We start from the raw sequence: 57671 nt of genomic DNA on the forward strand, positions 1-57671 counted from the left end.
GTACCTGACCGCCGCGCTGGTGTTGGGCGGCGTGTTCGTTTACAAAGCCTGGAAACTCTTGAAGGGCCACGAGCAAAATTACGCGTGGGGACTCTTCAAATACTCGATTCTCTATCTGACCGCGCTGTTCGTCGTCATCATGGCCGACGCAGCTATCAGCAAGTAACCAGCGCGGTTGCTGGGACCTTGCCGTCGGCGCGCGGGTGATGATGCGCGACGATCGCCGAGCGGGGATTTAGCGCAGCGGTAGCCCGCGGCAATCAGAGAATCATCCGTACTATTCAGCCCCCAATATCCGCTCACAGGACCGGGGGAAAGTGACCGCAATGGAAACGCAAGACGAGCTCAAAACGCCGGATCAGAAGCGCAAGAACAAGCGCATGGCGCTGCTGCTCCTGATTCCCGTCGTGATCTTCATGTTCGGGTTCACGTACGTGCAGGTGCCGCTGTTCAAGATGTTCTGTCAGAAAATCGGCATCTCGCTGTCACCGCTCAATGACGTCGAGTACGCCAGCACGGGCCGCATGTGCAAAGTGCTCTATACGGGCGTCACGGCGGGCACGCTGCCGGTATACTTCAAGCCGAAGGAATCGGTACAGACCGTCGAGGTCGGCCAGCCGTTCAAGAACAGCTACCGCTTCGTGAATATGTCCAAAGACACCGTGCACTTCCGTCCCGTGCACTCGATTCTGCCGGAAGGCGCCTCGACCAAATTCACGATGACCAAGTGCTTCTGCTTCGACGATCAGACGATGGCGCCGGGAGCGGAGAAGACGTTTGAGGTTGTGTCCGTGCTGAGCGCCGACATGGACCCGAGTATCGAGCAGGTTACGCTGCACTATACGCTCTTCGAGAAGAATCCCGAAGAGATGGAGAAAAACCGCGAGGTGCCCAACGTCGCGCTGGGAACCGGAGGAAAGTAAGTCATGCACTCCGCACCACTCACGCCCGAAGTCCGGGCTCGCAACAAGAAAGTCGTCGTCTGGCTCGTCGCCACGATCATCGTGTTCACTGCGGGCAGTTTGATCTATCTCGCGTACTTCGGCGCGAATTTCCAGCGCCACGGTTTCCACTGACGAGCGCGGGTATCCGCAGATTCAATATTCGCACGCAGGCTCACGCTGGGATCACCGCCGCGCATTTTGGCGGCCAGCAGTCGTCCGTTTTGTCGTCCGCAACTCATGACTGGAACTTGTAAAGAGGATTTTTTCCTAAGCATGTCCCACACCGCCGCACACGACGGGCACACCGCCCATCACGACCACATTCATATTCCGCCGCCGAGCTACTGGCCGATCTTTCTGGCCATGGCCACCGGTCTCTTGCTGACTGGCGTCCTGCTCTGGTTATGGGATGCATCGGCCGCTACGGTGATCATGGGCCTGGGCGCCGTCACTGCGATTGTCGGCATGATGGGTTGGGCGCAGTCGCTGATCCGTGAGAATGCCGAACTGCCGGACGTGCTCGAGGACGACCGTTGGATGAAGCATGGTCTGAAGCTGTTCCTCGTGTCGGAAGCCGCCATCTTCGGCGCCTTCTTCGCGCACCACTACTACACGCGCTTCGATTTCCCGCACTGGCCGCCGGTCGGCGCTCCGCATCTCGATACCACGCTGCCGGCCATCGCGACCCTGATACTGATGACGTCCTCCTTCACCATGGAGCTGGCGCATCACAAGCTGAAGCACGACGACCGCGCCGGTTCACGCCTGTGGCTGGGCATCACAATTCTGCTGGGGCTCATCTTCTTGGGCTTTCAGGGACACGAATACGGCTTCCTCAAGGCCTATGACCAGTTCACGCTGTCGAGCGGCATGTTTGGTTCGCATTTCTTTGCCATGACGGGTTTCCATGGCGCGCATGTGGCCACCGGCTTGGTGATGATGTTCATTGTCGGCCTGCGCCTGCGGCTGGGCCACTACACCCCGGAACGCCACTTCAGCTTCGCGGCGGCTTCCTGGTATTGGCACTTTGTGGACGTAATCTGGGTATTCCTGTTCTTTACGATCTACCTGTTCTAAGCCAACAGTCTGACAACATTGAGGCGGCGGCCCAGGTCTTGGGCCGCCGCTTTTTATTGTGTGCGAACGCACCGATGGTGCCTATTTACTGTGTGAAATTCTGCGCACCGGCTGGGGACGGACTGGAGGGCCTCTCAAGGAATGCTCACAACGTAAGAAACCCGCAACATCCGGCGGTTAAGGGTTTAGTTTCATTTGCTATAGCGACCGAGACCGGGATGCTGGAAATTTGCGTCGAGATCATGCGCGGTCTTGCAATCTGAACAGTCGGGCACTATCTTACGCATACTTATCCGACCATGACTTCCTCACCCATTCACCGCAACCACCCTATGGGCCGATTGGCACTGATACTGGTCCTGGGACTGACGCTGAGCGCGTCGGCCCAACCGGTCATTGGGTCGGCCGCGCCGAACTTCACGCTCAACTTGGCCGGCGGCGGCGGATCCGTGACCTTGGCGAACTGGATCGGTGACGTGGTCTATATCAACTTCCTTGGCGCGACCTGCCCGGATTGCATTGCCGACGGGTTTCTGTCGGAAGAGGTATATGACATGTTCGCGGCGAACGAGAACCTGCACGTCATCGGCATTGACGTGTGGAACCTGCCCAGCGTGTTTGTCAACACGACGTTCCGGGCCAACTCGGGTATCACCTACCCGCTACTCATTACCGGCCGGGCGACGGGAATCGCCTATAATATGGAAGTTGAGCCCGTGCCTTCCACGCAGGACGTGGAGCATCGCGGTCATGTGATTATTGACCAGCAGGGCGTCATCCGCTACTACGCGCGCTATAATCCGTTTGGCGTCGAGCAGCAGCAGGAGATTATTGCACTGCTCAATACGCTGCTCGATCCGTGTGCGAACCTGCCGCAGCTTGACCCACCGCGAGAGGCAACGCTGCGGATGAACGACGACGGCAGCGATATCAAGCTGAGCTGGCAGCCGGTGCCGTGCGCGACGCACTACCTGGTCTACCGCTCGCTGACCGGTGACTGGGACGATGCCGAAATGCTCGGTGAGACATGTGACTTCGCATTTCCGGTCCACCCGACTGAAAACGAATTGGCTATTTATCGCATTGTCGCCCAGCGGCAGGCGACTCCGTAGACTGCCCCAACAAGAACCGAAAAAGCCCCGCGAAATTGCTTCGCGGGGCTTTTTGCTACAGAGAATTCCGGCGGCGATCAGTTTGCCGGGATGACGGCGTAGGGGAAGCCCCAACCGGTCGCATTGTAGGGCGCCGTGTCGTCGTAAATCGTCTCGTGGTCAATGAAATCCACGCCTACATGGTGCAGACCCAGACGCTGCCCGGCACGGTAGCTGCCCGTGTAGACGCCGTCGCCCGCGATCTCGTCGGGCGCGAGGCCGTCATCGTTGATCGGCAGGCGCGGCATGCGGCCGCGGCCATAAACATGCGGGCGCAGCACGCCAATCGGTCCCGGAATCGCTCCGGCGACTTCCACGAATATCGTAATTTCCTCACCGGCGAAGACCTGCGGCAGGTCGCCGCGCTCAAAGAACGTGTCGAGCGGATCGGTGATGTCGGCCAGCAGTGTGCCATCGGCGCCCACGGCCTGCACGCTCAAGAGTTCGACAGTATTAGGGTTGGGAGCGGCGCTTTGCATGACCTCGGGAGTGACGGCGACGATCCGCCAATTGCGGCGCGGATACGGCGTGTCGGCGATGCGAACCGCGCGCGCCTGACGCTCGAGAATGTTGTACATCGGCTTGTCAATCGTCTCCATCTCGTTTTCCGAGAGTTCGGTCAACAGCCGGAAATCCCCGTTGAAGGAGCGTGTGCGCGTGATTACGGCATGGTCGTCGTCAATGAAGTCCACGACGACGGATGTGCGCTCGCGGTTGCCGACGCGCCACCAGCCGAGCGGCTCGATGGGGTCGTCCAGGGCGCGCAATTCAGCCGCATTAAGGCCGTCCGCGTCGTCGCGCCAAACATCCGGGCCTTCTACGTCCGCATCATCTAGGAACAGCTCTTCCAAGGCTTCGGCGTCGGACAGGCTGCTATAGTCGTCGTCGGTGTAGGTCTCGTCGCAGCCGAACAGCCCGAGGGCTACCAGCGCGGCCAAACCGATTTTAGCCAAAAGGGGTTTCATCGCGGGTCCTTTCCTTTGATTTTCATTGCTTTCCTCAGGCTTTCATCATTTAGACACCCGGAAACGCGCGAGGTTTAACCGGGTTGGCCTCAAAATCCGATGGTCAGGGCCAGGCCCGGATGCTCGAACCAGATATACAGTGCCGAGAGGCCCCAGCCGCGGCCGGAATCATAATTGAGCGCGGCGTGCGGTTTACGACCGTCATTCATCAGGAGCGCCGACAAGCCCCTGCCGAGCATGATGTTCGTGCCGAAAGGAAAGGTCCAGCCGTCTTCCCATTCGCTGTAGTTGATCGAACCATAGGGCGCGATCGGCAATCCGGGAAGGGACTTGGCCACGGTCATATAGTAACACTGCGTGTGCGCGGGTGATCCCAAACGGTCACTCGATGTGCCCAGCGAGACATTCGGCACGACGCGCTTTTCGGCGAGCACGCGAACATTGCCGCGCACCGTGATTTCATCCGCCGCCGGATTAATTTCCACACCCGCATTAACGCGCGGATGAAACAGGTAGTCGGCCGTGAAGCGCCAGCGCGGACGGTCGAGCGCAATGTCCACATATCTGCCGCTGAAAGAGAATCTTCTTAAACTGCTCGAACCGAGCAGTACACCCTCGCCGGGTCAGCCGGTTCAAGACGGCACCAGCGTCGCGTGGCCGTCCGGTTCGGGTTCATTGCTCCAATTCAGCCACACTTCCGGCTCGCGCACAAACGCCTCGCGGTGCGCTTCAGTGTCGAAGGCATACTCGACGCCGTTGTAGTCGGCGAAATAGGCCAGCACCTTTGCGCTCGAATCGTCGTCAAGTATGTCGCACATCATGCAAGGGAGAAACAGCAGCGGCTTTTGTGCGAAGGCCGCTGCTGTTGTTATCAACAGTGCCGTGATGATCTTCAGCACCCGTGCTTACTCCTTCGCCTTGTCGTCAGCGGCCGCTTCCTTCACTTCCGCTGCAGGGTGAATCATTGCGAGGAATTTGCCCGGGTCTTTTTCAAACGTTCCAATGCAATTCGCGCAGCAGAACTTCACGAGCTGATTCTTGTACATATACGTCACCGGTTCGCCCATGCCGCCGAGCTTCTCGCCGCTGACGACGCATGTGGCCAGCGGGTAGCCGTCAGTGGTCGCCGCAACGATCTTCTCGTCGAGAATCTTGAACGAACTCTTCAGGTCCTTCTCAAACGTGCCGACGCAGTTCTTGCAGCAGAACTTCACCTCACGGCCTTCGTATTCTTTCACGACCGGGTCGCCCATCTCGCCCAGCTTCTCGCCGCTGATGGGGCCAGAGTGGTCCAAAGTGAAAAGGGGGGGTTGACGTCGGCCGGGCGGGGTCTAAAGAAGCCAGGGGGGGGTTGAGGCCGCATGCTCTCCGGCAGGTCTTTCCGGCGCGCCGCCAATCGACTACCCCAGCAGGTCTTCCGGCCGAACCGCCGGAGCAGTTTCTTCGCCGAACGCGAATGCTGCGAAAGCGAATAGCGCAGCGGCAATCAGAATGGTGCTCTTCATGGTCTTATTCTCGGTGATTTGTTGGTATGCTACTTCTCATTCCATCGCCAACTCAGACTCAGCGCCGCCGTTCTACCCAACAGCGGGCCGTAGATCAGCGATGAGTCCAGAATAAGATGGTCAGTTTCAGCGTCACGCAGATACGGATCGTCAGGCTGTGTCCAATCAAATAGGTTTTTCACCGACGCGGCGAGCGTCACGGCTTTCCACGACTTTGACAGACCCAAATCCCAGATGACGTAGTCCGGGGATTTCTCGCGGCCACGACCTTCGGGCAGGAATTGCGGGCCGTACACCGCGTTGGAAACTTCCGCAGTGATTCCGCTGCGGGCAAAGTCCTTGCGCAGGCCGAAGTTCAGCGTATACTGATTCTGAAACTCTGCGTTACGCATCTCGGCGTGTTCGTCTTCATATCGCACTTGCGAGAATCTGCCGCCCGCATCAAACGTCCAACCCGACGTGGTCGTAAACGTGCCCTGCAACTCCGTGCCCGCGCTGTAAGCGAAATCGGAGTTGATGTAGATGGTCGAACCGGCCATGTGACCGTTGCGCAGAATCAGCTTGTTCGAAAAGTAGGTGTAGAACGTCGAGACGTCAAGGCTAAGCGCGGTCGTGCTGCCGACCCATTGACGATTCAGCGCAAGGCTTCCCGCGACGCTGCGTTCAGGTTCAAGTTTCGTGGGGACAGTCACATCGGCAAAGCCCGACATCAAGGCCTCTTCTGAACTGAAAATCGAAACGGGTCGGAAACCGGCGCCACCAGAAAGTCGGACTCCCGTCGCGAGATCAGGTCGCCACAGCAGCGTGCCGCGCGGAATAACCTGCGTGCCGTAGTCATTCCAGTATTCGACCTTTGATCCACCCTGCAACGTCAAACGGTTCTCACTGGCAAGCTGCATCGTGTGTTCGAGCGTGAGTCCCGGCGTGTCATACAGGAAGTCCGTCTTCGTGGCCACCGCGAGGTCGTCGTCGTACTCTTCGTGGTTGTAGGCAATCTCGCCCACGGTTGAATGGCGGTCGTTCCAAGTCTTCTGTGACGAGAACTTGCCCAGAATAAGGGTCTGCTCGCCGCTGTAGTGCGCCGTGCCGTACCACGAATCATGATCGTGCATCGCGCTGGCGCCTTCAATGGACCAATGAAAACTGCCCGACGAAGGTGCATCGTAACGCGCCGACAGCTCACTGCGTTTTGTGTAGATCTCGCGGCCGTAAACTTCGGCTGATCCGCGATAGCTCTTGTTCCAATTGGTTTCGCCCGCGAAACGACGCTCGTCGTACAGACGTCCACCGAGTCGCAATTCGCCGCGCGGAAGAATCGGAGATACACCGATCTGGCCGCTGAACCTGCGGTACTTCGGTGTGTCCGTCAAGCCGTTGTTGTCTTCATCCACGATATTCGGCTCGGCCGAATTGAGCAATGAAATGCGCATCGGCAGCTTTCCGGTCAGTCCGGATGCGCTCAGCGACAGCGTGTTCTGCGCGTTGTTATTCGCCGAAATACTGCCCGCGAGTGTTTTTGCCCGCGCGGGTTTCACACTCACGAGATTGATCGCTCCGGCAATCGCGCCGCTGCCGAAGAGATTGGAGCCTGAGCCTTTCGTGACCTGTAGCTCTTTCACATCGGAAACGGAGAGACCGTCCATGCCGTACAGCGTGCCGAGTCCGGACAGAACCGGCATGCCGTCCACATTCACTTCCGTATAGGACGGATCGAGGCCCTGCATGCCCACCCCCATCGAACCGCACAGCGCGCAGGGCTTCGTGCGAATACCCGTCTTACCCGCCAACGCGCTCATCAGTTTGCCATCCGTGCTGCGCTCCCGCAGTTCTTCACCGGGAATCACCTCACGGCGCACGGTGGAGGTATTGTCCAGTCCGGAGCGCTGCCGTTCTGCTTCGATGTTCACTTCGCCCAGCTCCAGCGCACCCGGCGCGAGAGCCATGTGAATCTCAAGCGTGTCACTCTGCGTCAGCGCGACGTCCTGCGTGTAATCCTCGAAGCCAATCATCGAGACGCGCAGCTTGTAGTTGCCCGCCGCGAGATTGTTGATGGTGAACCAACCCTTGGGATTCGTCGCGGCGCCGCGCTGGGTGCCTTCCAGCATCGCCGTCGCGCCAATCAGAATCTCGCCCGTATCTTGATCGTGCACCATGCCGCGCAGTACGCCCGCCCAGAGTTGCAGGGGTAAGAGCGCTGCGAGCACGATGCCGCTAATCGTCTTTCTTGTCATGCTATATTTCCTCAACAAAAAAGGCCGCTGTCGAACAGCGGCCTTAAGTCAATTTGGGTGCCGTTCTCTCCAGTACATCAGCACAGGAGAGCACCGGACGGAGTTCTCCCGCGAAATTATGCGGAGAGGACTCGCGGAGGTTGAGGAATGTAATCGGACAATTCGATGCCCGTATCGGTCACGGTGCCTGTCACGACATCGGATGCAGGCGGTACCACCAACGCCGTCAGCGGTAGGGACAGCACATACGGCATCGCGGCAATCTTGCAGCAGCCCGTGGCGCAGCCCTGGTCACAGGAATCAGATTCGTCGGAAGCTTTCTGCGTCCCGCAACAAGTATCACCCACAGGCTGCTTGACCTCGACTTCGCTTGCACAGCATGACGGCTTCTCGACAACCTGTGCTTGCTGTTCATGTTTCTGGCAGCACCACCCCGTCGCACAGAAAAACGGCACCGTCGCCGTCAACAGGACGGCGAACAGGACGCTCAGGGTGAGGGATGTGTAAAGTGGGCGCGGTGACATGCGTTTAATTTACGTGCTGAAACGTGATTTGTCAAGACTTCACTATTATAACTCATTATTCGGCATTCGGTTTCCGAATCCGAAGTGTTCTTGAACGTATGTATAATAATCACACGATATAAGCAACAGGACTTGACTTTCGCAGAAAATTGTTGTATATTAGATGCCTTCAGCCTCCTGCCTCGATTCCCCCCCTCATCACCCCACCTCGGAGACCCTACCCATGACTCGTGGCTTTATCAAGCTGCCCCGCGCGTTTTTTGTCTGCCCCCTTTGGACCGAACCTACCCGCCGAACGCCCGCCGAGGCCTATTTCGATCTGCTCCAACGGGCTGCTTTTCACACCTGCACGATGCCGCTCGGCACCGGCACCATTCAGCTCTTCCCCGGCCAACTTTTTGTCTCTTGCCGCAAGCTCGCTGAAGAGTGGAAATGGCAGGGCCGGGAAGTGCGGGATTTTCTCCTGCATCTGCGCGAATTGCGCATTGCCGATTTGGAAGATCTCGAATCCGGTTACCGCATCTCACTCCACGATCCCGTTCCCGACCCTTCTAAGAATTCTTTTTCTTTGTCTTCTTTGGACTCTAAGATTCTTGAGACTCCCAAAGAAGAAGAAGAGAAATCTCCGGAGCCTTCTAAGAAGACCGTCATCCCCGACTTTCGTGAACCGGAGTGGATGGCCGAAGTACATCAACTGCATGCCGACTATCCGGGCATACTCGAGAGCGTCGAGTTCATCGAATTCAAGGAGCGTAAACGCCTGCGTGAGCGCCGTCCTCCGTTCAGCCCGGCGCGACTGCGTGAAGCGGTCGAGGAGTTTCTGGCCGAAAAAGCTGACCTGAACAAATGCAAAGTTGCCAAACCGCAACGCCTGAAAATTCGCCGAAGACTGCCGAATGCTTGCAAGAGTCCGTCGAGAAGACGTAATTTGAAGGGAACGTCGAAAATCTATTGCCTAAGGATGTACACCGATGAAACGTATGACCATTCTGCTGTTACTGCTGGCCCTCGCCTCGCCACTCGCTGCGCAAACCACCGTCCGCATTGCCACAGGCCTGGCCCGGCCTCTGTTTGTCACCTATGCCCCCGGGGATTATGAGCGCATTTTCATACTCGAACAGCACGAAGCCCGCGTGCGCGTCCTTAATCTCGTCACGGGCACGCTGCTGACCCAGCCGTTCCTCGATATTGATTCCATCGTCACCAGCACGGGCAACGAACGCGGTCTGCTTGGCTTGGCCTTCCATCCGGACTATCAGAATAACCGCACCTTCTATCTCAGCTACAACGACAACAGCGGCACGAGTATCATCGCGCGCTACACCGCATCGGCCAATCCGGACAGCGCGATTGCCACGTCACGGTTCAATATTCTGACGCAAACACAACCGTTCGAGAATCATAACGGCGGTTGCATTCACTTCGGGCCGGACGGTTATCTTTGGATCGGACTTGGTGACGGCGGCAGCGGCAACGATCCGCAAGGCAACGGCCAAAACACCAACACGCTGCTCGGCAAAATGCTGCGCATTGATGTCAACAACACGGAGCCGCCGCTCAACTACGCGATTCCCGACGACAATCCGTTCGTCGGCGTGGGCGGATATCGAGAGGAAATCTGGTCGCTCGGTTGGCGCAATCCGTGGCGCTGGAGCTTTGACCGTTTGACCGGTGATCTCTACATCGCCGACGTCGGACAAAACGCCTGGGAAGAGGTAGATGTCGAACCCGCCAGCACCAGCGGTCGCAACTACGGCTGGCGTTGCATGGAGGCCTACACCTGCACTGGACTGACAGGTTGTACGTGCAATTCACCGGCGCTGACCTTGCCCGTCACGGCTTATGATCACGGCGACGGCTGCTCGATCACCGGCGGTTACGTCTATCGCGGCTGCGCGATTCCCGAACTCTACGGCACGTATTTTTACGGCGACTACTGCACCGATCAAATCTGGAGCTTTCGTTGGAATGGCGCGAACGGCACGACCGACTCGACCAATTGGACGGACGCTTTTTCTCCGCCCGTGGGAATTGTCGAAAACGTTTCGAGCTTCGGTGAAGACGCGTACGGAGAACTGTACATCTGCGACTTGAATGGTGGCGAAATTTTCAAAGTGGTGCCCACGACACTCGTGGATTGCAACGGGAACAATACCGCGGACGCTTGTGACATTGCACGCGGCACAGCGCTCGACATTGACCTCGACGGCGTGCCGGACGAATGCGACGATTGTTTTCATGTGCCCGCGCAAGACGTGACCATCGCCGTGCTGGATACGACGATTGAAGTGCGCTGGAGTAATATTGGCGGCGCAAATGCAAGTTACGCACTCTACACCTCCGACGATTCGGAAGCGGAATTCCCCGCCGACTGGTTCGTTGTTGCCAGCGGTATTCTGCCGAGCGGCGCGTCCGCTGCCTACAGCATTGACCCGCAAACCCTCGGCGACTACGGCTTCTTCAAGGTGGTGACTGTATGCGAGTAGTTGTCCTGCTTGCGCTCGTGCTGAGCGCCTTCGCTCAGCCCGCCGAGTGGCTGCCGCGCGGTCGCGGCGGCGGCGGCTCACAATTCAATCCGAGCATTTCGCCATTCAACGCAAGCGAGTTTTATGTCGGCTGTGACATGGGCGAGTGGTTTCACACGACCGACAATGGATTGAGCTTCGAAATTGTGGACTTCCGGCAATTGACCAGCAGTCCGACCTGTGTTGTGCGTTTCACGAGCGATGCGCAAGTTCGCTACGCGCTCGACAGTGAGTACGGCGCGCGGCCCGTGAAATCCACCGACGGCGGTGCGACGTGGAACACGATGGATGATCCGACTTCTGAAGATGCATACGCGCTGTTCGCCGACCCCAACCGCACTGATCGAGTGATCGTCGGCGGCTACGACAATCTGTATTTCTCGTCAGACGGCGGCGCGAATTTCAGCGACGAATATTCCGGCGGCGGCAACGGTTTGCATCTGGCCGGAGCCTTCTTTCGCGGCGATACGATCTATGTCGGCACGAATCAAGGACTGTTGCGGTCGACTAATGCGGGTGCATCGTTCAGTCTGGTTTCCACGCCCGGCATTGCGGCTGGTCAGGCGATAATTTCATTCGCGGGCAGCGTCGTCGGCGGCACCGTGCGTTTCCTGTGCACGACCGCGCCGACAGCCGATGTCTATCCCGGCATCGGCGGCGCGGATTTTGAAATCACGCAAGGACTCTATACCTACACGCTCGGCGATGCGAGTTGGGTGAACAGAATAGCGAGCCTGCCCGCCGGTTCGATTCCGTTTTGGGTCGGCATGTCACACAACGAGATTGATACGCTGTGGGCCGCCGGTTCCAATCCGCCGTTCTATCATCCGCACATATTGCGCTCAACGAATGGCGGTGCAAATTGGACGAGTGTGATGAGCACCGTCAACAATGTCAATGTGCAGACCGGTTGGTGCGGACAAAGCGGTGACGAAGGTTGGGGTTGGGCTGGGCAAGCGCTCGGCTTCGCGGTGGCGCCGAACAATCCGTGGCAGGTGATGATTACCGATTACGGTTTCACGCACATCACGACGGACGGCGGCGCAAGTTTTCGCGCACTGTATGTGGATGCGAGTGATCTGAATCCCTCCGGTGCGAGCACACCGCAGCATCTGTTCTACCATTCGAACGGTCTCGAACCGACAAGCGTGTGGCATATTCACTGGTCGAGTCCCACGCGCATGTTCGCCAGTTGGACGGACATCACCGCAGGTTACAGCAATGACGGCGGCGAAACGTGGGCGCGGCCCTCGCTCGACGACAACAATGCGCACTCGGTGAATACGATTTACCACGTCGTGCAGCACGCCAACGGCAAACTCTACGGCGCGGGCAGTTCGATTCACGACCTCTATCAGAGCACCTACCTCACCGACGCGCGCATTGACGGCGGTGACGGACAGATTTGGCTCTCGCTCGACAGTTCGGCGACGTGGACGATGATGCACGATTTCAATCATCCCGTGATCTGGCTCGCGCTCGATCCGACCAACAGCGAACGCATGTACGCAAGCGTGGTGCACTCGACGCAAGGCGGTATTTTCGTTACCAACAATCTCTCGGCGGGAAGCGGCTCAACGTGGACGCGCGTCGGCATTCCGCCGCGCACGCAAGGGCACCCGTATATCGTCGAAGTGCTGAATGACGGCACGGTCGTGTGTACCTACTCTGGCCGCCGCACGACGCAATTCACCTACAGCTCGGGCACGTTTGTTTCCGCTAATCAAGGCGCGACGTGGACCGACCGCAGTGATTCGATGATGGTCTACTGGACGAAGGACATCGTGATTGATCCGCACGATGCCGCGCAGAACACGTGGTACGTCGCTGTGCATCGCGGATGGGGTGGAGCGCCGAATGACCGTGGTGGTGTGTTTCGCTCCACCAATCGCGGGGTCAGCTGGACACGAATTTGTGATGAACTGTACAGCGAGTCCATTGCGATTCATCCGAACAATGCCGATATTGCCTATGTCACGACCGAAACCGCCGGACTGCTGTACACGGAGAATTTGAGCAGCGCAACACCGACGTGGACCGCGTTGCCTGAATATCCCTTCGCGCATCCACAGCGTGTGTTCTTCAATCCGTTCGACCACGACGAGGTGTGGGTCGCGAGCTTCGGCAACGGCATGCGCAAGGGCACGACGGCGGCCATCGCCGCGCCGCTAGCATTGACGGCGATTGCCGTGGGTGATTCGCTGGCGTTTCACTGGCAAGCGGTTTCCGGTGCGGCGCAGTACAAGTTGTGGTCGAGCGCCGATACGCACGCTCCGTTCGAAACCTATACGCTCGAATTGTCTACTGCCAATACCACGGCGATGCTGCCCGTTTCGCCGTCCAACATGCGAATCTATGCGGTCACTGCTGAGTAAATTCTTGTTGTTGTGCTGTCCGCTCGCTGCGGCGGCCTATTCCGTCGTCGGTTACTATCCGTCGTGGGCGATTTATGCGCGCAACTATCTGGTCACCGATATTCCCGCCGATCGCTTGACGCACATCAATTACGCTTTCGCCAATATCGCCAACGGGGAAGTCGTGCTCGGTGACACGTATGCTGACACGGAATTCTCATATCCGGGCGACACATGGAACGAATTCCCGCGCGGCAATTTCAAACAGCTCAATCGTCTGAAGAGCATGTACCCGCAGCTCAAGACGTTGATTTCCGTCGGCGGCTGGACGTGGAGCGCAAACTTCTCCGATGCTGCCGCGACACCGGAGGCGCGTGAGACGTTCGCCAATTCCTGCGCGAGCTTTGTCGCGCTGTGGGGATTTGACGGCGTGGACCTCGATTGGGAGTATCCGGTTTTCGGCGGTAACTGGGATGTCGAGCACAGACCCGAGGACGGAGCGAACTTCACACTGTTGTGCAACCGCATTCGCGTGAAACTCGATTCGCTTGCGCTAATCAACGGCCGCCCGTATCTCTTGACTTTGGCCGTCTCGGCCAGTGGTGCACATATTGACGACCTCGAACTGCCGCAGCTCGCGGAAGTCGTGGATTTCTTCAATGTGATGACGTACGATTTTCAGGGCGCGTGGAGCGCGTATACGGGATTCAACGCGCCGCTCCACGCCGATCCCGCTGATCCGTTTTCCGAACCGGAGCATACGACGTTCAATCTGCACGCCGCGATGCAAAACTATGTCACCGACGGCGTGCCGCGCGAGAAACTGCACGCAGGCTTGGCGTTTTACGGCAAGGGTTTCGGCAACGTGGCCGATGCGAACAACGGCTTGTATCAGACCTTCAGCGGACCGTCGCCCAACGGAACGTGGGAGCCGGGCGTGTTCGATTATTCGCACCTCGCGGAGAGTTTTGTGAATCAGAATGGTTACACACGCTACTTCCATCCGCTTACGCGCGTGCCTTACCTGCACAATCCCACGGCGAATATCTTCATCAGCTACGACGACACGGTGTCCATCGCCGAGAAATGTGACTACATCATCGCGGAGGAATTCGGCGGCGCGATGTTCTGGGAATTGTCCGGTGACCGGAATGGCGAGTTGCTCAATACGGTGTACCAGACCTTCGCCAACGCGCCGGATATCGCCGCGCCGCAAGCGCTGACCGCGATCACGAATGGTGATTCGCTCTATTTCCGTTGGCTATCAGTTCCCGGTGCGACGCAATACACGCTTTGGTCGAGCGCCGATGCGCTGGCCCCGCCGCAAAACTACACACTGGAACTCACGACCGCCAACACTCAAGCCGCACTCCCCGTGCCGGGTGACGGGATGAAGCTGTTTTTCGTGAGGGCAGAATGAAACTGCTACTTAGCATCTTGCTCTGGTCGTTCATCGCACACGCCCAATCTCTCGAGTTCTTCGACTACGTCGGGCCGGACGTGGGGCGTGTGAAGATTCGCGTGGATGATGAAACCAATTCGCTGCCCGGGCCGGTGGTGGATGTCGGGGCGACGGACTTCACGATTGAATTCTGGATGAAGGCATCGCCGGTCAACGATCAACCCGCCGTGACGTGCGGCGCGAATGTCAATTGGATTTACGGCAACATCATGTTCGACCGCGACCGCTACAATCAGGATCGCAAGTTCGGGCTTTCGATTGCCGGCGGGCGGATAGTGTTCGGCGTGTCGGGCAACGGCACGGGTGACCGCACGCTGTGCGGCGTGACCACCGTGAACGACAACCAATGGCATCACGTCGCCGTGGCGCGGCGACGCAGCGACGGATTCATGTATCTGTTCGTGGACGGCAATCTCGAAGCGAGTGTCAACGGCCCCGACGGCGATATCAGCTATCCCGACAACGGCATTCCCGGCAACTATTGCAATGGCCCGTGCGATTACAGCGACCCATTCATCGTGCTGGGTGTCGAGAAGCACGATGCCGACCCCGCAAACTATCCGGGTTTCACGGGACTATTGACTGAATTGCGTCTAAGTGATACGCTGCGCTACATCAACGATTACGCTGTTCCGTCGGCTCGATTCACGAGCGATGCGCGTACGCTCGGGCTCTATCATTTCACTGAAGGCGCGGGCGACACGCTGCACGATACGTCGAATCATCCGCAAGGGCCGAATCATGCTGTTCGCTATTTCGGCGGCTCGCCGCAAGCGCCGCTGTGGTCAAGTGAATCACCGTTCGCCGAGACGCAACTGCCCGCGATAGATGATCTGACCATCACCGTCGAGAACAATGTTGCGACGCTGCGGTGGAGCGCCGTGCCCGGTGCGGTGAACTATCTCATCTATTCTGGATCGGCATTTGATTTCACACCACCCGATGAGGGTGAGCAGGTTGGTGCGACGGCGATGTCAGAATTCAGTTTTGATCTGGGAGCCAATGTCTTTAGCAACATTCGGGTGATTGCGGAATAGCGGCGCTTGAATCCCGTCGGTCTGCGCCGTATATTGTGGGTGACTATGCAGCAATATATCACTCACATTTTCAAGGAACATCCATGAAACGCTTTGTTTTTCTGATTTTCGCGGTTTGCGCGCTCGCCACACAGGCGTTGTACGCCAGCGACAAGCCCATCAATCTGGCGCTCGTCACGCCCATTCAGATTTTCAAGTCCAACGAGTCCATTACGGGTCTGCGTTGGAACATCATCTACGGCAAGAATGCCGACGTCACCGGTTTGGATTTCGGTATCGCCAACCATGCCACGGGCAGGATGCAGGGCATCCAATACGGCGCGGTCAATCTCGCGGGACAGGGCGGAGCGGGGATTCAATTGGGCTGGTTGAATATTGACAAGGGCGGCGAGTTCACCGGCTTGCAGTACGGCTGGTACAATGAAGCCAACGAGTACGCCGGTTTGCAGCTCGGTCTGGTGAACTGGGCACAATCCATGAACGGCCTCCAAATCGGCTTGATCAACGTCATCCGCAAGGGCGGCTGGTTCCCCGTCTTCCCGATTATCAACGGCAGCTTCAAATAGGCGAACCAAGTACTGACATTCCGAGAGGCCTTTAGGGCCTCTTTTTTTGTGCTGATTCACCTAAGCCATTGTAAAATAAAGTCTATTACCACTTGACTTTTGGCCCTTCTGAAGATATATTGCAAACAAGTTTGCAATGCAAACCAAAGGAGGGTCACATGGCAAACCTCGAACGCATCAAATTCGTCACGGAACAGTACTACGAACTCCAGGGCTTGCGCTGGGTGATTTGGGGCTTCGTGTGTTTCGCGATTGCTGTGGAAGATGTGGGTGTAATTCCCAAAGCCGCGCTGCTGCTGGCCGTGCTGCCGCTGGGGATTGCGGGATTTCTGGGGATTACTGCGTGGTACATGCGTCGCTACGGCATGGTCGTGAACGCGAAACGTAGTTACGGCCCAACGGTGTGGAGTCTGTTGACGATTCCCGCGCTGATCGGCGGGATGCTGCTGGACAAATACCTCGGCGTGCGGCCGTTCGTGATGCCGTATGTTTTCGCGCTGTGGTTTCTGGTGCAGTTCTGGATGGTCGGCAGAAGCTTTCGCGCGCACTATCTATGGATAGCGCTGGGCATCGTGGCTGCGAATACGCTTATCGGCATCATCGATTGGCCCGCAGGTTCGTCGCTGCTCAATCGCACATTTGTGACGTGGATGCAGGTGGGTGTGGCGATGATTGTGGGTGGTGTGCTTGATCATCTGCTCTTGGCGCGCACGCTCGGTGGAAAGGTGCTGAAGATGTCCGAACCGTTTAAGCAGATTGCCGAACTCGACCGGCTGGTGCACGATTCGTCGCGGCTGGCGATCTTGACGGCATTGGCGTCGTGCGCGTCGGCGGACTTTCTCTATCTGGCCCGTCTGACCGGACTCTCGAAGGGCAATCTGTCGAGCCACCTGTCCAAACTCGAAGCGGGCGGATTGCTTGTCATCACCAAACAGTTCATCGGCAAGAAACCGAATACCTTAGTCAGCCTGACCTCTGAGGGCCGCAAGGCGGTGGAGAAGCACTGGGGGGAATTGGAGCGGTTGAGACGGGAGGCGGGGGTGGGGAAAGTATGAAAGCGGACTGCTTCATGCAAATGCATGTGCATTCTGGAGTCACGCGGCGGGAGTGTGAAATTCATTTCACTCCAACCTGCGGCAATTCTAACCTCGAGGGAAATATGGACAACTTGACTTCCTAGTGGACCGTTCAGTACCTTCCAATCAGGTCTTGGGAAGCGGGCAGGAAAACTTAGCCTGGAGGCCACGAAAATGACAACGCGAATTCCAACTGCATTCAGTCTTCTGAAGCGGGTGGGGTTCGTGTTTTTGTTGTTGATCCATGCTTCCACATCGCTTGGAGCTCAGACAAATTGCGAATGGTTGCACCCAATGCCGTCAATTTATGGACTTACGTCTGTTTTCGCTACATCCAATAATAGTGCTTGGGTTTCGGGTCATTTTGGTACGATTGCAGTTACGTTCAACCGGGGGAATAGCTGGCAAAGGCCGGCTTCATTTGTAACCTCTAATTCCATCTACACTGTGGAATTCGTAGATCAAATCACAGGGTGGGCATCTGGTAGCTTTGGGTCGGTGTATAAGACTCTCGACGGCGGCGTAACATGGCAAACTATGAAAATTGATACAACCGAAATTTTTTTTGACCAAGTATTCATAGACGAAAATATTGGGTGGGTCGGAGGAAGCACGTTGTACTACACAACAAGTGGTGGATGCTCATGGAATGAAGTCATCTTACCATTTGCCGAAAAAGTTGTATCAATGTCAAGAGCTGGTGAAAATGGAATAATGGTCGGCCTGGAATCCAACACAGATAGGTTAGTACAGCTTTTCAGGATCAACCGAAATCGTCCAGATAGCCTGCTTGTGGTTGGTGGTCCATTTACGTTTGGGCTCCAAGACTTGTCGTTCTCAGATATAAATCATGGTTGCATTGTTGGTTCGCGGGAAAGCGGTGGCGGAGTAGCGTTCACTACCGAAGATGGCGGAGCAACGTGGAACGAAAGCCATGACAGTCTGCAAGGGCTATTTGGCATATGTAGCGATCAAATAGGTGGTTGGTTAGTGTGCGGCGTGAATGGATACGTTGCACATCAGTCAATCGGGAGCAGTGAATGGATAGAACTGCAAGTTCCAACTGAGGAGAACCTAGTTTCAGCTTCTATCGGAACCACAGGGGACTACTGGGTTTGTGGTGGTGGAGGCGCTGTTCTTTATGCGAGTGTGTCTGACTCAACTTGGCAAGCAGCCAACGATACCATGCGAAATACGCTTTATGATTGCAAGACATCGGCTTCAGGCACAACTATACTTGTCGGAGACGGCGGACTAGTAATGCACGGCAACAACATGAGGGGGGCTTTGACATCTACAATCATTGACGGGTTTCCCCAATTGACAAGTGTCGCAGAGCGAGTACCCAATGAATATTGGTGCTCGAGCACTGGCGGCGTCTTGTTTCACTCTGCCAATGCGTTTGGGCCGTGGACAGCAATGCATCTACCTACCCAATCACCCTTGACGATTATCACATTCGCTGGACCCGATTTTGGATATGTTGCGGGATACGGCGGAACTCTTTTTTCAACATCAAATGGAGGTATTAGTTGGATGCCCCAGGAGATTGATGCAAATGTCGACTTTAGCGCTATGTGTTTTATCTCGGATTCTGTCGGCTGGATTGGCGGAGGGCAGTATCTTGGTGATAGTCGATTCGAAGGCAAACTATTTAACACTATTGATGCTGGCAATTCGTGGTCATTGCAGTTGATAGATACGACTGACTTCTATGGACGATACTTCACGGCTGTAGTCTTTGTAAGTTCAGCCGTTGGATGGGCAACAGCGACAGGGTCAAATGGTGGCGCTATTTACCATTCGACAGACAGAGGAAATCATTGGTTTAAGCAATTTGAATTTCGGGAGAGCTCACTATTAACTATAGAGGCCATTTCCGAGAGTCATGCGATTGCAATTGGTGGAAGGGGCAATATTTTAGAAACAAGAGATGGGGGCGAAAGTTGGATACAAATCGAATCTCCAACTGAATCCGCACTTCGGGGACTATCGGTGTCAAATACTCGAAGCGGACTAATGTGCGGAGACGGAGGTGTGGTCATTGGCCTCAATATACCGGGAAGCTCACCAGAACCTCCCGAATTACTTTCGAGCTCCATGATTAATCTCTACCCGAATCCATGCAACAGTAGCTTAACAGTCGAATATCAAGTTCCATACTCCGGCCATGTGGAGATAATCATATACAATCTAAACGGCCAAGCAGTAATGACACTGGTCTCTGAAAATCAATACCGTGGCGTTTACCTTCAGAATAGAACATTAACTTCACTATCATCGGGACCATATTTTGTTCGAGGCTATGCACCAGGCTGGCAAGAAACGAAGAAGCTCGCGCTCTTGAAATAACCACGTTCACACAAAGGAATGGGGTCGCACATGATTTCCGCACGTCCATTCCCGCGGCGGCACCCGCTGCGGGTGCCCCTAACTCCGGGCGCTAAGATAACTGTATTGAACCCGTGCTTCGCCGTCATAGCCGCTACAATGTCGCGCATACGACGTATTTTGTGACCACGACCATCGTTGAGCGGGGGAGCTGGCTTGTCACACCGGAGGTTTGCAATCGTCTCTCCGAGATCATCGAGGAATACCGGGCCTACTATAACCTGCTTTGCATTGGTTATTGCTTGATGCCGGATCACATCCATCTCATTTTGAATCAGCAGCAGGACGGCCTGGCGGTCTCTAATTTCATGGAGCGCGTCAAGAGTCAGTCGGCCCGATATTGCAAACCCGTCGGCTATCCCCATGAGCAGAAATTCTGGCGCCGCCGATTTGACTGCATGTCGCTTCCCGGCACGCGCGCCCTCCAGACAAAGTTGCGTTACGTGCACTGGAATCCAGTGCGCAAAGGACTCGTCACAGAGCCGCAATTCTATCCGTGGTCGAGCGCCCGCGATTGGCATAAGGGGGAACAAACTGGTCCAATAACAACTTGTTTTGAGACAGGGATTGTGTGTTAGCGCTAACGATGCGGGGCCCGCGCAGCGCATGCCGCCGCGAGCAACAGATCACGTAAGGGGCACCCACAACGGGTGCCGCAGCGAGCATGTCCCGAGGCGCCACAACCTCGGGCTTTTTCGTCTCCAAACGCGGGCGGATTGCCATCCGCCCTCTACATAGTTTTGTGTTAAATCGTTTGATGTTGAAGTGCCGCTCATCGCTCTTGCTATCCTGAGCAAAAACTGTATATTGACTCTTTCGGGCAGGTTCGTGAATTGCCCCTTAGGCGGATTAGGATAAATTATTCAAATAAAGGGATTTGTCATGGCTACGGAGACCAAGACCAAAAAGACCGAGAAAACCAACGGGGCCGTCAACGGCAAAGCCGCGTCCTCGCTGTTCGAGGCCTTCGATGCGACCTCGGGCCACAAGCTCGAAGTCGTGGACCCGAACGGCAAGGTGCTGCACCCGGAATGGATGCCCGACATCAGCGATGAACTGCTGGTCGAAGGCTACAAAATGATGCGGCTGGCGCGCATCGTGGACCTCAAAGCCGTCAACCTGCAACGGCAGGGCAAGCTCTACACGCTGCCCGTCAACCGCGGCCAGGAAGCCGCCGCCGTCGGTTCAGCGATGGCGCTGCGCAACGACGACTGGCTGGTCCCGGCGTTCCGCGAAATCGGCGCGTACATGTGGCACGGTTGGCCGATCGAGACGCTCTACAAATGGTACCTCGGCCTCGAAGCGGGCGCGGTCATGCCCGAAGGCGTGAACAGCCTGCCGACCTCCGTGCCGATCTCCTCGCAAGTTCCGCACGCCGCCGGAATCGGTCACGCCATCAACTACAAGGGGCTCGACCAAGTCGTGCTGTGCTACTTCGGCGACGGCGGCACGTCCGAAGGCGATTTCTCGGAAGGCTTGAACTGGGCCGCCGTGTTCAACTGCCCGTGCGTATTTTTCTGCAACAACAACCAGTACGCCATCAGCGTCCCGCGCGAATTGCAAACCAAAGCTCAGACCATCGCGCAGAAGGCCGTGGGCTTTGGCTTGCCGGGCATTCAAGTGGATGGCAACGACCTGTTCGCAGTCTATCGCGCCACCAAAGAAGCCGTGGACTATGCGCGCACCGGCAACGGCCCGGTGCTAATCGAAGCCGTCACCTACCGCATGGGCGCGCACACCACGTCGGACGACCCGACCAAGTACCGCACCAGCGAAGAAGAAAAGATCTGGGAGCCGCGCGATCCGCTGCTGCGCGTGAAGAAATATCTGCTCGACAAAGGCTTGTGGAACGACGCGCAAGAGACCGCGTGGGAAGAGTCCTGCGCCGCCAAGGTTGACGAAGCCGTCCAGCACGTCGTCGGCCTCGGCCCCAATCCGATTCCCGAGCTGTTCGAGGATCAATACGAGCACCTGACGAATTCGCTCGAAGAGCAGAAGGCGGATTTGGAAGCGTTTTTGGCGTGGCAGAGTCGCCGCGGATAATTTCAAATAAGAAAAGAAACTCGAAATAGGATTCCCCCATGCCCGTAATGACCATGGTGCAGGCGCTGACCAATGCGCTCGATGTGAAGCTGGCCGACGACCCGTCTGTCCTGTGCTTCGGCGAAGACGTCGGCGTTGAAGGCGGCGTGTTCCGCGTCACCGAACATCTGCAAAAGAAACACGGCGTCAAACGCGTGTTCGACACGCCGCTGGCCGAATCATCCATCGCCGGAGCGTGCATCGGCATGTCCGTGATGGGACTGCGTCCCGTCGCCGAAATGCAGTTCGACGGTTTCGTCTATCCCGCGATGAATCAGATCATCACGCACATCTCCCGCTATCGCTACCGCACGCGCGGCCAGCGCAATATTCCGTGCGTCATCCGCTTCCCCTATGGCGGTGGCGTGAAGGCGCTCGAGTTGCACTCGGAAGCGATGGAAGCGATGTACGCGCACATTCCCGGTTTGAAAGTCGTCATTCCTTCGACGCCCTACGACGCGAAGGGGTTGATGATCTCCGCGATTGAAGACAACGATCCGGTGATCTTCCAGGAACCGAAGCGTCTCTATCGCGCCATGAAGCAGGAAGTGCCGGACGGGCTCTACCGCATTCCCATCGGCAAGGCCAAAGTGGAAAAAGAAGGCCGTGACATGACCGTCGTCTCGTGGGGCGCGATGATGCACGTCTGCCGCAAGGCGCTCGAGTCCATTGAGAAAGATCACATCAACATTGAGTTGATTGATCTGCGCTCCATCTACCCGCTTGATTGGGATACGCTGACGGCCTCGATCAAGAAAACGGGCCGGCTGCTCGTGGTGCAGGAGGGTCCCAAGAGCTTCGGCGTGGCCGCCGAGCTGATCGCGATGGCCAACGAGAAATGCTTCGAGTATCTCGAAGCGCCGCCGATGCGCCTGTGCGGGAACGACACTATTCCACCACTGCCGCGCTCGGAAGATCTGTACTGCCCGACTCCGGAACGCGTGCACTACTACTGCCGCAGGCTCGCGGATTATCAGATGTAAGACGTTTGTTGGTGTTGCGAGCGATGGCATCGTGTCGCAACGTGATCCGGCTTGGTGAAATGGTGGGCCCATGAATTCAAGAGGACATGCCGTCCGGAAAGGTGTCAGTCGTCATGCAGAGACTACCCGTTCTAAGTCGCGAGGCCATTTCCGATGACCTCTTGCGCAACTGGCCGCTAAGCTACTTGCGCGAGATACAGATCGAGTTGGGCAAGCAGTGCAACGTGCGCTGCATTATGTGCTATCAGACCGACTTCAGTCCGGCGACGCGTGCTGCGGAGATTATCTGGAAAGAACGCCTCGCGCCGGCTTACCCGAATGCCGAGACAATCTCGTTTTCGGGCGGTGAGCCGACGATCTTGCCCGGCGCGATCCATCTTCTCAAGACCGTCTTGGATGGTTATCCGCATCTTAAGCTCAATGCCGTTTCGAATGGTATCCAGTTCAAGGGCATTTGGGAAGATGCCTTCTTGAAAATGGGCGGTGAGCTGAATATCAGCTTGAATGCGGTCTCGCCCGACGTCTACGCAAAAGTCGTGCAGTTCGGACGACAGCAGGATGTGATGGCCAACATTGACAGACTCATCGCCCGCCGCGCGTCCGAAGGATCAAACCTCTGGCTTCGCATCAGCATGGTGGTCCTCGACGAAACAGTGCAGGAGCTGGGCGATTTCATTCAATGGGCCGCTGATCACGGCATTGATGAAGTGATGTTTCACACTGACTATCTTAGCGGTATTCGCAGAACGCCGGCTGAGACTGTCCGAAAGCACGTGGCCCACGCTTATGATGTTGCTGATCGAAACCCGCAAGTTCGGATTCAGCTACTTGAGTCATTCGATCGTGTTTTCGCTCTGCAGCACGGACTGGAACCGATTCGCCCCCAAGCAGCGAAGCCGCGTGCAACTCGGCCATGCAATATTCCGTTTGACTACATTGCGATTAACCCCGACGGCTCGGCGTTTCCCTGCTGTAAGTCGTGGTACACGATCGGCAACCTTGTAAAATCGGATTTGCAGACCGTGTGGACGAGCCCGGCCGCATACAAATTCAGGCGACGAATGCTCGGCATGGACTTCGGGAATTGCATGGTGGCCTGTGACATGAACGCGAACCCGGCGCATCCTAAGATCGCGGATGCACGAAAGGCCGTGGCTGTCTTCCGCCGCGAACCAAAATCCGCCGTCAAGAAAGGTCTTCGCCGCTTCGGGTTGACGAGCGCCCAAATTGAATTGCCGGAGGGTGTCAAGCCCAAGGCAACCGCTTAACCGGTCGAGCACTGCGCAGCCGCGCTCGACCGGTGGACTCCACAAGAAAACAAGAACTGAACATAACGCAGGTATACCCATGCCCTTCAATTTTCAATTTCCGGACATCGGCGAAGGAATCCACGAAGGAAAAATCCTGGAATGGTATCACAAAACCGGTGACGAGGTCAAGGAAGGCGAGCCGCTGCTGAAGGTCGAGACCGACAAGGTTGTGACCGATATTCCCGTGCCGCAGACCGGCAAGCTTGTGCAGACGAGCGGCAAGGTGGACGAGATTGTGCACGTTGGTCAGGTGATCGCCGTGATTGTCGGCAAACACGAAGCACAGACTTTCACAACGCCGCCGCCGACCGAGCCGGTGCATGAAAACTACGCGACGGAACATGTTTCGCCGACACTCGCGAAAGAAAAAACCGCTTCCGCAGATGAGGACGGCCTATACGGCGTTGTCGGACAGATTCCCGTCGGAAACGATGTGCTTCCGGCGACAAACGAAGGACGTGACGACTTGGTACTAAACGGCGCGGGCGGGAACAGTCGTGTGACTGCAACACCCGTCGCGCGGAAGATGGCTGCCGAAATGGGCGTGGATATTAACAAAGTGCGCGGTACGGGTCCATCGGGTCGCGTGATGAAAGACGACATCGAAGCCGCTGCGCGCGGCGGCACGGCTGCACCGACGCCGCAAACGAGCGCACCCGTGAGCTATGCTTCGACGGCTGCGCCAGTCGCACCAAAGGTCGTTGCTGCGGCGATAATTCCCGGGGAATTCAGCGGCCCGGTCGAGCTTGAAGACCTGTCGCAATTGCGCCGCACGATTGCTAACCGCATGTCGCAGTCGAAATACACCGCGCCGCACGCCACGTCGCTCGACGAAGTGGAAGTCTCGAAGCTCGTCGCGCTGCGCAATCAGAAGAACAAGGAACTCGAGCGCGAAGGTGTCAAGCTGTCGTATTTGCCGTTTATCATCAAGGCCGTCTGCGTCGCTTTGCGCAAGCACAAGAAGCTCAATGCCACGCTCGACCTCGACCGCAACCGCGTCGTGTACAAGAAGTACTACAACATCGGTTTGGCGGTGGATACGCCCGACGGGTTGGTGGTGCCGGTCATTAAGAACGCCGACCAGAAGGGCATCTTGCAGCTTGCCCGTGAAATCGAAGATCTCTCTAACCGCGCACGGGAACGCAAGCTCGCGCTCGACGAAATCCGCGACGGCACGTTCACGATTACGAACTACGGCAGTCTGAACGGCAACTTCGGTGTGCCCGTCATCAACTATCCCGAAGTCGCGATTCTGGGCACGGGCCGCATTGTGCAGAAGCCCGTCATCGTCAACGACCAAATCGTCAAGGGTTGGGTGCAGCCGCTCAGCCTGTCGTTCGACCACCGTATCGTGGACGGCGGCGACAGCGCGCGCTTTGTCAACGACTTGGTGACGATGCTGGCCGATCCGACGAATATTCTGATGCTCTAAAATTCTGCGGGCGTGACATGATTGTCACGCCCGCTTCATCTAATTCGAAACATATCTCCGGAGGTGCAAGATGAAAGGGACGCTTGCGATTCTCGGAATGCTCGTCGCGGCCTATGCCGCACCGCTCTTTGGCAACGAAGTACCGCTGATTCTGGAAGAGACGATTCAGATGCCGGTGCTACCTAAATGCTGGGATGTTTGTCTCGCGCATGACAACCAACGCATAGTGATAATCGCAGATTCGAGTTCTGACACAATTGCGACTGTTATGGCTTGCAATCCCTCTGATATCTGTCTTTTTGACACAGTCGGAGTCTATCGTGGCGCTCCTGTATCAATACACGGTTTTGTTCACTACACAAGTAGCCCTGCATTAGTGCTGAGCACCGGAATGACCACGAACGATGGAAATGGAAGCGTAGTTGATTCTAGTCGGGTGTTCTGTGTGTCCATACTTGATGGAATTGAAATCGTTCCTGAGCAGGCATTCGTTAGTCCGAGTTCGGGCAGTAACTGGTATTATTATGGCTACAGAGTGACTGCCATAGACCCACTGGATATGGTGTCGTATGGTGCTACCGATCTCTTTGCTGTCATCAAAAGGAGATTTAGCACATATACTTCGGGCCACAACTATGCGTATGGATCAAGTGGCAATCGCCTGAGATTGATCATGAACATATTGGACTCGGACAGTCCGTTTACAGAGTATACTGCTCGGGACATTGACGTCACAAGATGGCCGGCTTTTCCAAATTACTGCCTCTGGTCTGGGAATGACCGGTTTGACTGTAATCCCTACGTGTGTGTCAATTACTGTTACTTTGGCATCAGGAGCATTCTTTCGACTGACAGCGGTTTCACACTTAACGATGCGTGTTCTGAGTTTGAAACTGCATGGGCAAATTCTGACAACTTGCATGTAAGTCGGTTCTGGGGACACGCGGCAATCTACGACATGACCGTAGGTGCTATGGCCACGATTACGTCGTGGAGTTCTAGGGGTACACAGATTATCAAGCCAGTTCCCTGCGATTCGGCAGTTACGACCACGCTCGAAACGCAATACCCCATGATCATACCTGCCTACGTCCTCATTGGCGAATCAAGCGAGCAAGCTTTGGGACTTGTTCAGTCAAGCAGGGCTTTTGATATCATTCGTATTGAAGACGGCTTGATTTGGGGCCAAACCTCCCCACTCGATTCCGGCTACGCCGAGATGAAAATCATCGGCCGCTACCACAACGAAACGCGCCGCTTGGTCGTCCGCTACGGCAGTGAGTTACGCATCTACCGCTTCGGTGAGCCGATTTATACGGATGCCGATGACACGCGGCCCGAACTGCCGCAGGAACTCGCGCTGTCGGCTTATCCCAATCCGTTCAATCCGACGACGATGATTGCGTTTGATTTGCCGAAAGCCGCGCGCGCATCGTTGAGCGTCTATGACCTGAACGGGCGCTGGTGCAAACGCTGTTCGATGAGCCGCGCACTGCAGGGCATAGCGAGATTGCGTTCAATGGCGCGAGCCTGCCCAGCGGTATCTACTTCGCGCGGCTTGTGGCAGGTGATTTTGCGCGGACACAGAAATTGGTGTTGTTGAAGTAACATTCGGGGCATCCGCAGCGGATGCCGCCGCGAATTTAAACGTGACCATTCTCGATTACAACCTAGCCGACACCGAACTGCTGACGCCCGACGACTCCGCCGGGCGTTTCCGGCTTTGGGTGCCGCAGGAGCCGTGCGTGGTCATCGGCAACGGTTCCAAGAGTGAATTGGAACTCAACGCGCAAGAAATAGACGCTAACAAAATCCCCGTCTATAAACGCCGCACGGGCGGCTGCGCGGTCGTGCTGTCGCCCGAGATGTGGTGCCTGTCCTGCGCGCTGTATGGCCGCAAGCAGATTCAGTCGAAGGACTACTTCGTGCTGTTTAACAAGGCGGTCTGCGATGCCTTCGCGCGCGCGGGTGTGCCGGAGCTTGCGCATCGCGGCATTTCGGATATCGCGCTCGGTGAGAAAAAGATCGCGGGCACGGCGCTCTACCGCAACCGCGACATGGTGTTCTACCACGCCGTCTTGAACATCGCGGGCGATATTGATTTGATTTCGCGCTATCTCTTGCAGCCGCCGCGCGAGCCGGACTACCGCGCCGGACGCTCGCACCGCGAGTTTGTTACGTCACTCGCTGAGGCGGGATTCAAGCCGTCGCGGGAGAAGTTTGAAGGCGAGTTTGCGGTGGAGTTTGTGCGGATATTGGAGCTGTTGACAGTTGTGTATTGCTGACCAGCGCGGGCGCTGGACCCAAAATTAAAGGCGCACCCTTGCGAGTGCGCCTTTTGTAATTCGATGCGTCGCGACTTATTTCATCAGCACGAGCTTGGCGACCCGCGATTGCGTCCCGGCGTTCAATCTTGCGAAATAAATGCCGCTCGTCAGTGCCCTGCCATCCAACGTGACGTCATGCGATCCAGCTTCCATTTTTCCGTTCACGAGTTGTTGCGCCAAGCGGCCCTGCACGTCGTAGAGTGCCAGCGATACTTCCTGCGGCGCGGCGAGCGTGAAGCTCAGTGTCGAAGTTGGGTTGAACGGATTGGGGTAGGCGGAAAGCACGAAGGATGACGGATGAACGAGATGTTCATCGGCATCCGTTGTGATATCCAGTTGAAAATGTCCTTGTCCGTCTGTAGCTTCTACCGTGTCCACGCCGTCTGTCGCCCACACACGCCAATAGAAGTCGAAAATCTCGTCGAGCGGCAAGACGGGAAGGTCAATCTGCAAATGCACAAACGTGTCGGTGACCACAGTGTCCGTCGGATATACGGCGCCTGCGAGATAGTTGTGCTCAATGTGGAAGATATAGCTGACGGGATCGTTATCCGAATCACGCGAAGGGGTCCAGTTCAGCGGGAACGGCATTTCAATATCCGGCATGGACTCGTCGAACGGTCGCACGCGTTCGAAAGCGCAGGGCGGAATGTTGCACGTGTCGGCGCTGAAGGCCATTACCAACGCATCGCGCTGATTGCCCGACGCCACACGCCCGCCCGCCGTGACCATCTGCCCGGCCCCTGTCAATACGGCGCGCGCGGCCTCTTCGCCCGTTGAATCGCTGCTCCAGAACAACCCCAGACTATCGCCGCAACCCGAGATGTGCAGCGCGAAAATATCGTTGTTCGTCGTCGTGAAGCGGCCTGCGTGACCCACGATATAGTAGCCGCCATGGCCGTCGGCAAGCAGTGAGTTTCCAACTGCTGAGCCGACCGCGCCAACGTCGAATTGCTGGTGCCATTGCAGGAAGCCAAACTCATCCACGAGCATCCACATCACCTTGTTGTTGGCGTTCCAATCCTGTTGAGCGCCGCACGCAAGATAACCGGCTTCAATTGGTAGAATGCCATGAATCTGAACGCTTGGCGCGAATTCATAAAGCCTGTCCCACAGCACAATACCGCCGCCATTCACCTGCGCCATGCGCCCAGCGCCTGTGGAATCCAAAATAGAGCGTCCACCCAGAATATGGCCGTCGTCCAACGCGGGCACGATGTCATAGCACGTATCTTCATCAGGGTTGCCCATCCGCTGTGACCAGATGCTATCCCCATTGCTATTCACTTTTAGAATCCACCAGTCCGTCCCACCGAACCCGTTCGGCAAAGTGTGCGCGCGCCCGGCGATAACAAAACCGCCAGCGGCCTCCGCAACACACGTGCCCTGATTCGACAACTCGTGCCCGTACTTGCGTGACCACAACGTATCCCCCGCGCTATTCAATCTGACGATCCAATAGTCCTGATCGTTGTCTGTCGTCTTGCGTGCCCAGCCGCCGCATATGTAACCGCCGTCGGATGTTCTCTCGACATCGAGAAATATCTGCTGATTGCTGCCGCTCGAATACGTGCGTGACCAGATTTCCGCACCGGTCGCCGGATCATACATGGCGACCCAACCAAGGCCTGCGGTGATGCCCGTGTGTGATTTGTAGCCTGCCACAACGACATTGCCATCGCTGCCCAATGTAATTCCGCCGCCGTGATCGCTATCCGCCGTGCCGCTGACTTGAGTCCACAGCGAATCCATGCACTCGGCATTTGCCGTCGCCGCTATGGCCAATATGATGATAAGTAGAATGCGCATCGTTGGTGCTCCTGCTGTTTTCAGAAGATAGCACTTCTGGCCGCGGAACGCAACAGTTTTGAGGGCCTCTGAGTTGCAAATCTGAGCAAAAAACCCTATACTTAACAGCTTGGAAAATCCTGTCTTACCCCACCGTAACCTCCGTTGAAACCAACCCTTACCGTCGGCAGCCGGGCCGAGTTCCGCTTCACCGTCGAGTCGCGAATGACCGTCTATTTCGAGGGACGGCCCCTGCACCCGTTTTATTCAACCTATTGGTTGACTTACCACTCCGAATATGTTAGCCGACTGGTGCTGGAACCGCATCTTGACTACGGCGAAGACGGGATCGGAACGGGAGTATTCGTGCGCCACCACAATCCCGCCGGAATCGGGCAGGAGTTGCTGTTCGCTGCGGAATGCACCAAAATGCACGGCAATTATCTGTTCTGCGAGGTCAAGGCCTTTCACGGTGAACGGCTCATCGGCGAAGGCGAAGTGCATCAAGTGGTGCTCTCGAGCGATAAGCTCAAGGAGCTGCACCGCCGCGCCTACTCCGACTGGGGACACGGCGGAGGTGGATGGGGGATTGAGGACCACCTGTGGGAACTCAAGAAATAGCAAATAGAAATTAGAGATTTGAAATAGGAAAGAAGACCGCACCATGATTCACTTTGTTGCATTCTACAAGCATCCTGAAGATGTTGCAGCCTTTGACAAGGCCTACTGGGAGACGCACATTCCGCTGATCAAGAAAGTCCCCGGACTGCAAAACGTTGCCGCGCACAAGTTCTGGCCGGGCAAAGAGGGTCCTGCGCCGTATTACATGATGGCTGTGCTTTCGTTTGCGGATAAGGACGCCTTTAAAGCGGGCATGAAGTCGCCCGAGATGGCCGAAGCGGGCGCGAATTTGATGTCGTTCGCGAAGGGGTTCGTCGAATTTCAAACGACCGAGACGGTGACGGGCGCATGAAAAAAGACTTTCAGGCGCAGAACGCATCGAGCTTCGATTTTCAATTCATCAAGTACGAAAAGCAGGGGGCGCGCGCCACGGTGACGTTCAACCGTCCCGACAAGCTCAATTGCGTGCACTACCCGATGCTGAAGGAACTCTGCGCCGCGTTTGACGACGTCGCGTTTGACGACCGCGTGGCGGTGTTGATTCTCACAGGCGAAGGCGACCGCGCGTTCTGCACGGGCGCGGACTTGCAGGAGCAAATGCAGTTCCTCGACCGGCCACAGGACTACTGGAAATGGATGGGCGCGTTCATTGATGCGCACGACAAGCTGCGCAATCTTGGCAAACCATCGATTGCGCGTTTGAACGGCATCGTGGTCGGCGGCGGCAATGAGTTTAACATCAGCTGCGATCTCGCGATTGCCGCCGATGATATTTACATTCGTCAGGTCGGCGCGGCGCATGGTTCCGTCGCTGCCGCGGGGGCGTCGCAATTTCTGCCGATCATCGTCGGCGACCGCCGCGCACGCGAGATTCTCTTCCTGTGTGAAGAGATTCCCGCCGCCAAGGCGCTCGAATGGGGTTTGGTCAATGAGGTTGTGTCGCGCGCCTTTCTCGATGAAGCCGTGGACACTATGGCCACCAAGATTGAAAACAAACTGCCCGAGTGCGTACGCTACCTGAAGACGCAGCTCAACTACTGGCGCGACGCGTCGTGGTCGCAGACCATCAATCACGCGCGCGACTGGCTGGGCGTTCACTCCAGTTCGCCCGAAGTCCGCGAAGCCGTGTTGGCCTTCAACGAAAAGCGCAAGCCGGACTATAAGAAGATGCGGGAACGGTTGTACAAGGAATCGCAATGAGCACCTTGCATTACCTCAAACTCGAACGCGACGGACACGTCGCCACGGTCTTTCTGCACCGGCCCAAGCAGTTGAACGCGCTGTGCATGGCGCTGATGGATGAGCTCATCACCACGCTCGAAATGCTCGACAATGACGACGAAATTCGTGCCATTGTGCTGACCGGCGACGAGCGCGCGTTTGCGGCGGGCGCGGATATCATGGAAATGGCCGGAGCGAGCGCGAATGACATGCTCGCCCGCGACCAATTCACAAAATGGGACCGCATCCGCAAGCTCAAGAAGCCGCTCATCGCGGCGGTATCGGGCTTCGCGCTCGGCGGCGGCTGCGAGCTGATGATGCACTGCGACATGGTCATCGCGAGCGAAACCGCGCAGTTCGGTCAGCCGGAAATCAAGATCGGCGTCATGCCCGGCGCGGGCGGCACGCAGCGTCTGACGCGCAGCGTCGGCAAGGCACGCGCGATGGAGATGGTGCTGACCGGAAAATTCATCAGCGCTAAACAGGCCGAAGCATGGGGACTCGTCAACCGCGTCGTGCCCGTCGAAGTCTATCTGTCGGAAGCGCAAAAACTCGCGCACGAGATCGCGCAAATGCCGCCCGTCGCCGTGCGCCTCGCCAAAGAAGCCGTCCTGAAAAACTACGACTCCTTCCTCTCCGGCGGCCTCGAATTCGAGCGCAAGAATTTCTATTTACTGTTCGCCACTGAAGACCAAAAAGAGGGCATGCAAGCCTTTATCGAAAAACGCAGCCCGAAGTTCACGGGGAAATAGGGCTGCGTGAAGTTCATCACTGAAGATATGATCATGACCGCTGTAAAGCGGCTCGAAGGAAAGCACGAGTTCTGCACGAGTGACGTATTGGATGTCATTGCGAAAACCAATCCCACAGAGTTCACAAACGAACTTGAAGCATTTGAGAAGAGCCGTGGTAGCGTGGCTGCCGCGATTACGATAGTCTTGAAACGCAAAGCGCAACAAGGCAAAATGGAGCAGATCAGTCAAAGTCTTTGTGACCAATCGCTCTATCCAAACGCACGTTGGCGTACACCTGTACCAGGATTCGACATAGTCAGATAAAACCATGTACACAACCATCCTCTACGAGCGCACGGACTCCGTGCTGAAGATTACGTTGAACCGGCCCGACCGCTTCAACGCGTTCACCGCTGAAATGCATAAGGAACTCGGCGACGCCTTCAAGAATGCCGCCAAGGACGACGCCGTGCGCGCCGTGATGCTCACGGGCGCGGGTAAGGCCTTCTGCAGCGGGCAGGACTTGAAGGAAGTTAAAGACAATCCCAACACGAGCCTCGCCGACCGCTTGCGCTTGAACTACAATCCGAACATCATGCGCATTCGCAATATTGAGAAGCCCGTGATTTGCGCCATCAACGGCGTCGCTGCCGGTGCGGGGATGTCGCTGGCACTCGCCTGCGACCTGCGCATCGCGTCGGATCAGGCTTCCATGCTGCAAGCGTTCGTGAATGTCGGCCTCGTGCCCGACACTGGCTCGACGTGGATGCTCCCGCGACTCTTGGGCTATCACAAAGCCTTCGAGATCTGCTCGACGGGCCGCCCCATAAAAGCCGACGAAGCGCTGCGGTTAAATCTCATAGACGAAATCGTGGAGCACGATAAGCTCGACACGTTCACGATGGAATTAGCGATGAAGTACGCCACCGCGCCGACGAAGGCCATCGGCGCCATCAAACGCGCGTTCAACAAGGCGTCCGGTTCGACGCTCGAAGAGGCGCTCGACTACGAAGCCTATTTGCAGGACATTCTCGGTCACACCGATGACTACAAGGAAGGTGTCGCCGCGTTCAACGAAAAGAGGAAGCCGCAATTCAAAGGTAGGTAAGCAACGGATAGGAGTTGTGTCATGGATACTTATAGACGCTTTGTCAGTGTGATGGTGCTTATGTTCGCCGTTACGACACTTTCGGCCAATGATATTCTGGTCAACAGCTCATGTGATTGGACTGTGAACGGTGAGGGAATTCCGATTTGGACGCAGGCCCTCGGCACAACGTGGACGCCGCGCGCATCCAATCCCGACCCGCAGCACGGCAGTGCCTATTTCTTCGCTGGCGCGACGGCAAACGCCGAACTGCGCCAGGATATTGACCTCAGCAGCGCAGCAGATTCGATTGACGCCGGTGTGCAGAGTGTCATGTTTTACGGCTGGTTTCGGTCATTTAACCAAAGTCCGCGTGATACGGCGTTCGCAATTCTGGAATTCTGGAACAGTGATTTGACGTCCTTGCTGTGGAGCGACTCTACGGCGAAGTATTATCAGCAGGACGCCTGGTTGCAGGACAGCCTCGGCGGTATTGTGCCCGCCGATGCGCGCTGGGTGCGGCTCCGCTTACGCGCAAAGCGCGGCAGCGGCACAAACAACGATGGATATTTCGACAACCTGTCGCTGATCGCCGATCCGCCGATCATTTACGGCCCGCGCGACCTGATGATTCGCTCCGATTCGCTCGATGCGACGCTCTATTGGCGTGGCAGTTGGGATATCTACGACGTCTTTTCCGACACGCTCGACACCGGCGCGTTTGAAACTCTGGAAGGAACGACCAACGACGAAACCTTCCGCGACACGCTCGGCATTGACCGCAACCTAAAATACTACAAAGTCGTCGGCCGTAACGGCGGCGAATGACCATTGCTTCACATAACCCCAGAGATATGTCCGACAAACTCTACTCCAACATCATCAATGGCGAGCACGTTCCCGCACAATCGGAAAAGACGCTGGCGCTGACCAATCCCGCGACCGGCGAGGCCCTCGGTTCGATTCCACTTTCTGACAGCGCCGATATTGATAGGGCGGTGGGCGCCGCACGCAGCGCGCTGACTGGCAAGTGGGGCCGCATGACGGCGTCGCAGCGCACGAAAGTGCTGTTTAAGGCCGCCGAGCTGCTAAGCGCGCGCGCCAAAGAAATCGCCGAACTCGAAGCGCGCAACATGGGCAAGCCCATGATGCACGTCATGGGCGAAGTCAAGCAGGCTGTCGAAGATTTCGAGTACTTCGCGGGCGCTGCGAGTAAAATCGAAGGCCGCGTTCCGCCCGTACACCCGGTGTTCTTTGGCTACACACTGCGCGAACCCGTCGGAGTCGTGGGCGCAATCACGCCGTGGAATTATCCGATCATGCTCGAGTCGTGGAAAGTGGCACCCGCGCTCGCGGCAGGCTGCGCCGTCGTCCTAAAGCCATCGGAAATTGCTCCGCTCAGTGCGAATATACTCGTGGAGATTCTGCATGAGGCCGGTTGTCCCGAAGGCACGATTAACCTCGTACACGGATTGGGTGAAAGCGCGGGCGCGGCGCTTGTCAAGCATTCCGGTGTGAACAAAATCTCCTTCACTGGCGGCACGGACACGGGACGTGCAATCATGAGAGAATGCGCCAACGACATGAAGCGTGTCATGCTCGAACTCGGCGGGAAGTCGCCGGCCATTGTGTGCGAAGACGCCAACCTGAATGACGCGGTGCTATCGAGCGTGTACACGATCTTCTACGGCGCTGGGCAATCGTGCGATGCGCGTTCGCGTATCTATGTTCACGAGAAGCTCTACGACGCCTTCCTCGAGAAATTCGTCGCAGCCACCAAGGCGCTCGTCGTGGGCGATCCGCTTGACAAAGCTACGCACATCGGTTCACTTGCGCACGCTTCGCGTCTGCCGGTGATGCAGAAATTCATCGAGGCCGCGAAACAGGGTGGAGGCAAGATACTGTGTGGCGGCGTGCAATTGAAAGGTGGAATCTACGACAAGGGCTGTTTCTTCGCGCCGACGGTAATTGCTGATTTGCCCGAGGATAATCTGTGCGTGCAAGAAGAAATTTTCGGACCAATTGTCGTAATCGGCAAGTTTGCAAATGACGACGAAGCGCTGACAAAAGCCAACGGAGTGAAGTACGGCTTGTGCGCGACGCTCTACACCGAATCGATGCCGCGCGCGCAGAAGTTCATTCGCGGTTTGCACTCGGGCATCGTGACTCTGAATACGCCCGCCACGGCGCTGCCCGGTCTGCCGTTTGGCGGTTACAAGCAATCCGGTGTAGGCCGCGAAATGGCCATGGAAACGCTTGACGGGTACCTTGAATCAAAAACAGTGCTCGCGGGCGTAACCGGAAAGCCGATTAATCCGTTTGGCCTGACGCTGTCGTAAACTGAAAGAGACATTATGAAATATTTGATCATTGGAGCAACCGGCAATACAGGCAAGGCCGCAGCTGAAGAGCTGTTGAAACAGAAGCTCGCTGTGCGTGTGATGGGGCGCAGCGCGGATAAGCTCGCGGCGCTGGCCGCGCACGGTGCCGAAGTATTTGTCGGAGATGTAACAGATGCCAAAGCGGTCAAGGGCGCATTCACCGGAATTGACGCAGCATACGTGATGATTCCGCCGAACTTAGGGGCGTCCGACTTTCGTAAGTATCAAGATGAAGTCACCGATTGCATGTGCGATGCAGTGGCGACGAGCGGCACCAAGTACATCGTTTCGCTCAGCAGCGTCGGCGCGAATCACGCCAGCGGAGTAGGACCAATTGCCGGCTTGCATTACATGGAGCAGCAATTGGACGGTATCCCTGATCTAAACACGCTGCATCTGCGCGCCGGATTCTTCATGGAGAATCTCTTCGGTTCGCTGGGCATGATCAAGAAGATGAGCGTCTATGGCGCGGCTTGTCCGGCATCTTCGCCTTGGCCGCTGATTGCAACGCAGGACATTGGCCACTATGCGGCGCGCCGACTCAGCGCTCTCAATTTCAGCGGCAAGAACCAGCAGTATCTTGTCGGACAACGCGACATTCCGGGCAGCGAAGTGGCGCTGATCTTGGGCCAGGCGCTGGGTGTTGCCCCGTTGCCGTATGTAGAGTTTAAGTACGAAGAGATGAAGCAAGGGATGATCGGTGCAGGCCTGCCGGAGGCGGCCGCTGACCTGTTCATCGAGCTGTATCAGGGTTTCAATAACGGCTTGCTTGACTACCATCGCGATACGGAAAGCACGACGCCGACGAAGTTAGAAGACTTCGCGGCGCAAGTCTTGAAACCGACCTACGACGCGATGTAAGAACTCTTGTTTCTAAAACGAAGCGGGCCGCCTGTCGAGGGCGGCCCGCTTTGCGTTTGTGACGTTGTGCTTACGGAGCCGTTCGCGCGCTCATTTGCAGAATAACTTCTTCAAGCAGCTTGACACGGGCTTCAAGTGTTTCGTTTCTGTTCGCCAATTCCTGCACTGCCGCGAACAACACGCCGTCGGCGTCCACGGTTGTAATCGTCGTTTCATTCTCTCCGACGCCGAAAGCCGCGTGAAAATCCTGCGCCATCGGGCCGATGTGGCGGATGGCGTCGTCCTGCGTCTTGTAGTTCCAGCGCGATATGTCGAGGGCCGCGACCTTGCCGAGAATGTCACACGTACTTACGGCTTCAAAGTTCTCTTTGACATTGCGGTCCGACAACGCCGACCACGTGCCGCTGCCCGCGGCCAATGACGCACCGATATTAGTTGCACTCACGTCGGTGTAAAAGCGGACCCCACCCGGCGCGCGCGCCGTGAAGGTGTTGGTGCCAAATGACTGTGTCGTGTCGCCACCTGCACTGAAAACGAAGCTGTTGCTATTGGTCGCGCGTGCATAGCGGCCGGCAGCGAACGCATACTGCCCAGCAGCTTCGTTGTGATACCCGCCGGGGATCGCTGCCCACGTTTGGGAGGCGAAGTTTGAGTCACCGCCGGCGATTGTCGCATATGCTGCTGTTGCACTGTTATCGACGCCGCCACCAACAGTCGCTTGATTTGCTCCTGCGGTGTTGCGGACGCCGCCGGCTACAGTCGAACGACTCGCCGAAGAGATGTTCGAATCGCCGCCTCCGATTACTGCTATGATTCCTGAACAGACGTTTTTTCTGCCACCACCGATAAATGAACTGTTGCCCGTCGCCGAATTGGAGTCGGCTTCCACTCCCGAGCCGCCGCCGGCGATAGCAGCACCTATTCCGCGTGCTTTGTTGTAGAACCCTCCAGACACCGATGCTCCACGACCCGTAACCTCATTCGAAGAGCCTCCGGAAATCACACCAAAAGCGTCTGTTACAGCATTAGCGGTACCACCCGAAATGGTTGCCGCTGAATCACTTGTTGCATTGTTTGAGCCTCCGGCTACCACGGAGCTGAGCCCGTTTGCAATGTTGCTATTTCCGCCTCCAATAAACGCACCTCTACCTTGTGCGGAATTCGAGTCCGATTCAAAAACACCACCACCGCCGGAAATGACGGAGAAGTCTCCCCGCGCGTGATTACTCGCGCCGCCGCCAATAGAGGCGCATGTTCCGCTAGTACGATGCCCGTAGCCTCCTGAGATTACGGAATAATTTCCGACTGCACTATTGTGTATGCCTCCGCCAACGAACGTTGAAAGGCCATGTGCGGAATTTGAGTCCGCCGCTGTGATCCCGCCACCGCCGGCAATGACGGATAAGGTTCCTCGGGCATGATTGTATTCCCCGCCGCCAACGGTCGCGTAGTCTCCTGACGCAAGGTTAGTGATGCCGCCCGCGACGGTCGATCCGAATCCGGAAGCAAGGTTGCGGGATCCGCCTGCTACGGTCGAGTAGGTTGAAGCTGCCCGGTTTCTTGATCCGCCGCTGACCACCGAGTAGTTGCCAGCTGCTGAGTTCGAGTCCGCGGCGGTTGCGCCGCCTCCACCACCCACAAAGGCATAATCACCGCGTGAACAATTGTAGCGTCCAGCCACAATAGTTGAATACATACCGCTAGTGTTGTTGGACTCTCCTGCGATAATGGTGTTCGACGTGCCGTCGGTAGCATTGCGAACGCCGCCACCTATGAAGCTGTTGTCGCTGTTCACACGGTTGCTCTTACCACCAACGATGCACGAGTAGGAACCCGCTGTTCGAAGGCTGTCGCCAACACCAATGAAGTTGACACTTCCATCCGCTGAGTTGAATGACCCGTTGGCGATGGTTGAATGTCGTCCATTGACAAGATTGCTCTTGCCGCCCAGGATGGATGATGAGTCTCCGACCGTGTGATTGCCTTCTCCGAACAGAATAGTGTTTGAAGTGCCGTCGGCGATGTTGTTTTGCCCACTGCCTATGAAGGACCCATCTCCGACGGCACGGTTATGCCGTCCGCCAACAGTCGAATAGGCGCCAAGTACCGTATTCGAATCCCCGTGTGCCAGGCTCCATTGACCTGTGCGAGTGTGACTACGACCAACAGAGATGTCGCCTTGCACTTCGCCCCCGCTCGCGCCATCCACCGTCCCCACGCGGTACGCGTGTGCCACGGATGTGACCTGCTGGCGCGGAGTCATCTCGGTATTATTGCCAACCGTAATTCCCAACCAGCGGTTGACTGCAAACGAGTCCGGCAGCACAGTCACGGAACCTAACAGCACGTTGAACAGTCCATCCGTAACGGGAACTGCCGCATGCGCTTCCGTCCACGACGCGGTCCCGCCACTCGACGTGCCATAGAGATTGAACGTCATGGCGACCGTTGTGTCCAGCGGTGCGCCGGTCGTAGAGGTGAGTTGTCCCTGATAATTTATCAGCTGCGGAATAGCCAAGGCATTTGAAACTGCAATCATGCAAAGCAAAATGTACTTCATGGTTCCTTATGGGTTGTTCACAATGACAATGTAATACTGCTGCGTCGCCAGTCCGGCCAGCACGCCTGCGTCCGTGTAGAACGTGTCCGTTACAGTCGCGATGAAATTGCCGGGGCCGGGTATGAAGTCATTCGTCGAAGCGCGATGGATGGAGTAGTTTCCCGCTCCCGCTCGAGTTTCCCAGTAGAGCCGGGCATCCGGCGTCGCTTCCTTGATCACGAGACGCTGGATAGGTGATAGCGGCGAGACTTGCAGAAGCGGCGCGAGAAATCCCGCGTAGAGAGTGAAGTTCGCACTCGACTGAACACCGACTGGCGTCGGCTGACCGAAGGCCGACACAAGATTGAAGTTCTCCGAACTCGCAGTTCCACCGCCCGCGTCAACGACGCTCTTAGTCAGTGTAAAATTCTCACTCTGCGATTGCGCCCACAACAGGGCCGGGAAAATGAGGAGTATCAGTGCTTTGTTCATCGTTGGCGTCCTATTGACTATTCGAGTTATGTTCGTTTCCAAATTGCAGGATGATCTGCTCAAGCTGCTTAACACGCGCTTCAAGGTCGCCGATCAACTTGTCTTTCTGCGCATTCTGCTTGGCCAATTCCTGCGTCGCCGCGAACAGCACGCCGTCGGCGTCAATGGTCGAAATCGTGACGTTGTCATCGCCGAGCCCAAAAGCCGCGTGCAGATCCTGGGCCATCGGACCCATGTGCAGCGGACCGCCGGGCTGATGCTTATAGCGCCACGTATCAACATTCATCGTCGCGAGCTTGTCCAAAACTCCGCGTGTGTCGACGCGCCGGCGATCCATCTTCATCGTGGAATCCGACAGCACACTCCAGGCCGTTGCACCTGCGGTCAACTGAGCGCCAACCGCCCCGGTGGTCGTGAAGAAGCGGAAGCCGTTTGGCGCACGCATCGTTACCGAGTTGGCGGCGCTTGATGCTGTCGCCGTGGAACCGCTGCTCCACACGAATGATTGAGCGTGACTGGCTGTGGCGCTGTAGCCCGTGGCAAGTGACTGGTTGCCGCTCGCCGTGTTGTTGTAACCGCCAGGCACGCAGGCGTCTGTTCCGGACGTAACGTTGCTGAATCCCGCGCCAATGAATGAATATGGGCCATCGGCCAGGTTCGTGGCGCCGCCCGCAATGCTCGAGTAATTGCCGGTGATTCCGTTGCGCAACCCTGCTCCGATAAATGAAGCTAATCCCGTCACGTAATTCGAGTCCACATCACTCCCGTTCCCGCCGCCTGCAATCGCTGAGTACTCGCCGTTCGCGTGGTTCCATGAACCGCCGCCGACGAACGAGCGCAGGCCCTGTGCGCGGTTGCGAAAACCGCTTACGAGGCCGGCATTGTCGCCGGCAAAACCGTAGCTGCCCGCGACAATACCACCGCCGTTCACGGCGCCGTTGAAATATCCGCCGCCCACGAACGTATTGCTTCCCGTGGCGTCGTTCTCCTCACCGCCGCCGACAAAGCTGTTAAACCCGTCGGCCGTGTTGTCATCGCCGCAAATCACCGCGCACTTTTCACCGTTGGCCGCATTCTCATAGCCGACCACTACGCCGGAATAGTCGCCGCCCACATTGTTCCACTGTCCAGCACCGAGGAGCGATTTGTTGGCGGTGCTGACGATAGAATTATCATAACCGCCGACAATCGTGCAATAGGTTCCATCGTTCTGGTTATCGTAACCACTCACGACGCTGGCGTATGCGGCCCGCGCGTCGTTGTAAACGCCCGTACCTACAAACGACATCAACGCTGTCGCGTTGCAAGCCTGACCGTTGAGGACTGTCGAGTACTCGCCGGTGGTCGTATTGCCGCCGTCGCCGCTTAGGCCTTCGTTCCCGCCGTTCCCTATAAATGAAAAGGCGCCGCTCGCTCTATTCTTTGCGCCGTTTCCGATGAAGGCGTGTTTGCCTGAAGCCGAGTTGGAATCGCCAAGTGCAGGACCGCCGCCGTTTGCGATGAACGAATAGTCGCCGCGCGCAAAGTTGTGAAAACCGTTGACAACCGCAGCATGCGTATCCGCCGCGACATTCGCGTTGCCGCCGGAAATTGATGAAAACTGGCTCGATGCCGAATTATCATAGCCGCCATTGACGACGCTGTAACCACCGGTGGCATCATTGCCGCTGCCGCCAACTACCGCTGAATAGCTGCCTGATGCTGTATTACCGTCGCCAAGCAAACCGCCGCCGCCGCCGGCCACGACCGAGAAATCGCCCGGGGCCTGGTTGTAACGGCCGTGCACGTTAGCTGCAATTCCGCTGTTTGTGTTGAATTCGCCGACATTCAGTTTGCCGCTGATCGTGCCGCCGCTGGCACCGTCCACGGTGCCGACGCGGTAGGCGTGCGACACGGCCGTGAACTTCTGGCGCGGCGCCATCTCCGTGTCGCTGCCGACGGTTATGCCGATCCAACGATCGCCGCTGAATAGATCGGGAAGCCCGGCCGCATGGCCCAGCCGAACGTTGAACAGACCATCGGTCACCACAACAAATGGAAAGACCTCCGACCATAACGATGTGCCACCCGAGTTGACGTCATAAATGCGGAACGTCACAAACACGACCGTGTCAAGGGGCGTGCCCGCCGCCGAGTTTAACTGCCCCTGGAAGTTGATTTCCTGCGGAATGGCATAGGCCAAAGCGGCAGTTAGTAACAGACTGAGAAGAATGGATTTCATGCGTGACTCTCTTGGAATATGCAACCTGCAATTGCTAAGTATTTGCTTGAATGGGCTGATTTGGGCAGCATGGCGTCGAGTGCTTAGTCCGCTCCGCCTGTTTACCCATCTCACAAGTACAATTTAGCATTCGCAACTCTGACGAGCAATTTTGTGGCACGACGAATTTAATTCGCCAAAACCCCTGCGTGCGCGTAACTCGTTGTTTCTCTAAAAAGGCGAGAATGTGAAAAGGGTCTGAAGCGTTACCTCAGACCCTAACTGCCTAAGCAAGAGGCACGCGAGAATTATGGAGCATTCCACCGCGCCCGGCCGTCACGCGGCGACTCCCAGCGAACACCGGCAGCAGCGCCCAAGGATGTAGCCAAGTCCATCGGATCGCTGGCGGCAGTGTTTCTCGACTTGCCGAAAGGTTGGCCATACAGATAGAGCGGCACGTGAACATCATACTCATGAATTGAACCGTGGGTCGCCGCTACTTCATTCGTCTGCCAAAACGGTTGCGGATGCAAGTATAGATCGCCAAACCGATCGGGATAATAGCTGTTCTGAATCGCCGCACGCAGCTTGTCATCCGCAATCACGGCCACATCCTCCGCCTTCATTGTCACGACCGCCTGCGCGACGCCGGATTGGCGCGCGAGCCAATCAACCGTGGCCGTGGCCACTGTACCCAGATCCAATCCCGCATCCCGCAAATTCCGACGATGCAGAGAAATCGTGGTCATCCCGAATGAGGAGAAAAAGCCGCCTTCAGGAACGACGCCCTCTGTGAATTTCCGAGCCAGAGTGTCATTCAGCGCCGCCTCCATCGCCGCGAAATCAAATCGCCCGCCCATCCCGCGCGGCACCAACGACGATTCGCAGGCCGGGCAAACACCGTGGTCCGCCGTCAACGCCAGCCAGAAATTGTCGCGGCCCAATGTCGTTTCCAGACGCGTCAACAGATCAGCGATCAGACTGTCTGTACGCAGCATCATGTCGAGTATCTCCTGACTCTGCGGTCCAAACGTGTGCCCGCACATATCGTTGCACGAAAAGCTCACCCACAGCAAATCAGGAATCGAGTCGCGGCCCAACTGCTCACTGTCCAGGCACGTCGTAGCGAGTCCATACAAATAGTCGTTGCCCAACGGCGATGTCAGTAGATTGCGGATGTACTTCTTGTCGGGATCAGCCGCGTTGCCGCGCAGCGACTTCGGGAAGGAGTTGCCAAATCCGATCTTTTCACCGCCTTCGTACCAGAGCGTGTCACCGTCGGCGCGCGCATACGTCTGCGGATCGCGCATAAGCTGCCACGTCTTGTCGAAGTAGGCCGACGCATTCCTATTGTAGGTCGCGCACCACGCAGGTAGGCGATCCCCGTAAAAATCGCTCGACTGAAAATGTCCGTTCGTCCAATTGATCCAAAGCGAGAAGTTCGCTGATCTGCCGCCCATCGTGATCGCCGCACGATCCTTTACGGACATGCTGAAGATTTTCGCATCCGGTCCAAACGTTGCGCGCCACGCATCAGATAGACCGTCCCGCTCGAGATTGTCAGGACAACCGGCGGCAACGGTGTCAACAATTCCTGTACTCGTTAGCAGTTTCACGGACGGACAGCCGACGCAATAGATATCCTTACCCGTACTGTCCACCCAGCCATTGGCCACGATGCCGTGATGGACGGGCTTGCAACCCGTGCTGATCGTAGCATGCCCTGGCCCGGTTTCCGTGACCGCATGGCTATACCGGCATTCCGTGTAAAGCACGCCGTCGCGTTCCAGTTTCTTGAATCCACCGTCGCCGAACAGATCGTAATTGTTGTCCAGCAAATAGAGTGGAAGCTGGTCAATAACCACCACAACTGTCAGCGGCGGCGCACTCTGGGCCATGGCCCACATCGGTAAAACCAGCAGACACCCGATTAGAATACGGTTAAACTTCAACATTTGATACACCTTAATTGCGCGACATCCCTCGGCACATTGCTCCAGTGTAAGAACTTCAGTGCAAGGAGTCAAGCGCCCAAAAAAAGGCCGGACTTGCGTCCGGCCTTCTCATGAGGGTTAAGCAGCGTTACTTCAACAGCAACAGCTTCTGAATCTGCGTTCCAAAGCTCGATTCCAAACGCGCGAAATAGACGCCCGTCGCCGTGCCTTCAGCATTCCACGTGAATCGGTGTACACCGGCGGCATACAGACCGTTCGAAATCACGGCCACTTCGCGGCCCGTGATGTCGTAGACACGCAGGCTGAGCCGCGTGTTCTGCGGCAGAGACACGTCGAGCGATGTTGTCGGGTTAAACGGGTTCGGGTAGGCCGGCGACAGCGCGTACACCGTCGGCACCGTGGCCGGGTTGCCCGCGTCCATCCACGTCACGCGGATGGTATCGGTCGGCAGCGATTCGCCGCCGTCGTACCACGCGGTCATCCAATAGGCGTGGCCGTCCTCGCCTTGCGGAATGCGCGTGTGATAGGTCAAGTCCATCATCGTGTCGAGCAGGAATGAATCCAGATACACCGCGTAGACCCAGAAGTCATCCAATCCACCCACACTTGTCGGCGGTTCCCACGCGAGGAACAGCGAGTCGTTCGTGCGAGTAAACGTCACGTTCGATGGCGGATCGAGGCGCCACGCTTCGGCGTCAAGGTCCGTCGTCTGACCGGTCTGTACCGTTCCATAGGCCGGGATGTGCTCATAGCCCGGAATTTGTACGCGCAGCGTGCGCGGTCCGGCGAAAACGTTTGTAAAACTATAGGTGCCGTTGGCGGCAACCTGAGCTGTCGTATTGCCCAACCGCACGCCGTTGGGAACCGGAGCCGTCAGCGGCGGATGCAGCGTGAGCGTGCCGCTCAAGTTGCCCGTCGTCCGCGGACCTGTGCGCGTCGTAAACAGAATCGCCGCACCCTCTTCCACCGTGAAAGCATTCGGGTGGCGCACAGAGTTGTTCACGACTTGCAAGCCGTGCAGTTCGTTCGGGCTTTCAATACCGACCGTCGCGCTGGTCAAGATATCCACCTGATCGTACACGAACATGATCTCGCAATCACCCGTGGGCGTCGGCCAAACCTCCTGATCGTAAATCCGCACCTGCGCGCTCAGGTAGTTGTCCGAGCAGGGCTGGAAGCACAAATTGTCATATTCGATGATCAGCACGCCGTTCGCTTGATCGTAGCGGTACAGAACTCGGGAGTCTACAGGGTTGGTCGCCAGCAGCAGGTTATCCCAGAACACCGCCATCATACCCGCCGGGCCCAGCGCATGCGGAATTCCGGTGTTCGCGTTGCGGCGATCCGGGTCTTCACCTGCCGCGATCCAGCCGTTCTCATTGATCGTAATCGAATCGTAGCTCTGGCCGTAATACTTGAACGGGAACGGCATTTCAAAGAACACCGAAGCGTCCGCGATCGGCGGGAACGACAGTTCCGATGCATTCGTCATCTCATCCCAAATGTACTGCGCCGCCAGCACGTCGTCGTAGCGGTCGAACGCGCGATAGCCCGAAGAATCCGGACCAACGGCCGCTGTGCGCGGCGACTCGAAACGCAGCAGCGCGTTGGTTGTGCCATTGGTTGCCACAAACAGCGAGGTGTCGAACGTCAGGTCCTGGAACGTCAGCACGAAATCGTACGTATTCTGGCCGGGCAGCACGAAGCTGAATTGCCCGTCGGAATTCGTTTCCGTCGCTTCCACCGGAATATTCTGCGGCGTGACCGTTACGTGTTCAAGCGGAATATCGTTGCCGATCAGCACCGTGCCAAGCAGCGTGCCCGAGGGCACCGGAGTCAGCTCGATGTCCACAAACACCGTGTCTGAATCGGCCACCGACATCTGCGACACATACTGGGCAAAGCCAAATGCACTCACCGTGAAAGGCAGAAGCGAATCGGCCGGCAGCGAGATGCGATAGTTGCCCTGCGCATCCGTTATGCGGACGTAGTTGTCGCCGGCCTGCACGCGGGCGCCGCCGATGGGCGCGCCGGTGTTGGCGTTGGTCACCTGGCCGAAAACCCAACCGCGATCCGACGCGATCAGCAGTACCGCCTCATAGGCGTCCACCATACCACGGCCCGACGTGTTGTCGTCGCCGACTGTATTGTAATCAATCGCGGTTTCCAGCAGCACCGACTTGATTTCGCGAGTATCCGCATTGGGATTGGCCTCACGCATCAGCGCGACCACACCCGCGATATGCGGACCGGCCATGGACGTGCCGCTCAATTCACCGTAGCCGCCGCCGGGCATGCATGAGTAGACAAAATCGCCCGGCGCGACGATTTCAGGCTTGAAGGCCGCCGGATCACAATCGCTGGGACCACGGCTGGAAAAGTCCACCACAGGATACGGAGTGTTGGGGAAGCCATTGGCATTCACGGCACCCACAGAGAAAAACGTCACCGAGTCAATCGCGACGTTGGCCGGACTGCGATGCGATGACGGCCCGGGGCCTTCGTTGCCAGCCGAGAAGGTCACAACCGTACCGGCGGCTTCCATAGCCAGAATGGACTCGTTCCAAAACTCAAAGCAATCCGTATAACCCGAGAACATTCCCGAGACGCCCCACGAATTCTGGACCACGTCGGGAACATCGTCCACCGTCGAAGGATCATTGTCGGGATCGGCAAACCACTGGTAGCCCGTCAGCACGTCACTATTGAAGTCCGCGCCGAAGGCGCCGATGGCGTTGCAGGCAATCCACTGCGCCGCCGGAGCCACGCCGACCGTGTCCACTTGCGAACCCGCGCTGCCCGTGCCGCACATGGTTCCCATCGTGTGCGTGCCGTGACCGTTGCCATCCGACGGCGTTGTGCCGCCGCCGCCCAGCACGTTCAACCAGCATTCACCATGTGGATGTTCGTTCCCGCGCCAGCGCGATGAAAGCGCCGGGTGATTGACATCAACACCCGTGTCCATGCCGCCAATCAACGTGCCATCGCCCGTGAAGCCGAGATCATACCACACTTCCGGAGCATGCACTGCCGCCACGCCGTCCGTGAAATCGTCCAACGACTGACGCGGTTCGTGCGAATTGCGCTCAACCGGGCCGATCAAGCCAAGGTCCGGATCCGCTTCGACCCACTGAATCGAGGGATGCTTGACCAGTTCTTCGAGAACACTGCGTTCGCCCATTACGCAAACACAGTTGGCAATCCAGTACGGCGTGAAGCCCTTAATCTGACCGGATGCGCGCAGAGGTTCGAGCGCCGCAACAAACGGCGGCTGCGATTCACGCGCCACACGCTGCAGCTCCTCGACCACGATTTGGTGCCGCTGCTGCCGCGTCGTTCGCATCTCACGCAGCGTAATGTCTATTTCGCGCAGGTCCACGCGTTCCCATAAATGAAAAAGTGCTACCACCTGATCGGTCGCGGCAACTTTGCTCCAACGATCCTGAAGTTCGGGCGACAGTTCGCCCGCCTGCGTACGCGCCAAGCAGATCGTCAGCAACAGCGCGGGTACCAGCCACGTCAATCGTCTCATCGAGCGCCTCCTGAAAGGTAGTTCGTCAATGTATCCAGCCCAAAAGTAAGTAAGCAGAAAATCGCCAACTATTTGTGTCGCAATAGCGCCAGCGTCGGCCCGTCCCAAAAATCGCGCGCCTCGAAACTGGCCTCGGTCGTGTTGTAAACCCAGCGCGGCGCCTTGCCCGGCGGTGTCAGGCTCTGGCCCTTCACCCGGGCCGCCAAGACCTGCACCAAAGCGTCGTCGGGATACTGCTGGAGCGCCGATTGCGCCAGTGCGACGGCCTGTTCCGGGTCGCCGCCCTGCTGCCGCTGCCACCAGGCCCGATGCACTGCCACGCGGCCGTCCGCAGGTTTCAGCAGTTCAGCCTCTTCTATCTGCCGCCCGGCAGCGGCGATCTGACCGGTCAGAATCAACAACCGCGCATATTCCAGCCGCAGTGAGGCTACCCCGTTGCGGCGCAGAATGGCCTGCTGATAGACGGAATCCGCCTCGCCGGCCCGGCCCGACCAGAACAGCGCCTCGGCGTATCCCCGAATCGCCTCGTCATCCGTCCCCTGTGCCGCAAGCACCAATTCGTAATTTACGACAGCTTCAGCAAACTTGCCACAGATAACCTGCCAATTAGCCAATTCCCGCCGGGCCTGAATCTGCTCCGAGCCGCCGGTCTTGTCCACCCCCGTTTGAACGACGGGTAAAAGTCCGGCAAAATCCCCATCCGCGAAGGCCCGAGCCCAGGCCAACTGGCCGTAGGAAGCGGCTTTCTGCGGGAAATTCTTGACCAGTTGCCGGGCATATTCCAGCGCCAGATCGTCCTCGTCCCGGTAGCACGCGATCCGCGAAATCGCCCGCAGCACCACTTCCGACTGGCGGTCCTTCGCCTCCGCCTGGCGCGCGAAGTCCATCGCCGTGTCCAGTTTGCCTTGCTCCGCCTCGTTGTCAGCCGCAGTGATCAGACCCACAGGATAGCAGGCCGCGATATTCGGACCGGACATGTAATGTTCCAGTAGCGCCACGAGCTGCGGATCCAGACTGAGCAGGCGCTCGCGGGTAATCTCCCGCGTATCGTACTGGTTGCGCCGTGGTGAGAAGTACGAGTTCACGCCCTCGGCGAAATACTCCCAGACACTCGAACCCTGATAGCGGCTGACGAAGATCTCCGTGCCCGAAGCATCTTCTGCGCTGGCCTCGTGATATACGTCTTCGATATGCTGCATGTCCTCCGGCGGAAAAACGCCGTGCACCTGGTGCGTCAGTTCATGCAGCACCGTGTTGTAGCGGTTGTAAATCGAGCGCTCGACATCCTCGACGCCAGTCACCGTCGTGAAGCCGCCGCAGCCGCGCACGTCATCCCACAACCGCGAATCATAGCTGATGCGCTGATTGGCAATCGTCTCCAGACCCGGTACCTCGCAGAGCTTCTCATGCAAAGGCTTGATGTAGTGATGACTGCCGCTGGCCACAAGCACGGGAATATACGATTGCCACGGGGCCACAGAGAGTGCGATCTGTTTCCGGTGCCGCTCCGACAGCGACTCCCAATTCAAAATGTACTTTTCAATCTGCGGTACCACCGGCGTCTGCTTGGCGTCGAAGGCAGCTTGATCCTGCGCACGGTAGATGTTCTCACCGAAGCGCATCTGCTCAAGGCACTTGGCCACGCCGTTATGCGCGCGCCCGTAGTCCGGCACCAGTTTGAGAGCTTCCATGAAGTGATCGAGCGCCGCCGCAAATTCGCCGCGCATCCATTCACCCGAACCGTCCACCACGAAGTCGCGCGCGCATAGCGCCGAGCCGTCGCAGCGGAGGTAGGGAGTGGACGCTTCGAGTTCGAGATAGTTCCTACGCGCGTAGCCGTTGCCCAGAAAATAGTGCGCCGACTCGTTGAAGGGATTCCAACGCAGCGCCTCTTCCAACAGATCCACGGCCTCGCCGATCTCACCCAGCTCAATTTTCGTCAGAGCCATCTGGAAGATCACGTTGTCACCCAACTGCTCCGGCGTCCACGCCGTTTCCAGCAGCGCGGCGGCCTCGCCGTACCGCTGCCGCTTATGCAGCACCTTGGACAGACCGATCTTCGCGAGCCGCTGAAACAGCGGATCAGGATTTTCCAGCGTCACGCGAAAAAGCGAATCGGCGCGCGCAAAATCGAGCACTGCCAGAGCGAGTTCGGCCTGCGCCAGCTCGCGGGGATTCGCCATCGTCGCAGACCATGTCTCGAGCGCCGCAAGATTCTCGGTCATCTGATACCAGGCAACGATCGTCTCGTACTTTTCAGGTGAACCCGCAAAATCGAGTTTGTCCGGCGGTGTACTGCGCAGCACGCTCGTTTCAACAGCCCATAGCCCCGGATAATATTTTACCACGCCGCTCGCCCACTCGGGCATCGCCGGCATGCTCCGCGCAGCCAAAATCAGCGCGGCGCGTTCCGTCAGCGTGCCTTGCGCAAATGCAAACAGAGGCATCAGCAGCAACAGCGTGAGCCATCGTGTCATCTTCGTTCTCCGGGATTGGGTGGAGTTATGGCTTGACTCGCAGTAATCGGTAGGGCGGAGCCGCCGTGAGCGGTTCCGTTAACAAGGCCAGATCGTGGTCGAGTGCGGCGTCGGCGCGCTGCAAATTGCGCGAATCCACAAGCACGTGCGTGCAGTGATACTTCACGATCAACTCGCGCCGTTCGTCCGTCGTTGCCGGACCGCTGAAAAACTGCACGACGTCGGCGCGGCGCTGCGCAACTTCGGCGGCCATCAATGGATTGCCCTTCGCTTGGGCGACGAGCCGCGCCTGTGTAACGGCCGGAATGCGCCAGCCCACAGTATCTTCAACCATCACGACACTGTTGTCGTTCAGATAGTCGCGCAAAAACCGGATGTCTTCCCACGGTTCAAGAATATCGCCGCCCGTGCTCTGATAGTGTTCCACCACCGGCTGCCAGTCGCGGTCGAGTTTCTTCACGCGGTAATAGCCCCCGGCCATAAACACCGCGCCGAGTACAAACAGCACCACGCCGCGCTCCAATATCGAACCGAGCCGCAGATCGCTGAACCGCTCCATCAGAAAGAGTCCGATGCAAATGTGTGCGAAGATCGCCCCGTAGAATACGAACCGGCTGCCGATCTGAATATCAAGCGCCCAACTGAATAGATAGATCGCCAGCGCGAGCAGCAGCGCCAGTGTGACTTCGTTGTAGCGGCGGCGCAGCGCATAGTAGGTTGCGACGAATATTCCCAGTATCACCGGCCCGATGCGCAACAACTGCCCGTCAAACAGCCGCACTCTATACCACGCTTCCGTCGAACCGCGAAACAGTACTGTCGGATAATCAAAATAGGGCCACAGCCAGCAGGCCGCCAGCGCCGCGAAGGGCGCCGCTTGCAGCAGCACTGCGGTCTTGAATGGTGCGCGCGCGAACGACCAGGCAAAGCCCATCGCAAAGAGCAGCAGGGCCGTGATGGGATGCGACCAAAATGCCAGGACGCCCAACACAATGTACAGCCCCAACCCGCGCCGTGAACCGGACGATAAATAGCGGTTCAATTCCGCCAATCCATGAAAACACAGACCGTAGGTGAACGTTCCGGCGTACGACATCGTGGCGAAGAACTGCTCAAATTGATAGCCATTAGCTTCTCCCCAGCCGCGGCCCCAACCCACCAGCATCACCGGGATAATCCAAAGCGGAGCGCGCGGATCAGGCGTAATTGTCCGGATCACGCGGTGCAAGCCCGTGAAAAAGAGCAACGCGTTTACCAGACTCGCCAGCGCGGCCGTCGTGAAGAGCGGCAGATCGAACAGCCGCTCGACGATGCCCCACAGCACAGTATACGGTGTGAAGCGCGGCGACGTTTCACCAGGCAGGTCGAGCAGCGGATTGCGCGGATCGAGCGGAGACTCGGAGATCGCATCCATCGCCGCAATCGTCTCCCACATATCCGCCTGCGGTCCCCACAGCGGCACAATAGTATAAATAAGCGCGACCACCAGGATCGCGCTATACAGAATTCGCTGTGCGATCCGCACGTTCACCGACATCCGCTATGCTCCCGCCGCGTTGTTAGACACGCGCGGCGATTTCTTGAACAGCGGCGAACTCGACAGGCCCCACTGTGCAAACTTGAACTTGAACATCACCTGTAGTGTCTGCAAGCCATACTTCGAGCTGCGGCGGAAATTGATCGAAGAGGCTTCGTCAAAATAGCGCGTCGGAATCGGCACATCGCCGATGCGGAACCCATGATAGACCGCCTGCGCCAAAAATTCCGAGTCAAACACGAAATCGTCGGAATTGGCCTGGTAGTTGATTGTCTCAATCACTTCACGCGCATAGGCGCGGAACCCCGTGTGCAGGTCGCCCGCGTTCTGGCCCAGCATCACGTTCTCAAATATCGTCAGCGCGCGGTTCGAGAAGTACTTGTACTTCGGCATGCCGCCCTCGAGCGTTTCGCGCCGCGAACGAATGCGCGAACCGAGAATCATGTCCACCGTGCCAGTTCCAAGCAGACTCACGACCGCCGGAGTGATGCGCCCATCATATTGGTAGTCCGGATGAATCATAACAACTACGTCTGCTCCCGATGCCAGCGCCGCATCGTAGCACGTCTTCTGATTCCCGCCGTAGCCCTTGTTCTTCTCGTGCGCAATCACGGTGATGCCCAGCGACTTGGCGACCTCAACCGTGTTGTCCTTCGAGCAGTCGTCCACGAGAATGAACTCATGTACCGTGCCCGCCGGTATGGACTTGAGTGTCCGCTCTATCGTGAGCGCGGCATTGTAGGCCGGCATCACGCAGACTACTTTCTTGATGTTGCGTTCGGGGCGTTCCCGAAATTCGTCTAAGCGGACAAATCCCATAGGTTCTTCTTAAAGGTGCAGGGCTCGGTTTTCCGTCGCCGCCAGACAGGCTTCGCGCATCGCCTCGGTAAAAGTCGGATGCGCGTGCGACATGCGGGCAATATCTTCGGCACTGGCCCGGAACTCCATGGCCTCCACCGCTTCGGCTATCATATCGGCGGCGCGCGCACCGAACATATGAACACCGAGAATCTCATCAGTCTGCTTATCAGCAAGTACCTTCACAACGCCTTCGCTCTCATGCGCGGCGCGCGCCCGGCCCAGGGCCTTGTAGGGAAAGCTGCCCGCCTTGTAGGCGCGGCCCGATTGCTTCAGCTCTTCTTCCGTATAGCCCACGCCCGCAACCTCCGGCCACGTGTAAACCACCCACGGAATCGTGCGATAGTTGATGTGCGGCTGCTGTCCGGCCAACCGTTCCGCGACAAATACGCCTTCCTCTTCAGCCTTGTGAGCAAGCATCGCGCCACCAATGACGTCGCCTATCGCATAAATGCCCGGATGCGCCGTTTCAAGGTGCTCGTTGACCTTGATGAATCCGCGCCCATCGGTCGAAACCTTGACGCTGTCGAGCCCCAGATTTTCCGTGTACGGCTTGCGGCCCACGGCCATCATGCAATAGTCGCCCGTCAATTCGACGTCGTCGCCGCCCGGCGTTTCCGCCGTGACCTTGACTTTCTTGCCCTTCGTATCCACAGCTTTGACCTTATGGCCAAGGTACAGTTCAATCCCAATATTCTTGAGCGACTTGCCCAACTCCTTGCCCATCGTCGCGTCCATCGTGGGTATCGCCGAATTCAGGAATTCCACGATGCGCACTTTTGTGCCCAGTCGCGCATACACTGAACCCATCTCGCAGCCGATTACACCCGCGCCAATGATCACAAGCTCTTTAGGCACGCTCTTCAGTGCCAGCGCTTCCGTGGAAGAGATAATCTTCTGCTTGTCAATCCGCGCGAACGGCAGATCGGCGGGCTTCGAACCTGTGGCGATAATTACATGCGCGGCGCCGATCTCCTGATGACTGCCGTCCGCTTGAGTGATGCGGATCGCATCCGCACCGGCAAACGAGCCGTGGCCGTAGAACACGTCAATCTTGTTCTTCTTCATCAGGTATGCGACGCCCTTCGTGTTTTCCGACACCACCGAGTCCTTTCGGCCCCGCATCGTGTCCCACTCGAGCTTCAAACCCGGCACGCCGATGCCGTGCGCCTCAAAATGCGTTCGCGCGTTATAAAAATGTTCCGATGAGTCGAGCAGCGCCTTGGACGGAATACAGCCCACGTTCAAACACGTGCCGCCGAGCGTCGGGTAGCGCTCGATAATCGCCGTCTTCAGCTTCAACTGCGCGGCGCGAATCGCCGCAACATAGCCGCCCGGCCCCGAACCGATCACAACAAGATCGTACTTCATAATTTGATTTGTATGTACCGCGCACTAAACTTGCAGCAGCATGCGCACCGGATTTTCCAACGATTCCTTGACGCGCACCAGAAAACCGACCGACTCGCGACCGTCAATGATGCGGTGGTCGTAACTCATCGCCACGTACATCATGGGGCGAATCACCACCTGACCGTTCAGCGCAACCGGCCGCTCTTCGATCTTATGCATGCCCAAAATCGCGCTCTGCGGCGGATTTAAGATCGGCGTAGACATCAGCGAACCGAATACTCCGCCGTTCGAAATCGTGTACGTGCCGCCCGTCATTTCATCCAGCGTCAACTGATTGGTGCGCGCGCGCGCCGCCAACCGTTCAATTTCCATTTCAATTTCCGCAAGCGTCAGACTCTCAGCGTTGCGAATCACTGGCACCACGAGACCTTTGGGCGCCTGCACGGCCACGCCCATGTCCACGTAATCGTGGTAGACAATCTCGTCCCCCTCAATCGAGGCGTTCACCGCCGGGAAATAGCGCAGGGCCTCGGTCACGGCTTTTGTGAAGAACGACATGAAACCCAATTTCACTCCATGCTGCTGCTCAAACTTCTCCTTGAAGTCCTTACGCAACTGCATCAAATTAGACATGTCCACTTCATTGAACGTCGTGAGCATCGCGGTTGTCTGACGCACGCTGACGAGGCGTTCCGCCACCTTCTGACGCAGTGGTGACATCTTTTCACGGCGCTCGATCCGCTCGCCCGAATAGGCCACCTTGGCGACCTGCGGCGGCATGTGGGACGGAGCGGCCTTCGCTTGCGGCGCGGGAATTGATACTGCAGGCGCGGCGACGACTGGTGCGGTCACCGGCGCCGGCGCACTCTGACCCGTCGCAACTGCGCGCAGCGCGTCACCCTTTGTGATGCGCCCCGCGCGGCCGCTGCCATTGGCAACATCCTGTGCCAACTTGCCGGCTTCACGCAATATCTTGTCGGCCGCGGGCGACGCGATTTTCATCGCCGCACTCGCAGATGCCGGAGCCTCTGGTGCGGCAGCCTGCGGCGCGGGAACAGGCGCGCTTGCCTGCGGTGCGGCGCCAGCCGACGCCGTTTCATCAATCGTGCAAGCCAGTGAACCGACCTTGATCGTCGTGCCCACGGGTATGATTATCTTCAACACACCGTTGGCTTCAGCCGAGACCGACAGCGTGGCCTTCTCGGATTCGATTTCAAACAGCTCTTCGCCGCTCTGCACATACGCGCCGTCGGCTTTCAGCCAATTCGAAATCGTGACTTCGCTTACGGATTCGCCCGGACTCGGGACTTTGACTTCGATCATCTGACTTTCTTCGGTTAAATCTCAAACACGCGCTCGACCAACGCCGCGAGTTCCTTGTCATGCAAATCCGGGAAGCCGACCGACGGCGCGCAGAACTCGGGCCGCGAAAGCACCTTCAACGGCGCAAAATCAAACTTGCGATGCAAGAACGGCCAGCAGCCTTGATTCTCCGGTTCTTCCTGCGCCCACACGAATTCGGCCTGAGGATAGCGCGCGATCAATTCCTTTAGTTGAGGCTCCGGCAACGGGAAAATCTGTTCGAGCCGCACCAGCGCCACGTCCTTGCGATCGGCGTCGCGCTGCTTCTTGATCAGCTCATAGTAGAATTTGCCCATGCACAGCACCACGCGCTTGACCTGCTTAGGATTCGTCCAAACGTCGTCAAGCAATTCCTGATAGCTCTTGCCCGGACCAAAATCTTCGATGGGACTGACGCACAGCGGATGGCGCAGCGGACTTTTGGGAGTCAGTACAATCAGCGGTGTGCGGAACGGGCGGTGCAGCTGGCGGCGCAGGACATGGAACATGTTCGCGGGCGACGTGCCCGCCACGACCTGCATATTCACTCCCGCGCACATTTCCAGGAACCGCTCCACGCGGCACGACGAATGCTCGGGGCCTTGTCCTTCCGAACCGTGCGGCAGCAGCAAGACCATCCCGTTGGCGCGGCGCCACTTCTGCTCGGCGGCCGATATAAACTGGTCCGTCACAATCTGCGCGCCGTTCGAGAAGTCGCCGAACTGCGCCTCCCACAACACCAGCGATTGCGGAGCGGCCATCGCGTATCCGTATTCAAACGCCATCACGCCGTATTCCGACAAGATCGAATTCCACACCTCAAAGCGCGCCTGCTTCGGACTGATGTGCTGAAGCGGGTAGTACTCTACGTCAGAATCCTCAACGCGCACCATCGCATGGCGGTGCGAGAATGTGCCGCGCTTGGAGTCCTGTCCCGCCAGCCGCACGTTGTGGCCCTCTTCGCAGAGCGTGGCGTAGGCCAACAGCTCACCCATCGCCCAATCAAACCGCCCCTCGCTAATCATCTTGCGGCGGTCCGCGAAGATGCGCTCAACCTTGTTGAAGAACTTCTTATCTTCCGGCAGCGCTGTAATCGCCTGCGCGATCCGCTTAAGCTCTTTTAATTCGACGCCCGTCGCAGGTGACTTCAGGAAATCATCATGCGTCGCAAAGCGCAGACCTTCCCACTTGTCCTTCAGTGAACTCGGGGCCATGGTCTCTGAGACTTCCTTGGCCGTCTTGAAATCGCCGTCAAGCCGGGCGCGGAACTTCTGCTCGATCTCTTTCGATTCACCCGCGGGAATGGAACCCTCATCGGCCAACTTCTGCGCGTAGATCTGCATCGGATCTGGATGCGCGGCGATGGCCTTGTAGAGCACCGGTTGCGTGAAACGCGGTTCGTCGCCTTCGTTGTGCCCGTGCTTGCGATAGCCCAGAATGTCAATGAAGACGTCGCGCTGGAACTCCTGCCGGAATTCAAGCGCCAACTCCACCGTGTAAATCACCGCTTCCACATCGTCGCCATTCACGTGGAAAACCGGCGACAACGTCGTCTTACCGACGTCCGTGCAATAAGTGCTCGACCGCGCCTCGATGTAGTTCGTCGTGAAACCGACCTGATTGTTCAACACGATATGCAGCGAGCCGCCAACCCGGGCACTGTCCACCTGCGACATCTGCAATAGCTCATACACGATCCCCTGCCCGGCGACCGCGGCGTCGCCGTGTACCAGAACCGGCAGCACCTTGTGATAGTCGCCGCCGTGCCGCAAGTCCGCTTTGGCGCGGCAGACGCCCGCCACCACCGGATTAATCGCTTCGAGATGAGATGGATTGGGCATCACGGCCAAATGCACCGGATGGCCGCCGCGAGTTCGCTTGTCCACGGAGTGCCCGAGGTGATACTTCACGTCACCCGAGAACAGCGCGTCCGTGTATTGCTTGCCTTCAAACTCGTTGAAGATGTGCCGATAGTCCTTGTCCAGCACATTCGTCAAAATGTTCAGACGGCCCCGGTGCGCCATGCCGATCACGAAATCATATATGCCCAACTGCGCGCCGTGCTCGACGATCGCATCCATGGCGGGCACAAACGTCTCCAGACCTTCGCTCGAAAAGCGCTTCTGCCCGACAAACCGCTGGTGCAGGAATTTCTCAAGTATGACGGCCTGCGTCAACAGGGACAGTGTGTGGCGCTTCTGATCAATCGCGAACGGCCGGCGGTTGCGCGAATGCTCCATGCGGTCCTGCAGCCACTCGATAACCTTCGGATCGCGCATGTACACGAACTCCGCGCCGACCGAATGACAATACGTCTCATCCAGCAGTCGTATAATCTCGCGCAGCGTCGCCGGACCAAGACCCACGCGGCGACCCGCTTGAAAAGTCGTCTCCAGATCGCCTTCGGTCAAACCAAAATTCTCAAGTGTGAGCTTGCCGCTGTAGTCACGGCGCTTGCGAACCGGATTGGTCTTTGTGAACAGATGACCACGCTGCCGATAGGCGCCGATCAGGTTGATGACCTTGAATTCCTTCTCGAATTCTTCAGGTGCCTGTGCCGGAGTGTGCCCGTTGAGCGATCGCGCAAACTCGAAGCCCTCGAAAAAGCGCCGCCAACCTTGATCCAAGGCGTCCGGAGATTGGCGATACTTCTCGTAAATATCGTCAATCACCGCGGGATCCGCATTCACCAGAAAGGAGAGGTCTGCCATGTGGTTATCTTGTGAGTCTGCCGTTTGCTGAAAATAAGTCC

The 57671-nt window shown here is 57.4% G+C and carries 46 protein-coding genes; 28 read left to right on the forward strand and 18 right to left on the reverse strand.

Going from position 1 to position 57671, the window contains the following annotated elements; translation table 11 throughout:
- The 5 genes from IPH10_00005 to IPH10_00025 form a co-directional block, all read left to right on the forward strand.
- Positions 1–166: protoheme IX farnesyltransferase (locus IPH10_00005; protein MBK6909310.1), on the forward strand; the 166-nt coding region annotated here is incomplete at its 5' end.
- Between the two features lie 160 nt (positions 167–326).
- The gene (locus IPH10_00010) at positions 327–923 is read left to right on the forward strand and encodes a cytochrome c oxidase assembly protein (protein MBK6909311.1); all 597 of its coding nucleotides are present in this window, start codon (positions 327–329) and stop codon (positions 921–923) included.
- A gap of 3 nt (positions 924–926) precedes the next feature.
- Complete coding sequence (locus tag IPH10_00015) at positions 927–1076, forward strand: hypothetical protein (protein MBK6909312.1); 150 nt, start codon at positions 927–929, stop codon at positions 1074–1076.
- A 141-nt stretch (positions 1077–1217) separates the two neighbouring features.
- Entirely contained in the window at positions 1218–2021 is an 804-nt protein-coding gene (locus IPH10_00020; protein ID MBK6909313.1) for a heme-copper oxidase subunit III, read from the forward strand.
- Positions 2022–2362: 341 nt separating this feature from the next.
- Positions 2363–3133 carry a redoxin domain-containing protein gene (locus tag IPH10_00025; protein ID MBK6909314.1) on the forward strand — a complete coding sequence of 257 codons (771 nt, stop codon included), beginning with the start codon at positions 2363–2365 and terminating at the stop codon, positions 3131–3133.
- 77 nt (positions 3134–3210) lie between these two features.
- On the opposite strand, the gene IPH10_00030 is transcribed toward IPH10_00025, so the two are convergent.
- The 6 genes from IPH10_00030 to IPH10_00055 form a co-directional block, all read right to left on the reverse strand.
- Positions 3211–4137, reverse strand: a complete 927-nt coding sequence (locus IPH10_00030) for a hypothetical protein (GenBank protein ID MBK6909315.1) — start codon at positions 4135–4137, stop codon at positions 3211–3213.
- Between the two features lie 89 nt (positions 4138–4226).
- Positions 4227–4697: a hypothetical protein gene (locus IPH10_00035; GenBank protein ID MBK6909316.1), complete on the reverse strand. Its 471-nt coding sequence runs from the start codon at positions 4695–4697 to the stop codon at positions 4227–4229.
- 72 nt (positions 4698–4769) lie between these two features.
- Positions 4770–5036 (reverse strand): hypothetical protein, encoded by a 267-nt coding sequence (locus tag IPH10_00040; GenBank protein MBK6909317.1) that lies wholly within the window; start codon positions 5034–5036, stop codon positions 4770–4772.
- Between the two features lie 6 nt (positions 5037–5042).
- Positions 5043–5432: a hypothetical protein gene (locus tag IPH10_00045; GenBank protein MBK6909318.1), complete on the reverse strand. Its 390-nt coding sequence runs from the start codon at positions 5430–5432 to the stop codon at positions 5043–5045.
- A 239-nt stretch (positions 5433–5671) separates the two neighbouring features.
- Positions 5672–7873, reverse strand: coding sequence for a TonB-dependent receptor (locus tag IPH10_00050; protein MBK6909319.1), 2202 nt, complete (start codon positions 7871–7873; stop codon positions 5672–5674).
- A 116-nt stretch (positions 7874–7989) separates the two neighbouring features.
- Positions 7990–8397: a hypothetical protein gene (locus tag IPH10_00055; GenBank protein ID MBK6909320.1), complete on the reverse strand. Its 408-nt coding sequence runs from the start codon at positions 8395–8397 to the stop codon at positions 7990–7992.
- 971 nt (positions 8398–9368) lie between these two features.
- On the opposite strand from IPH10_00055, the gene IPH10_00060 reads away from it, so the two are divergent.
- From IPH10_00060 to IPH10_00125, 14 genes are all read left to right on the forward strand, one after another.
- On the forward strand, positions 9369–10883 hold the full coding sequence (locus tag IPH10_00060) for a PQQ-dependent sugar dehydrogenase (GenBank protein ID MBK6909321.1): 1515 nt from the start codon (positions 9369–9371) through the stop codon (positions 10881–10883).
- On the forward strand, positions 10874–13297 hold the full coding sequence (locus IPH10_00065; GenBank protein ID MBK6909322.1) for a hypothetical protein: 2424 nt from the start codon (positions 10874–10876) through the stop codon (positions 13295–13297). The genes IPH10_00060 and IPH10_00065 overlap by 10 nt, the downstream gene beginning before the upstream one ends.
- Positions 13278–14696 carry a glycoside hydrolase family 18 protein gene (locus IPH10_00070; GenBank protein MBK6909323.1) on the forward strand — a complete coding sequence of 473 codons (1419 nt, stop codon included), beginning with the start codon at positions 13278–13280 and terminating at the stop codon, positions 14694–14696. The genes IPH10_00065 and IPH10_00070 overlap by 20 nt, the downstream gene beginning before the upstream one ends.
- Positions 14693–15775, forward strand: a complete 1083-nt coding sequence (locus tag IPH10_00075; GenBank protein MBK6909324.1) for a LamG domain-containing protein — start codon at positions 14693–14695, stop codon at positions 15773–15775. Before IPH10_00070 ends, IPH10_00075 begins: the two co-directional genes overlap by 4 nt.
- 83 nt (positions 15776–15858) lie before the next feature.
- Positions 15859–16341, forward strand: a complete 483-nt coding sequence (locus IPH10_00080; protein ID MBK6909325.1) for a hypothetical protein — start codon at positions 15859–15861, stop codon at positions 16339–16341.
- A gap of 734 nt (positions 16342–17075) precedes the next feature.
- Positions 17076–17396 carry a transcriptional regulator gene (locus IPH10_00085; protein MBK6909326.1) on the forward strand — a complete coding sequence of 107 codons (321 nt, stop codon included), beginning with the start codon at positions 17076–17078 and terminating at the stop codon, positions 17394–17396.
- A 315-nt stretch (positions 17397–17711) separates the two neighbouring features.
- Positions 17712–19769, forward strand: a complete 2058-nt coding sequence (locus tag IPH10_00090; GenBank protein MBK6909327.1) for a T9SS type A sorting domain-containing protein — start codon at positions 17712–17714, stop codon at positions 19767–19769.
- Positions 19770–19882: 113 nt separating this feature from the next.
- The gene (locus tag IPH10_00095; GenBank protein ID MBK6909328.1) at positions 19883–20386 is read left to right on the forward strand and encodes a transposase; all 504 of its coding nucleotides are present in this window, start codon (positions 19883–19885) and stop codon (positions 20384–20386) included.
- A gap of 304 nt (positions 20387–20690) precedes the next feature.
- Positions 20691–21851 (forward strand): pyruvate dehydrogenase (acetyl-transferring) E1 component subunit alpha, encoded by a 1161-nt coding sequence (pdhA, locus tag IPH10_00100; GenBank protein ID MBK6909329.1) that lies wholly within the window; start codon positions 20691–20693, stop codon positions 21849–21851.
- Positions 21852–21889: 38 nt separating this feature from the next.
- Positions 21890–22873, forward strand: coding sequence for an alpha-ketoacid dehydrogenase subunit beta (locus IPH10_00105; protein MBK6909330.1), 984 nt, complete (start codon positions 21890–21892; stop codon positions 22871–22873).
- Between the two features lie 113 nt (positions 22874–22986).
- A complete protein-coding gene (locus tag IPH10_00110; protein MBK6909331.1) occupies positions 22987–24141 on the forward strand; it encodes an SPASM domain-containing protein in 1155 nt (384 codons plus the stop codon).
- A gap of 79 nt (positions 24142–24220) precedes the next feature.
- Positions 24221–25615 carry a 2-oxo acid dehydrogenase subunit E2 gene (locus IPH10_00115; GenBank protein ID MBK6909332.1) on the forward strand — a complete coding sequence of 465 codons (1395 nt, stop codon included), beginning with the start codon at positions 24221–24223 and terminating at the stop codon, positions 25613–25615.
- Between the two features lie 70 nt (positions 25616–25685).
- Positions 25686–27218, forward strand: coding sequence for a hypothetical protein (locus IPH10_00120; protein MBK6909333.1), 1533 nt, complete (start codon positions 25686–25688; stop codon positions 27216–27218).
- 46 nt (positions 27219–27264) lie between these two features.
- Positions 27265–27900 carry a hypothetical protein gene (locus IPH10_00125; GenBank protein ID MBK6909334.1) on the forward strand — a complete coding sequence of 212 codons (636 nt, stop codon included), beginning with the start codon at positions 27265–27267 and terminating at the stop codon, positions 27898–27900.
- 75 nt (positions 27901–27975) lie between these two features.
- Here IPH10_00125 and IPH10_00130 read toward each other — a convergent pair whose 3' ends face one another.
- Positions 27976–29751, reverse strand: a complete 1776-nt coding sequence (locus tag IPH10_00130; GenBank protein MBK6909335.1) for a T9SS type A sorting domain-containing protein — start codon at positions 29749–29751, stop codon at positions 27976–27978.
- Positions 29752–29895: 144 nt separating this feature from the next.
- Here IPH10_00130 and IPH10_00135 point away from each other — a divergent pair, with 144 nt between their 5' ends.
- From IPH10_00135 to IPH10_00175, 9 genes are read left to right on the forward strand one after another with little or no spacing between them, the layout of a single operon-like run.
- Complete coding sequence (locus IPH10_00135) at positions 29896–30351, forward strand: hypothetical protein (protein MBK6909336.1); 456 nt, start codon at positions 29896–29898, stop codon at positions 30349–30351.
- 43 nt (positions 30352–30394) lie between these two features.
- Complete coding sequence (locus IPH10_00140; protein MBK6909337.1) at positions 30395–30703, forward strand: EthD family reductase; 309 nt, start codon at positions 30395–30397, stop codon at positions 30701–30703.
- Positions 30700–31551 (forward strand): enoyl-CoA hydratase/isomerase family protein, encoded by an 852-nt coding sequence (locus IPH10_00145; GenBank protein MBK6909338.1) that lies wholly within the window; start codon positions 30700–30702, stop codon positions 31549–31551. Before IPH10_00140 ends, IPH10_00145 begins: the two co-directional genes overlap by 4 nt.
- Positions 31548–32324 carry an enoyl-CoA hydratase/isomerase family protein gene (locus IPH10_00150; protein ID MBK6909339.1) on the forward strand — a complete coding sequence of 259 codons (777 nt, stop codon included), beginning with the start codon at positions 31548–31550 and terminating at the stop codon, positions 32322–32324. Before IPH10_00145 ends, IPH10_00150 begins: the two co-directional genes overlap by 4 nt.
- A 6-nt stretch (positions 32325–32330) precedes the next feature.
- Positions 32331–32630 carry a hypothetical protein gene (locus tag IPH10_00155; protein ID MBK6909340.1) on the forward strand — a complete coding sequence of 100 codons (300 nt, stop codon included), beginning with the start codon at positions 32331–32333 and terminating at the stop codon, positions 32628–32630.
- Between the two features lie 4 nt (positions 32631–32634).
- Positions 32635–33414, forward strand: coding sequence for an enoyl-CoA hydratase/isomerase family protein (locus IPH10_00160; GenBank protein MBK6909341.1), 780 nt, complete (start codon positions 32635–32637; stop codon positions 33412–33414).
- 21 nt (positions 33415–33435) lie between these two features.
- A complete protein-coding gene (locus tag IPH10_00165) occupies positions 33436–34221 on the forward strand; it encodes a hypothetical protein (GenBank protein MBK6909342.1) in 786 nt (261 codons plus the stop codon).
- Positions 34222–34247: 26 nt separating this feature from the next.
- Positions 34248–35732 (forward strand): aldehyde dehydrogenase, encoded by a 1485-nt coding sequence (locus IPH10_00170; GenBank protein MBK6909343.1) that lies wholly within the window; start codon positions 34248–34250, stop codon positions 35730–35732.
- A 15-nt stretch (positions 35733–35747) separates the two neighbouring features.
- On the forward strand, positions 35748–36635 hold the full coding sequence (locus IPH10_00175) for an NAD(P)H-binding protein (GenBank protein ID MBK6909344.1): 888 nt from the start codon (positions 35748–35750) through the stop codon (positions 36633–36635).
- A 70-nt stretch (positions 36636–36705) separates the two neighbouring features.
- On the opposite strand, the gene IPH10_00180 is transcribed toward IPH10_00175, so the two are convergent.
- The 11 genes from IPH10_00180 to IPH10_00230 form a co-directional block, all read right to left on the reverse strand.
- Positions 36706–39195, reverse strand: a complete 2490-nt coding sequence (locus tag IPH10_00180; GenBank protein MBK6909345.1) for a tail fiber domain-containing protein — start codon at positions 39193–39195, stop codon at positions 36706–36708.
- A 6-nt stretch (positions 39196–39201) separates the two neighbouring features.
- A complete protein-coding gene (locus IPH10_00185) occupies positions 39202–39666 on the reverse strand; it encodes a hypothetical protein (GenBank protein ID MBK6909346.1) in 465 nt (154 codons plus the stop codon).
- 10 nt (positions 39667–39676) lie between these two features.
- Positions 39677–41887, reverse strand: a complete 2211-nt coding sequence (locus tag IPH10_00190) for a tail fiber domain-containing protein (GenBank protein ID MBK6909347.1) — start codon at positions 41885–41887, stop codon at positions 39677–39679.
- Positions 41888–42174: 287 nt separating this feature from the next.
- Positions 42175–43821, reverse strand: coding sequence for an alkaline phosphatase family protein (locus IPH10_00195; protein MBK6909348.1), 1647 nt, complete (start codon positions 43819–43821; stop codon positions 42175–42177).
- 127 nt (positions 43822–43948) lie between these two features.
- A complete protein-coding gene (locus tag IPH10_00200; GenBank protein MBK6909349.1) occupies positions 43949–47353 on the reverse strand; it encodes a S8 family serine peptidase in 3405 nt (1134 codons plus the stop codon).
- Positions 47354–47421: 68 nt separating this feature from the next.
- Positions 47422–49830 carry a tetratricopeptide repeat protein gene (locus IPH10_00205; GenBank protein MBK6909350.1) on the reverse strand — a complete coding sequence of 803 codons (2409 nt, stop codon included), beginning with the start codon at positions 49828–49830 and terminating at the stop codon, positions 47422–47424.
- A gap of 25 nt (positions 49831–49855) precedes the next feature.
- A complete protein-coding gene (locus IPH10_00210; GenBank protein ID MBK6909351.1) occupies positions 49856–51367 on the reverse strand; it encodes a hypothetical protein in 1512 nt (503 codons plus the stop codon).
- Positions 51368–51370: 3 nt separating this feature from the next.
- Positions 51371–52117, reverse strand: coding sequence for a glycosyltransferase family 2 protein (locus tag IPH10_00215; protein ID MBK6909352.1), 747 nt, complete (start codon positions 52115–52117; stop codon positions 51371–51373).
- A gap of 78 nt (positions 52118–52195) precedes the next feature.
- Positions 52196–53596 (reverse strand): dihydrolipoyl dehydrogenase, encoded by a 1401-nt coding sequence (lpdA, locus tag IPH10_00220; protein MBK6909353.1) that lies wholly within the window; start codon positions 53594–53596, stop codon positions 52196–52198.
- A 24-nt stretch (positions 53597–53620) separates the two neighbouring features.
- Positions 53621–54901 (reverse strand): 2-oxoglutarate dehydrogenase complex dihydrolipoyllysine-residue succinyltransferase, encoded by a 1281-nt coding sequence (gene odhB, locus IPH10_00225; protein MBK6909354.1) that lies wholly within the window; start codon positions 54899–54901, stop codon positions 53621–53623.
- Positions 54902–54915: 14 nt separating this feature from the next.
- Positions 54916–57630, reverse strand: coding sequence for a 2-oxoglutarate dehydrogenase E1 component (locus IPH10_00230; protein MBK6909355.1), 2715 nt, complete (start codon positions 57628–57630; stop codon positions 54916–54918).
- Positions 57631–57671 lie beyond the last annotated feature (41 nt).

It is taken from the genome of bacterium (assembly GCA_016702305.1).
In the GTDB taxonomy this organism is placed as follows: Bacteria; Electryoneota; RPQS01; order RPQS01; family RPQS01; genus JABWCQ01.

Coding starts and splice junctions, on each gene's coding strand:
- IPH10_00010 (MBK6909311.1), top strand. CDS start 327: ATGGAAACGCAAGACGAGCTCAAAACGCCGGATCAGAAGCGCAAGAAC.
- IPH10_00015 (MBK6909312.1), top strand. CDS start 927: ATGCACTCCGCACCACTCACGCCCGAAGTCCGGGCTCGCAACAAGAAA.
- IPH10_00020 (MBK6909313.1), top strand. CDS start 1,218: ATGTCCCACACCGCCGCACACGACGGGCACACCGCCCATCACGACCAC.
- IPH10_00030 (MBK6909315.1), bottom strand. CDS start 4,137: ATGAAACCCCTTTTGGCTAAAATCGGTTTGGCCGCGCTGGTAGCCCTC.
- IPH10_00050 (MBK6909319.1), bottom strand. CDS start 7,873: ATGACAAGAAAGACGATTAGCGGCATCGTGCTCGCAGCGCTCTTACCC.
- IPH10_00055 (MBK6909320.1), bottom strand. CDS start 8,397: ATGTCACCGCGCCCACTTTACACATCCCTCACCCTGAGCGTCCTGTTC.
- IPH10_00060 (MBK6909321.1), top strand. CDS start 9,369: ATGAAACGTATGACCATTCTGCTGTTACTGCTGGCCCTCGCCTCGCCA.
- IPH10_00065 (MBK6909322.1), top strand. CDS start 10,874: ATGCGAGTAGTTGTCCTGCTTGCGCTCGTGCTGAGCGCCTTCGCTCAG.
- IPH10_00070 (MBK6909323.1), top strand. CDS start 13,278: ATGCGGTCACTGCTGAGTAAATTCTTGTTGTTGTGCTGTCCGCTCGCT.
- IPH10_00075 (MBK6909324.1), top strand. CDS start 14,693: ATGAAACTGCTACTTAGCATCTTGCTCTGGTCGTTCATCGCACACGCC.
- IPH10_00080 (MBK6909325.1), top strand. CDS start 15,859: ATGAAACGCTTTGTTTTTCTGATTTTCGCGGTTTGCGCGCTCGCCACA.
- IPH10_00085 (MBK6909326.1), top strand. CDS start 17,076: ATGTCCGAACCGTTTAAGCAGATTGCCGAACTCGACCGGCTGGTGCAC.
- IPH10_00090 (MBK6909327.1), top strand. CDS start 17,712: ATGCCGTCAATTTATGGACTTACGTCTGTTTTCGCTACATCCAATAAT.
- pdhA (MBK6909329.1), top strand. CDS start 20,691: ATGGCTACGGAGACCAAGACCAAAAAGACCGAGAAAACCAACGGGGCC.
- IPH10_00105 (MBK6909330.1), top strand. CDS start 21,890: ATGCCCGTAATGACCATGGTGCAGGCGCTGACCAATGCGCTCGATGTG.
- IPH10_00110 (MBK6909331.1), top strand. CDS start 22,987: ATGCAGAGACTACCCGTTCTAAGTCGCGAGGCCATTTCCGATGACCTC.
- IPH10_00115 (MBK6909332.1), top strand. CDS start 24,221: ATGCCCTTCAATTTTCAATTTCCGGACATCGGCGAAGGAATCCACGAA.
- IPH10_00120 (MBK6909333.1), top strand. CDS start 25,686: ATGAAAGGGACGCTTGCGATTCTCGGAATGCTCGTCGCGGCCTATGCC.
- IPH10_00130 (MBK6909335.1), bottom strand. CDS start 29,751: ATGCGCATTCTACTTATCATCATATTGGCCATAGCGGCGACGGCAAAT.
- IPH10_00140 (MBK6909337.1), top strand. CDS start 30,395: ATGATTCACTTTGTTGCATTCTACAAGCATCCTGAAGATGTTGCAGCC.
- IPH10_00145 (MBK6909338.1), top strand. CDS start 30,700: ATGAAAAAAGACTTTCAGGCGCAGAACGCATCGAGCTTCGATTTTCAA.
- IPH10_00150 (MBK6909339.1), top strand. CDS start 31,548: ATGAGCACCTTGCATTACCTCAAACTCGAACGCGACGGACACGTCGCC.
- IPH10_00160 (MBK6909341.1), top strand. CDS start 32,635: ATGTACACAACCATCCTCTACGAGCGCACGGACTCCGTGCTGAAGATT.
- IPH10_00165 (MBK6909342.1), top strand. CDS start 33,436: ATGGATACTTATAGACGCTTTGTCAGTGTGATGGTGCTTATGTTCGCC.
- IPH10_00170 (MBK6909343.1), top strand. CDS start 34,248: ATGTCCGACAAACTCTACTCCAACATCATCAATGGCGAGCACGTTCCC.
- IPH10_00175 (MBK6909344.1), top strand. CDS start 35,748: ATGAAATATTTGATCATTGGAGCAACCGGCAATACAGGCAAGGCCGCA.
- IPH10_00180 (MBK6909345.1), bottom strand. CDS start 39,195: ATGAAGTACATTTTGCTTTGCATGATTGCAGTTTCAAATGCCTTGGCT.
- IPH10_00185 (MBK6909346.1), bottom strand. CDS start 39,666: ATGAACAAAGCACTGATACTCCTCATTTTCCCGGCCCTGTTGTGGGCG.
- IPH10_00190 (MBK6909347.1), bottom strand. CDS start 41,887: ATGAAATCCATTCTTCTCAGTCTGTTACTAACTGCCGCTTTGGCCTAT.
- IPH10_00195 (MBK6909348.1), bottom strand. CDS start 43,821: ATGTTGAAGTTTAACCGTATTCTAATCGGGTGTCTGCTGGTTTTACCG.
- IPH10_00200 (MBK6909349.1), bottom strand. CDS start 47,353: ATGAGACGATTGACGTGGCTGGTACCCGCGCTGTTGCTGACGATCTGC.
- IPH10_00205 (MBK6909350.1), bottom strand. CDS start 49,830: ATGACACGATGGCTCACGCTGTTGCTGCTGATGCCTCTGTTTGCATTT.
- IPH10_00210 (MBK6909351.1), bottom strand. CDS start 51,367: ATGTCGGTGAACGTGCGGATCGCACAGCGAATTCTGTATAGCGCGATC.
- IPH10_00215 (MBK6909352.1), bottom strand. CDS start 52,117: ATGCCGGCCTACAATGCCGCGCTCACGATAGAGCGGACACTCAAGTCC.
- lpdA (MBK6909353.1), bottom strand. CDS start 53,596: ATGAAGTACGATCTTGTTGTGATCGGTTCGGGGCCGGGCGGCTATGTT.
- odhB (MBK6909354.1), bottom strand. CDS start 54,901: ATGATCGAAGTCAAAGTCCCGAGTCCGGGCGAATCCGTAAGCGAAGTC.
- IPH10_00230 (MBK6909355.1), bottom strand. CDS start 57,630: ATGGCAGACCTCTCCTTTCTGGTGAATGCGGATCCCGCGGTGATTGAC.